Consider the following 57,671-nt stretch of genomic DNA (forward strand, 5'->3'; position numbering starts at 1 on the left):
TAACAGAATATCTAATGGAATATGGTAAAACATATATATTTGAAATGTGTTTTGGTACAAGTACAGATACTCTTGATTTATCTGGTAATGTCACAGGTTTTTCTGAGAAAACATACGATAAAGAAAAATTAAAACAAATTTTAGATGATTTAAATGGTAAAACCATTGAACAAGTACCTCCGATGTATTCCGCGGTTAAAGTAAATGGAAAAAAACTTTATGAATACGCAAGAGAAAACAAAGAAATTAAGAGGAAATCCAGAAAAATTACAATTTATAATATTGAACCATTACATCTTCTAGAAAATTCATGTATAATCAAAGTTAGATGTTCTAAGGGAACGTATATTAGAGTTTTGATTGAAGATATTGCCAAAAAATTAGATAGATTAGCATACATGAAATCACTTATCAGAGTAAATTCTGGAGGTTTCGACATAAAAGATTCAGTAAAAATAGAGTCGCTTAGAAAATGTAACATTGAAGATGTATCATTTTCAGTCTACGAAAGTTTGACAGAAATGAAATCTATCGAACTTGATGATAATTTATATAAAAAAATTACCAATGGTGTTAGAGTGAACATCAACCACGAAAACATTGATAATGTCAAAGTAGTTTGTAAGAATAAATTTATTGGAATCGGCAGTATTGAAGATAATATTTTAAAAATGAATAAGGTATTTGATATATGCAAATAATTGATTTAGACAAAGATAACGTAAAAATTAATATTGATGCTATCACTTTAGGAAATTTTGACGGATTACATTTAGCACATCAAAAACTTATAAATAAATGTGTTAGCTTAGGTAAATCAGGGGTTATTATATTCAAGTCACATACTTCAGAAATTTTAGAAGATGATAAGTTTAAAAACATATTAACAACGGATGATAAAATAAATATATTAAAAAGAATGAATGTAGATTACTGCTTAATCAAGTCATTTGATAAAGCTTTTTTATCCCTTAAGCCTGAAGAGTTTTTAGATTATGTAAAAGAACATACTAATTTCAAAAATTTAGTTGTGGGCAAAGATTTCAAATTCGGAATTAATGCATCTGGTAATGTATCTACTTTAGAAGATTTTCAAAAAGTTTTTAATTATAAGCTCTACACTATAGATGACCAATTTATTAAAAGTGTACCTATTAGATCGACAACAATTCGTAAATTTTTAATGAGTGGAGACGTTGAGAATGCTAATTCAATGCTCTACAGACCATTTAGTATTATGGGAATTGTCGTCGATGGTAAACATAGAGGAAGAAATTTAGGTTATCCTACTGCCAATTTGGAATGCAAAGAATATATTATACCAGCAGAAGGAGTTTATTATACTAATGTTATTTATGATAACAAAATATACAAAGGCATAACTTCTGTAGGAGAAAATCTTACCTACGATGAGCATGATGTTAAAATTGAAACTCATATTTTAGACTTTAAAGGTGATTTGTATGGAAAAATTTTGACATTAGTATTCATAAAAAAAATAAGAGATAATGTAAAATTTAATTCTGAGATTGAACTTATCAATAAATTAAAAAGCGATTATAATTTTGCAAAAAACCAAGATTTAGATTTACAATTAGAAGATTATATGATAATATAAATAAGTACTACTGTTACATTGATATTCGAAACCTCAACGATATCGCTGTAATGGTGAATATTAAATTTATGGAGGAAATTATGTACAACAAAGAAATCAAAGAAGAAATAATCAAAGAATACCAAACAAAAGAAGGAGACACTGGTTCTCCAGAAGTTCAAGTAGCTTTATTGACTTACAGAATAAACTACTTAACTGAACATTTAAAGTCTCATAAGAATGATCACCATTCAAGAAGAGGTCTTTTCAAAATGATCGGTAAAAGAAGAAATCTTCTTAACTATCTTAGCAATAAAGACATTGAAAGATACCGTGATTTAATTAAAAGATTAAACATTAGAAGATAATTGAAAGAGCGGGTTTTTCCGCTCTTTTTATTTATAAGGAGAATATATGATAAAAAAATATGAATATGATTTATGCGGTAAAAAAATAGAAGTTACAATTGGTAAAGTTGCTGAACAAGCTAATGGAGCATGTTTAATTCAATCTGGAGAAACTGTACTTCTAGTTACTGCTGTAGGATCAAAAGAGCCACGTGAGGGAGTTGATTTCTTCCCATTAACATGCGATTTTGAAGAAAAACTTTATTCTGTAGGAAAAATTCCAGGAGGATTTATAAAGCGTGAAGGTAGACCTAGTGAAAAAGCTACATTAACTGCTAGATTAATCGATAGACCTTTAAGACCATTATTCCCTGAAGGATATCATAATGATGTACAAGTTATAGCTACTGCGCTTTCTGTGGATCAAGATAATACTCCCGATATTTTAGCTATGATAGGATCATCTATTGCATTGAGCATTTCAGATATTCCTTTCTTAGGACCTACTGGTTCTGTAGCTGTAGGAATGATTGATGGTGAATTTATTATAAATCCTACGCAAGAACAAAGAGATAAGTCTGATCTTGAATTAACTGTCGCTGGTACTAAAGATGCTATTATGATGGTTGAAGCTGGATGCAATAATATTACTGAACAACAAGTTTTAAAAGCTATACTTAGAGCACATGAAGAAATCAAAAAAATATGTGAATTTATTGAATCAATTCAAAAAGAATGTGGTAAGCCAAAACAAGAATTCGTTCAACCAGAAAAAAATGTAGAGTTAGATGAAGAAGTTAAATCATTCTGCATTGAAGATTTGAAGAAAATTACAGTTAATGAAGATAAATTAGATAGAGAAGATCACATTAATACTCTTAAAAAAGATGTAGTGGATCATTTTGTTGAAAAATATGATGAAAGTATAGCTTCAAAAGTTTCTACTATATACGATGATTTAGAAAAATCAGAAGTAAGACGCTTAATTTTAGAAGATCATATCAGACCTGATAATAGAAAACTTGATCAAATTAGAGAAATAACTTGTGATGTTGATATATTGCCAAGACCACATGGTTCAGGTCTGTTTAAAAGAGGTCAAACTCAAGTTTTATCTGTTACAACATTAGGAACTCCATCTGATGCACAAGTACTAGATGGACTAATTGAACAAGAAGATAAAAGATATATGCATCAATACAACTTCCCACCTTACTCTGTTGGAGATGCAAGACCTTTAAGAAGTCCAGGTAGACGTGAAATTGGTCACGGCGCTTTAGCTGAAAGAGCTTTATTACCTGTAATTCCATCAGAAGAAGAATTCCCATACACAATAAGAGTAGTATCTGAAGTATTAAGTTCAAACGGTTCTAGTTCTCAAGCATCTGTATGCGGTTCAACTCTTAGTTTACTAGATGCAGGTGTTCCAATAAAAGAGCCTGTTGCAGGTATTGCCATGGGATTGATTAAGGAAGATGATAATGTTGTAATTCTTTCCGATATTCAAGGTTTGGAAGATCACTTAGGAGATATGGATTTTAAAGTTGCAGGTACAAAAGATGGTATAACTGCATTGCAAATGGATATTAAAATTACTGGAATTTCTGAAGAAATATTAACTGAAGCTCTAGAAAGAGCTAGAGTTGGTAGACTTCATATATTATCGTTAATGAACGAATGTATAAGTGAACCAAATAAAGAAATTTCAAAGTATGCTCCTAGAATTATGGTAATTAATATTGCACCTGAAAAAGTAAGAGAAGTTATTGGACCAGGTGGAAAAGTCATAAACAAAATTATTGATGAAACTGGCGTTAAAATAGATACTGAAGATGATGGTAAAATTACAGTAGCTGGTGAAAACACTGAAAGTGCACAAAGAGCTATAGATATGATTAAAGAAATAGTTAGAGAACCAGAAATCGGTGAAAAATATTTAGGAAAGGTTACTAAGATTATGAATTTTGGTGCTTTTGTTGAAATATTACCTGGAAAAGAAGGTCTTCTTCACATTTCTAATATAGCTCATGAAAGAACTAATAAAGTTGAAGATGTTTTAAAAGAAAACGATGAAATTATGGTAAAACTTATGGATATAGATGATCAAGGTAAGATGACATTATCCAGAAAAGCTCTTTTACCAAAACCAGAAAGAAAAGAAAAAAAGAATTTTGATAAAAAATCTGAAGATCAAAATACAGAAGATAAATAATTAATAGTTGAGTAATTTTATTACTCAACTATATTTTTGAAAGGGGACATTATGAAAGTTAAAATAATTAATAAATCTAATAACCCTCTACCAAAATATTCAACAATTGGGTCTAGTGGTATGGATTTGAGAGCTTATACTGAAAATGATATAACTTTAAAACCACTTGAAAGAACTCTTGTACCTACTGGAATATATATTGCAATTCCAGAAGGTTATGAGGTTCAAATCAGACCAAGAAGTGGTTTGAGTATTAAACATGGAATAACTCTGATAAATTGTGTTGGTACTATAGACAGTGATTACAGAGGAGAATTAAAAATTCCTGTAGTCAATTTGTCGAATGAGGAATATACAATTTCATCTGGAGATAGAATTTGTCAAATGATACTTCAAAAATACGAAAATATTCAATTTGACGAAGTTGAAGTATTAGATGCTACAGATAGAAATGATGGCGGATTTGGCCATACAGGCTACTAATTATGGCTAGAAATACTAAATCACGAAACAAAACTCAATCAAAATCTAATAGAAAAAAAAATGCTAACTCTTCGACAAAATTAATAATTATATTAGTGTTAATTATTTCACTTATTTTTATGGCTAGTAGTAGAGTTGGTGTTTTGGGAATTATTGTAAAAAATATATACTTTAATACTTTTGGCATCTTTTCATACGTTTTTATATCATTAGGTATACTGTATACAATATCGACGATATCTGATATAAACCATGGAAATAAACTAAGAAAAATTACTTATATATTGGCTGTTTCTTCAATATTCGTAATGAGTTTAATTAATATATCAAACTATCCAAATCTTAATATTAATCAAAGGATTGATTTGAATTTAAATTTAGCAAATGACTACAGTGGTATTGGAGTAATTGGAGCTATTATAGCATCAATATTAAACATTGCTATAGGCTACATAGGTTTATATGTTGCACTCGTTTTTTGTTCTTTGTTTTTTATATCTGCAATAATTAATTTAACTTTAAAAGAGTTATTTCAAGAAATTTTTACTTTTGTTAAAAAGACATTAATAGATATAAAAACAAAAAATAAAAAGAACAAAAAAAATAAAAGTATCGAAAAATCACACGAGATTAAGCAAAATAAACCTATAAAAGAAAGAATTTCTAAAAATCCTATTAAAGAAAAGTCTGATTTAAATAAATCTACAGAATATGAACCTCCAAAACCAAAACTCAACGATTATAAATCGAATGAAAAAGAATCTGGAGAACAGCTTTCTGTTATAGATTTTGGTGAATTTTCTGGACAAAGTAATTATACTTTTCCACTATTAGAACTTTTGAAAAATGCTGAATATGCGGAAGATAATGATGATTCTGTTTTACAGAAAGCAAAAATGATTGAAGAAACTTTAAAAAACTTTTCAATAGATGCGACTGTTGTTCAAATCGATAGAGGTCCTACGGTTACTTGCTATGAATTAGAGCCTAAGGCAGGTGTGAAAGTCTCAAGAATAGTGAATCTAGCAGATGACCTATCACTTTCTTTAGCTACAAGTGGAATTAGAATACAAGCTCCAATTCCCGGTAAATCTGTAGTGGGAATTGAAGTAGAAAATGACGTTAAAAATTCTGTAATGTTAAAAGAGATTTTAATGTCTGATAATTTTGTAAAAGAAAAATCATTGATGCCAATAGCTTTAGGAAAAGATATTTCTGGGAAATGTATTGTAACTTCTGTTGATAAGATGCCACACCTACTTATAGCAGGAGCTACTGGTAGTGGTAAATCTGTTTGCATCAATACCATAATAATGAGTATTTTGTATAAGTCAAATCCAAATGATGTAAAACTTATATTGATTGATCCAAAAGTTGTCGAATTGAGTATATACAATAATATTCCACATCTTGCTATACCGGTTGTTACAGATCCAAAAAAGGCAAGTGCTGCTTTGAACTGGGCTGTAAGGGAAATGGAAAGAAGATACCAAATATTTTCAGAAAATCACGTTCGAGATATCAAAGCTTATAATAAGAAAAATAAAAATGATGAACTTGAAAAACTACCATATATTGTTATTATTATAGATGAGTTAAGTGATTTGATGATGGTCTCAGCAAATGATGTTGAAGACGCTATTTGCAGACTAGCTCAAATGGCAAGAGCGTGTGGTATCCATCTAATTATTGCAACTCAAAGACCAACAGTGGATGTAATTACTGGTACAATAAAAGCAAATGTACCGTCTAGAATTTCTTTTGCTGTTAGTAGCCAAATCGATTCTAGGACTATTTTAGATCAATCTGGTGCAGAAAAGCTTATAGGAAGAGGCGATATGTTATTTTTCCCATCATCAATGGCAAAACCTAGTAGGGTTCAAGGAGCTTTTATTTCTGATGAAGAAGTCGATAATGTAGTTAAATTTTTAATAAATAAAAATGAAACTAATTATAAGGAAGAAATCATAGAAGACATAGATAAATCAGAGAGTATTGATCTTGAAGATGACGATACAGATATTCTATTTACAGATGCTGTAGAAATTATTTTGAATGAAGATTCTGCATCAATTTCTCTATTGCAAAGAAAATTAAAAATAGGATATGCTAGAGCGGGAAGAATTATAGATCAAATGGAAGAAAAAGGTATTGTTGGTCCTAGTGAGGGAAGCAAACCTAGAAAAATTTTAATACCTAAAGATTATTTAGAAAGACGTGATTGATATGAATATTGCAAATAAGTTTACAACATTAAGAGTTATTTTAATACCATTTTTTGTGGCATCATTACTAGTATTCAAAACAGACAATTATATACCTGCGTTAATATTTATAATCTCTGCAATAACAGATTTTATTGATGGTCAACTCGCTAGAAGGAAAAATTTAGTTACTACATTTGGAAAGTTTATGGATCCATTAGCAGACAAAATGTTGAGTTGCAGTGCATTAATTGTCCTAGTACAACTAGGAAAAGTTCCTGCATGGAGCGTGGTTATAGTTGTATTAAGAGAACTTACTATTAGCGGTTTCAGAATATTAGCTGCATCTAATGGAGTTACATTAGCAGCAAGTTATTGGGGAAAATCAAAAACTATGACACAATTTGTCGCTATTGTTTTAATTTTGATTAATACTGGGGATAAATTAGGGTTTGCTTTAGATATGTACCTATATTATATATCGATTGTATTAACTGTAATCAGCTTATGTGATTATATTTTTAAGAATGTTAATGTATTAGATTTAAAAAATATATAATTATTTTTTGGTTTGTGGTATAATAAACACAAGAACTTATGTTCTGTTTAAATTTTAGGAGGTAGTCATGGATTTTTCTAATGGATCTGAAAAAGATCAAGCTTTAAGAGAAGCTTTTGCAAGCATTGAAAAACAATTTGGAAAAGGCTCTATAATGAAACTTGGAGATCATGTTCAAAAAGATATCGAAGCTATTCCTACTGGAGCTATAAATTTGGATGTTGCTTTAGGAATAGGTGGCTTACCAAGAGGTAGAGTTATTGAAATTTATGGACCTGAATCTTCTGGTAAAACAACTTTGGCACTCCATGTAGTTGCTGAAGCACAAAAGATGGGTGGTACTGCAGCTTTTATCGATGCTGAACACGCATTAGACGCAATTTATGCTAAAAACTTAGGTGTAGATACAGACAATCTTATCATTTCACAACCAGATACAGGTGAACAAGCTTTAGGAATATGTGATTCTCTTGTAAGAAGTTCTGCTGTAGATATTATTATCATTGACTCTGTTGCAGCACTAGTTCCAAGAGCTGAAATAGAAGGAAATATGGGAGACAGCCATGTTGGTCTACAAGCAAGACTAATGTCTCAAGCTTTACGTAAATTAACAGGTGTTATTTCCAAGAGCAATTGTACAGTTATTTTCATTAACCAACTTAGAGAAAAAGTTGGAATAATGTTTGGTAATCCAGAAGTTACAACGGGTGGTAGAGCTTTAAAATTCTATTCTTCAGTTAGAATTGAAATTAGAAGAGGAGAAGCTATTAGAAAAGGTGACGATATTGTTGGAAATCGTACTAAAGTTAAAATCGTCAAAAACAAAGTAGCACCTCCATTTAAACAAGTAGAATTCGACATTATGTACGGAGAAGGTATTTCTAAAATAGGTACAATATTAGACTTAGCCACTGACTGCAAAGTTGTAAAAAAAGCAGGTGCTTGGTACAGTTATGAAGATGAAAAATTAGGACAAGGTCGAGAAAACTCTAAAGTATTTTTAGAAGAAAATCCAAAAATACTAGAAGAAATTATCGATAAAACTTATGAATTTTATGGATTAAGATCAAAAGAGGATTCAGAGGCTATCAAAACAGAAAATAACGATGATATAAAAGACGAATCGAATAACGAAATAAGTGAGGATGAATTAGACTAGGGCAAGTATTACTTGCCCACTATTTCTATTATGAAGATATTATTTTTTACAGATACACATATAAAATCTAGAAATCCTAGATCTAGAATTGACGATTACGAAGATTCTATTTATAAAAAAATTGAAGAAATAAGAGAAATATCAATAAATGAAAATGTTGACATGATACTTCACGGTGGAGATTTGTTTGATAAAGCAGATGTTGGAATAAAAACAGCATCTAAATTTGGTAAATTATTTCAAACTTTTCCGAAGAAAATTCATATAATAAGTGGGAATCATGATATATATGGTTATAATCCAAACTCTATAGATAGAGCTATGATGGGACTATACAATTCATTAGATGTATTAGAACTAGTTGAAGAAGATAATCCTATTATCATAGAAAGGGATGGTTTGAGGGTTCAAATATCTGGCCAACCATATACTCATGATATTGATTCATCTGATAAATCCCATTATTATCCGAAAAGATTGGATAATATAGACTATCATATACTAATGATACACAGTTTTTTATTGTATAAGAAATTTATTGAACAAATTGAGTATACTTTAATCGATCAAATTATGGATACTGATTGTGATATTGTGTTAAGTGGACACTATCATACTGGATTTAAGACTGTAAAGGTCAATGAAAAGTATTTCGCAAATCCAGGAAGTATCGCTAGAATGACTAATACTGAATCAGAAAGAAAAAGAAGACCTAAGGTCTTGATAATCGAACTTACAAAAGATGATATCAAAATTGAAGAAATTTTTCTAAAAAGTGCTAAAAATAGCAGTGAAATTTTTTCTAATGATAAATTAAATCCGTATTCTATTAAAAACAAAAGCCTACTGGATATAAAAGAAAGACTTTCAAAGTTATCAAGCAATCCGATTATAGACATCAATAACAACTTAAAATCCATAGGAAGAGAAATGAAAATAGATGAAGAAATTATTGATGAAGCCATAAGGAGAATAGAATAATGTATATTACCGATATATATTTAACTAATTTTCAGTCATACGAACAAGGTCATTTTGAGCTTTCAGAAAAAGTAAACTTAATTACAGGTGCTTCTGATAGTGGAAAAACTGCCTTAATTAGAGCTCTATCATGGGTCTTATTCAATGATTACACAACTGATTTATTAATCAGAAATGGATACAATAATGTTGAAGTCAAAATTGTATTTAACAATGGTAATTTTATTTTAAGAGGTAGAAAAGGTAATACTAATTATTACTACATTAAAAATAATCCTGATAATGAAGAGATAAAGAAATATGAAAATTTCGGTAGAGAAATACCATCAGAAATTCAAGATGATTTTCTTTTTAAAAAAGTTAATCTCTTGAACGAGAAATACAATATTTTAATCGCTTCACAATTAGAAAATTCATTTTTGCTGTCAGAAACAGATTCTACAAAAGCAAATGCTATCGGGAAACTAGTAAATATTGATATACTAGACAATGCATCCAGAAATGTCTCAAGAGAAATAAAAAGCACAAAAGGAGAATTAAATTTTAAAAAAAGTTTTATCAACGAAAAAGAAGAATCTCTAAATAAATATGATTATTTAAATGAAGAAAAAATAAAAATTGACAACCTAAAAGTTTTATACAATAATTTAGCCAAAAATTCTGAAAAATTAAATATATTGAAAACATTATCCATTAAACTTTCTGAATTAAATGTCAGGATTAAAAATGGTTATAAATACTTAGATAACTACAAAGGACTAGATATTTGTTCAGAAACTTTGCAGAATACAGAAGATAATATGTCTTCCTTTACAAAACTTAATCAACTATATGAGTATTCTCAGGAAATAATAAAAGGTATCGAATCTAGTAATGTAAAATTGAATAATTTAAGATATACGGATTTGATATCAGAAATTATTGATAACATCGATAAAAATCTTACTTTATTGAAGTTTTTGAAACCATTATATGATAGATTAACTTACGTAAAAAGTAGTTATACCAACTATAAAACTATATTAGAGAAATTTAAACAAGTGCCTAAATCCTATAATATCTTATTAAATACTCAAAATGATATCCAAATTTTAAATCAGTTATCTAATTTAAATGAAAATTACTATAGAATTAACCAATCAATAAGCAATAATAGTCAGGTATTAACAAGTATTAATACATCTAAAGTATCTGATTTAATAAATAGAATTGATAAATACAAAGAAAAATATATACAACTATATAAACTTAACATTTCATATCTAAAAATTAATAAAATCATTTTAGACCAATATGATAAATTAGATAAATTGAATTCTATCAATAATTTACAAATTATATTATTAAATATTAACAAAGCTTTCGAATTGTTAACCAAACTAAAAATAATAAAAAACACCTTAGATGAAAAACAAGAGATTTATCAACAGAATACTAAAGTATTAGCTGAATGTAATTTTTTAATAGATGACTTGATAAATAAATACAAAGAAAATCTTTACAAAGAAAAAATATGTCCATTTTGTCTAAGTGAAATAGATGAAGATCATGTTACTCAAATAGTAAAGGAGTTAAGAAAATAATGAATACTAATGAACGTTTTAACAACATAAAAGAAAGACTTGATAAAGCTAAAGAAGAAAAAAATAGAGCCGAAATTGCATTAGAGACTTTAGAGAAGCAAAAAGAAGATATACTTAATCAGTTGAAAGAATTAAATATAGATCCTGAAAATTTGGAATCAGAAATTACTAAACTTCAAAATCAAATCGAACAAGATTTACAAAAAGCTGAGGAGCTTCTTCCTGATGCAAAAAATTGATTTAACTCAAATTCAATCCAAAATCACTTCTATGGAAATTAAGTATCAAAGTGAATTAGCGGTAAAAAAATCAATAGAAGAAGAAATATTAGCTACAAAAAAAAGCATTGATGCCCTTGAAAAGCAAATAGAAAAACTTGAGATCATCAAAATGCTCTATGACAAGACTTCAGAATATTCAAGAGAACAAGCCAAAATTCAAATAGAAAACCTTGTAAGTAGATGTTTAAGTTATATCTTTGAAAAAGAAATGAATTTTAAAATCGAAATAAAAATCAAAAACAACAATCCTTCTGCCAAGTTTTTTATAGAAGAAAGCTTAGATATTGATGGTGAGATTAAAACTTTTACCTACGATATTGTCGATGCTAGAGGTGGTGGAGTAGTAGATATAGTTTCTTTGGCACTAAGAATTTCTTTTATCATGCTATATGAAAATAATCTTGCCAATATTATTGTACTTGATGAACCTTGTAAGCATGTTAGTGAAGACTATATACACAATGTAGCAAATTTTATCAATGAAATTAGTGAAGAATACAATAAACAAATTATAATGATTTCCCATAACGCTCACTTATCAGCTATTGGAGATATTAACTATAGAATTACAAATAGAAATAATACATCTGAAATAGATGTTATATAATTTTCTATTATATATCTAAATATTGACAATCAACGGTATTTGTACTACACTAAAAGAGTAAATTTATCCAAAAGATTTATTAAATGAATATTGAAAATTGAATAAAGGGGGTGTATTTATGAGCACCGCGACATCTTTAATAATTGCTATAATTGCTGCAATTTTAGGTATTGTAATAGGTTTCTTTTTGAGAAAAAGCATGGCCGAGAAAAAAATCAGAAGTGCTGAAGATTATGCTGTTAAAATAATTGAAGATGCAAACAAAGATGCTGAAGCTAAGAAAAAAGAACTATTAGTAGAAGCAAAAGATGAAATCTTTAAGATGAAAAGTGATTTAGATCGTGAAAACAAATCTCGATTGAAAGAAATCAGTCGTCAAGAAGATAGACTTAATTCTAAAGAAGAAAATTTAGAACGAAAAAATGCATCATTAGAGAAGAAACATAAAAAGCTAGATACAGAATTAAAGAAAGCTGACGATATGCAACAAAAAATTCAATCCATAATAGATGAAAAGGAATTAGAATTGGAAAAAGTTGCAGGATTAACAAGCGATGAAGCCAAGGACATTGTTCTTGATAGAGTTAAATCTGAAACAATACGTGAGCAAGCTGCTATTATTAAAGAAATCGAATCCAAAACTAAGGAAGAATCTGAAAAATTTGCAAGAGAAATCATTAGTACATCAATTCAAAGATATGCTGCAGATCAAGTAGCGGAATCTACTGTGTCTGTTGTTAATTTACCTAATGATGATATGAAAGGTAGAATCATTGGTCGTGAAGGTAGAAACATAAGAGCATTTGAAACTTTAACAGGTGTAGATTTAATAATTGATGATACTCCAGAAGCTGTTGTATTATCAGCTTTTGATCCTGTAAGACGTGAAATTGCAAGAATCGCTTTGGAAAAACTTATAGTTGATGGAAGAATTCATCCTACTAGAATTGAAGAAATGGTTGAAAAAGCCAAGAAAGAAGTAGATAATACTATAAGAGAAAAAGGCGAAGAAGCTTGTGATGAAACTAATGTACATGGTTTACATCCAGAATTGATTAAAATTCTAGGTAAACTACATTACAGAACAAGTTATGGACAAAATGTTCTTAAACATTCTATTGAGGTATCTAATATCGCTGGAATGCTTGCAAGTGAACTAGGAGTAAACGTGAAATTAGCTAAAAGAGGTGGATTACTTCACGATTTAGGAAAAGCAATTGACCACGAAATCGAAGGACCACACGTTGAACTAGGCGTTAACGCTGCCAAAAGATTCAAAGAACCAAAAGATGTTATCAATTGTATTGAGGCTCATCATGGCGATGTTGAACCAACATGTATTGAATCTATATTAGTTCAATCTGCTGATGCAATATCAGCAGCAAGACCTGGAGCTAGACGTGAATCTATGGAAAACTATATCCAAAGATTAGAAAATCTAGAACAAATAGCTAATTCATTTGATGGTATTGAAAGTTCTTATGCTATACAAGCTGGTAGAGAAATCAGAATTATGGTTAAACCAGAAGTTATTGATGAAAGCGCTATGGTTATATTAGCAAAAGATGTAGCTCATAAAATTGAAAGTGAATTAGAATATCCTGGACAAATTAAAGTAAATGTCATAAGAGAAAATAGGGTATCTGATTACGCAAAATAAGAATTAACTTAGAAGGTCAACAAATGTTGACCTTCTTCTAATATGAAAAACTTTAAAAGGATTTAAAAATGATTGATATGCACGTACATTCTACAGAAAGTGATGGAAGATTAAGTATTGAAGAAATTCAAAAAACTGCAAATAAAAATCATATAGATGAAATTGCAATTACTGATCATGATATTTTAATGTCTGCTGATCCAGAACTTTGTAATACTAACATCATTAAAGCTGTAGAATTTGGTATAACTTACAAAAACAAAGAAGTACATATTCTTGGATACTATGTAGATAGTTCCAATGAAAACTTACGAAAAATTTCTGAATTAGCTATAAATGATAGAGCCAATAGAATTGATATTTTTGAGAAAAATTTTGCTAAATTTGGAATCAAAATTGACAAAGAAAAAGTCCTAAATTATAGTAAGGATAAAGTTTTTTCTAGAAGTAATTTAGCTCAATATTTAGTAGATATTAATATATGCAAAAATAAAAACGAAGCGTTTAACGAATATTTATCTCCAAAAGGTAAATGTTATGTCGCAAAAAGCTTCACATCACTACAAAACATTATTGATTCTATAAAATCAGCTAATGGAGTATGTGTTTTAGCACATCCTATAACATTGAATGATGATAATATTGTAGATGAAATAATAGAAATGGGTATTGATGGAATTGAAGTAATTAATTCAAAACATTCATTTACTGATATCAAAAAATATTTAAATATAGCGATAAAAAACAAACTAATATATACAGCAGGAAGCGACTGTCATGGAAAGCAGTTTGATGGTAACTATTTAATGGGAAATTTTGCATTAAATTATACAACACTTAAATCTATAAAAAAACTACACGAATTAAGGAGCAATTATGTTATCAAATAAAATTAACAGTATAAATCCATCTTTAACACTTGAGTTGAGTGCTAAAATTAATAAATTAAAAAAAGAAGGAATAAAAGTCTATAACTTTACAGTTGGAGAACCAGACTTCAAGACTCCAAGATATATAATTGATAAAACTTTAGAGTACTTGGATAACGGAATTGTTAGATATACTGATACTAGCGGAATACCTGATTTACGAGAAGAAATAAGTTTAAAACTTAACAAATGTAATCATATAAAATGCGATAAAGATTCTATAGTTGTATCCACTGGTGCTAAACAAGCAATAGTTAATAGCTTATTTGCATTAACAAATCCTAATGATGAAGTTCTTATACCATCTCCATATTGGTTAAGTTATCCTGAAATGTGTAAATTAACAGATTGTAAGCCTGTCATTTTACCATATAATGAAAACTTCAAAGTCGATGTCGATATATTAAACCAATATAAAAACTCAAACACTAAGTGTCTTATATTAAATAATCCTTCTAATCCTACAGGAGTTATTTATTCAAAAGAAGAATTACTTAGTATTGGTAACTGGGCAGTCGAAAATAATATTTATATTATATCTGATGAAATTTACGAAAGATTATCATATGATAAAGAATTTATAAGTATAGGCTCATTATCTGATGAAATTAATGAGATAACAATAACAATTAATGGTTTTTCAAAGGCTTATGCAATGACTGGATTTAGGTTGGGTTATTCTTGTAGCTCTAAGGAGGTCTCTAAGCTCATAAAAAGACTTCAAGGACATATTACATCCAATGCTAATACATTGAGCCAAATAGCCGGTTTAACAGCGTTAAAAGACGAATCTGATGAAGTAGAACAAATGATTGGTGAATTTAAGTCCAGAAGAGACTATATAGTATCCAAACTAGATGAATTTGACATAGAATATATTTATCCAGCAGGAGCATTCTATATATTCATTAAAATAGATCAATTTTATAATAGTACAATTAATAATTCTTTAGAATTATGTAATGAATTGCTTTCCAAATATAACGTTGCATTCGTACCAGGTATTGTTTTTGGAGACGACAAATATATTAGAATGAGCTATGCAACAAGTATTGAAGACATTAAACAAGGATTAGAAAACTTAAAAAATTTTATAGTAGATCAAAAAATATAGCAAATTTTAATTGCTATATTTTTTGACAATAGAGGAGGTTTTTGATAAAATTACAATGTCACAAAATAATAATTTTGTGACATTGTATATGAAAAATTTGGAGGTACTATGAACTATGAATAGCTATCCTATGATACTTATGGACTTTTTAGACTACTTAGAAACTATTAAAGGACGTTCGTCAAATACAGTTAAAGAATATGCTTACGATATCAATTTAATGATTAAATACATTATAGCACGTAAGCAAAATATAAAATTAAAATCGTTTGATGATATTGTTCAGATTGATTCTTCTGATGTAGATTTGAATTTTTTCAAAAATATTGATGTTATTGATCTGCATTCTTTTATGGGATTTTTAGATCATAATAGATCCAATGGTTCGTCTACACGCAGTCGTAAAACTTCTAGTATTAGAACGTTTTATAAGTATCTTATCAATATTAGAAAACTTGATATAATAAACCCTGCAGAACTCTTAGATTCGCCAAAAAAAAATATAAGACAACCAGTATATCTTACTCTAGATGAATCACTAAGTTTACTTAAAGTTATACTACGTGAAAAAGATGAAGAAATAAAAGCTCGTGATTACTGTATTACAGTATTATTTTTAAACTGTGGCATGAGACTATCAGAGCTTAGTAGCATAAACATCGATCATATAAAAACAAATACATTGAGAGTTATCGGTAAAGGAAACAAAGAAAGAACTGTTTATCTAAATGCTATGTGTTTAGATGCTTTAGATAATTATCTTAAAATAAGACCAGAAATCGATAATGACGCACTATTTATCAGCAAAAAAAGAAATCGAATGAGCAATCGTGCAATACAGTACAGAATAGAACATTATTTAAAAGTTGGTGGATTTGACACTAGTATATACAGTGTTCATAAATTACGCCACACAGCAGCTACTTTAATGTATCAATATGGTGATGTCGATATAAAAGTATTACAAGAGATTTTAGGACATGAATCAGTATCAACAACACAAATTTACACACATGTAGATAATAATAGTTTAAGAAATGCAGTAAATAAGAACCCTCTTAATAGCTTGGACAACGATTTAAAAAATAATAAGTAAGAAAAACAAAAAGATCAAGACATGCGCTTGATCTTCATTACTGTTATTAGATAGTATTAGGAGTATAACAGTATCTTATTTATTTATTAAAGGTATGTTCAAATGTTCGCCTACTTTAATTGAGCTACCCTCTATAAATCTATTGTATTGTTTTATTATAGATATAAATTGTCTTGTACTCATATTATCTGGTTTGAATTTTGTAGAAATTTTCCATAATGAATCTGATGGTTCTACGATATAATACTCAGTGTTATATTCTTGATTCTGATAATTACCATAACTAAGATTAGACGTTAATACTAAAATCATAAAGCATAATGCTACAAAACAAATTGATATAAATCTAAAAAATTTGAACTTATTTGTAATTTTATATTTTTTCATATTTCCTCCCGTTCAGAAACTATTTTCTGTACATATGTTCTATGTTTTTATTCTACAACATATGTTCTTATATGTCAACAAAAGTTTTTATGTTCTATTAAAAAAGGAAACAAATGTTTCATTTCTTGAAGAAATATGATATAATCAAGAAAAGAATAGAAAAGGAGTATATTAATGTACGATGATTTAACCTCTAAGCAAATAGAAATATTAAAATTTATAAAAAGATATATAGATTACAAAGGATATCCCCCTGCTATTCGCGAAATTGGTGATAGTTTGAATATCAATTCTACATCAACTGTTCATAATAATATTTTGAAATTAGAAATGAAGGGTTATTTAAGAAGAGATCCTTTAAAAAATAGAGCTTTAGAAATTATAGATAGTGTTTATGAAGAACAAGAAAATGAAATAAAAAAAGAGACTATAGATGTTCCTATTGTTGGAAAAGTTCAAGCTGGAATGCCAATTTTGGCCATAGAAAATGTCGAAGATACATTTCCTCTTCCTATTGAATATACATCACAAGGTGTAGTATTTATTTTGAAAGTCCAAGGAGAATCTATGATTGAAGATGGAATATTAAACGGTGATAAGATAATTGTAAGAAAACAAAATACTGCAAATAATGGAGATATTGTCGTTGCATTAATGGATGAATCAGCAACTGTTAAAAGGTTTTACAGACATTCAGACCATATTGAACTAAGACCTTCTAATTCAACTATGTATCCTATTATTGTAAAAGATGTAGAAATTCTAGGAAAAGTTATTGGCCTATACAGAAATATTTATTAAATAATACCAAGAAAGCCTTCTTATTTTGCAATAGGAAGGCTTTTATTAATTTAGATTAGATTTTTATTTTTTAAATTCTTAACAACTTTCATACAAGCAAGTAATGCTTGATTATAACTCAGTGATCCTTGAAAATAAGCTACATATGGCTCTCTTAATGGACCGTCAGCTGAAATCTCTATACTAGAACCATCAATAAAGCTTCCAGATGCCATTATAACTTTATCATCATATCCTGGCATATCCCAAGGATAAGGAACTACGTGTGAATCTACAACAGATGATTCTTGAATAGATCTACAAAATTCAACAACTCTTTCTTCATTTTTTAAAATAATCGCACAAATTATATCACTTCTTTTATCTTCCACATCAGGTATTGTTTTAAATCCCAATTTTTTAAATACATGAGAAAATAATAATGCTGATTTCATAGCTTCTATTGTAATCTTGGGAGCCATAAATAACCCTTGCAGTGTGTTTCTAGTAGTGCCAAAAGTTATTCCTACTTCCTTCCCTATTCCTGGTGCTGTTAATGTATTCGCTACCCTATCGATGATGGATTTTTTACCAGCAATATATCCACCAGAAAGCGCTATTCCACCACCTGGATTTTTTATCAAAGATCCAGCAATAACATCACATCCAACCTCAATAGGTTCTTTGTATTCAGTGAACTCTCCGTAACAGTTGTCAACCATGATGATAATTTCAGGAAACTTATCTTTGATAAATTTAGCTGCTTTTTCAATTTGTTCAATATTTATAGCATTTCTCAAGCTATATCCTGTTGACCTTTGAATAGCAATCATTTTTACTGAAGAGTCTATTTTAGATTCTACAGATTCTAAATCTATATTATTATCGACCAAATCAACATAGTCAAAGTCAATACCATACTCTTTTAAATTACATGGTGAATTACCTTCAATGCCTATCACTTCTTGTAATGTATCGTAAGGCAAACCCGTAATATATAATAACTTATCTCCAGGTAATAATACGCCCTTCATCAATAAGCTTAAAGCGTGGGTTCCAGAAGCAATTGAAGGTCTAACAAGACAGTCTTCTGCCTTAAAAATATCCCTAAAAATCGCTTCACATTTATCTCTTCCAACGTCTCCATATCCGTATCCAGTTGTTGATGCAAAATCTGTAGCTTGTAACTTATTATCTTGGAAAGCTTTCAAAACCTTAAGTTGATTAACAAACTCCAAATTCTCCAATTCTTTAAATTTATCTGATAGTTGATTATTACTTTTTATTACTGTATCGTAGCTATAATTATCTACATCATACCATTCTTTTATTTTATCTTTTATCATATAACCATTCTTTCACATTTTCCAAACAAATTTGTTCAATATCTTCAAATTTTTTAAAATCTTTCAAATTCATCCAATGAATTCTTTCATCTTGTCTGAACCAAGTTAATTGTCTCTTGGCATATTTTCTGCTATTTTTTTTCATTAAACTAACCATATCTTTAAAAGAGATCTCATTATTCAAATACATAAAAGCTTCTCTGTAACCTATAGCTTGTATTGATTGGGAATTTTCATCTGTCATTTCATAAATGTACTTACATTCGGCCATAAAGCCTTCATCGATCATCTCATCCACTCTTTGATTAATCCTTTCATAAAGGATATGTCTGTCATCATTTAACCCAATTATATAAAAATCATAATCATCATTATAGTGATCAAATTTATCGTTTATTTCACTAAACTTATGTCCAGTAAGCTTATACACTTCAATTGCTCTAATAACACGTCTCACATTATTCATATGAATTTTACTTGCCGACTCAGGGTCTATATCTTCTAAGATTTCGTGAAGTTTTTGATTACCTTGTGATTCTGCAATATTTTCCAATTCATATCTTAATTTTTCATCAGACTTAACAGTGTTAAACTCTAATTTATGTGTTATAGAATTGATATATAATCCTGTTCCTCCAACAATAATTGGAATTTTGTTTTTAGCTGAAATGTCTTCAATTTTTTCTATGCAAAGACTTTGAAATTCCTCTACATTAAAATTCTCATCTGGTTTAACTATATCTATCAAATGATGTTTTATTTCTTTCTGATATTTTGGTTCGACTTTTGCAGTACCAATATCCATATACTTATAGATTTGCATAGAATCTGCAGAAATAATCTGACTGTTTAATCTTTTTGCTAAAAAAATACTTAACCTAGTCTTCCCTACTCCAGTAGGTCCGACGATTACAATACATTTTTTTTTCATTTTATCCTCATAAACATTTTTTCTAAATCTTTTTCATTCATTTCAATAAAAGTTGGCCTTCCATGAGGACAAGTTAATGGATATTCACATTTAAATAAATCTTCTAAAAGTTTAATTATTTCAAAGTTACTTAATGTATCGCCTGATTTTACGCTCATTTTACAAGATCTCTTTATTACTTTAGACTCTATTACATCAAAAGGATCATTTGAATTCTTAGCAATAGTATCCAAAATATCAGTAAATAAAAACTCAGCATTTGAATTTCCAAATAAATAAGGAACAGCACGAATAACAACGGAATCATCTGAAAAAACATCACTTTCATACCCCAATTCTTCAAATATATTCTTGTTATTTGCATATATTTCCATTAATTCATCAGTTAAAGATATATTAATTGGAAAAGCTAAATTTTGAGATACTACTTCTTTATCTTGCATTTGTTTTGTTAATTTTTCATAATTAATTCTCTCATGACATGCGTGTTGGTCAAATAAATATATTTTACTGTCAAACTCATCCTTAGCTAAAATATACGTTTTAAACAAAACTGTTAATATATCAAATTTTTCATATTTTTTTAAAGAAGATTCGACTTTAATTTGTTCACTATCGTTATTAAATAAATTATTTTGATTTACTATCTTGTTACCATCAAAAAATTCTTCGGTAGTTTTTGGATTTCTTATAATATCTTCTGGCTCATCTTTATATTTTATATTTCTCAAATTACTTAATTTTGAATTATCATTGAAAAGATTATAAGAATAAGTAGGTTCTGACACCTTATCGTTCTTATAGTTTGTTGTGCTAAAATCAGATTCAAAATAATTTTTTCTTAAATCTTTGTACTTGTCATCATCAGGAATTGACTGGCTAATATTTGCAATTCGTGAATTATTTTCTAATAAAAATCTAACTTTTTTATTAAGTTCTTCCAATATTTCATCTAAAATAGAAATTTTAACTTTTTGTTTATTTGGATGAACATTAACATCTACAAGCTTTGGATTTATTTCAAAAAACAACCAAAATAATGGAAATCTTCCATTAGGTATTACAGATTTATAATTAGATTCTACGGTATTTCTTATGTCTTCAGATTTAACAAATCTTCCATTTAGAAATATATATTGCATTTGTCGATTAGCTCTATACAAATTATTATTTGAAATATAGCCATGGATTTTGTAATCTCGTGAATTTATATCTATATCAATTAAATTATTTGACATCGAAGTTCCAAATAAGTTAATAATATTCTCCCTAATTGAAGAAATCTTTTTAGTCTCAAACAGAGTTTTGTTATCCTTAATGTATTTAATTGAAACATCTGTGTTGCAAATAGCAAATTTGTACATTGTAGTTGTTATGAGATTTGCTTCTGTCTGGTCTGACTTCATAAATTTTTTTCTTACAGGTACATTGTAAAATAAATCCTTGATTATTATCTTAGTTCCTACATTCATTGCAACATCAGATTCACTAATAACCTTTGAATTTCTAAACTCAACTTTCTTCCCTATTTTTTCTGATTTTGTTCTCGTACTGACAGAAAGTTTACTCACAGCAAGAATACTAGCTAACGCTTCTCCTCTAAAACCTAATGTCCTTATATCATACAAATCATCAAATTTTTCAAGCTTACTAGTTGAATGTCTTTTAAACGCTAATTCTATTTCATTTTTTTCAATTCCAGAACCATTATCGCTAACAGATATAAAATCTTTCCCACCATTTTTAATTTCTACAACAATAGTATCACTTCCAGCATCTATAGAGTTTTCAACTAACTCTTTTATAACTGAAACAGGTCTTTCAATAACTTCACCTGCTGCGATTTTTTGAATTGTATCTTCTGACAATAACTTAATCATCTTTATCACCTAATTTCGAAGCCCTTATAACAAGCTCATTCAACAGTTGTAGGGACTGAAGAGGAGTAATCTCATTTATATTAATATTTTTAATTTCATCCTTGAAATTTTCCAATTCATTAATATTTTTTTCATCGTCATCATCGTTATTAACTGTAAAATCTGCAATTGGTAAATCAATTTTAGTATCTTCCTTGTCAATTTCTTTTAAAATTGATTTTGCACGTTTTATAAGAGTCTTTGGCATTCCAGCTAACTCAGCTACTTCAATACCATAGCTTTTATCAGTCGAACCTCTAGTAATTTTTCTTAAAAATATAATAGAGTCATTAGTTTCTTTTATATCGACTTTCATATTAATGAGATTATCCAACTTTTTTTCTAATTCTGTAAGTTCATGATAATGAGTTGCAAACAAAGTTTTTGCTTTTATATTCTTTGAAATATATTCAACGATAGCCCACGCAAGACTTAGTCCATCAAATGTCGATGTACCTCGACCTATTTCATCTAGAACTAACAAACTATTTGAAGTAGCATACTTGATAATATTGCTCATTTCTTTCATTTCTACCATGAAAGTAGATTCACCTTTAAATAAATTATCACTTGATCCAATTCTTGTGAAAATCTTGTCCACAATCGAAATATTTGCCTTGGTAGCAGGTACGAATGAACCTATTTGATTCAATATACAAATCAAGGCAACTTGTCTTAGGTACGTAGATTTACCACTCATATTAGGGCCAGTAATTAACTGTATATCATTTTTCCCAGATCCTATTAGAATATCATTAGTTATGAACTCAGATTGGCCCACACTCAACTCCACTATAGGATGTCTGGATTCTAATACATCAATTAATCCATAAGTATTGATATCAGGCTTAATATAATTATTCAAGTAAGCACATTTAGCAAGTGAATTTGATACATCAATGATTGCAATCAAATCAGCTGATTTTTTTATTCTAGATAAATTTTTTAGAATTATTTTTCTAATGTCCTCAAATATTTTATACTCAAGTTCAAAAATCTCATCCTCAGAATCTAATATTTTTGATTCTATATCTTCTAATTGTTTAGTCTTAAATCTTGATGAATTAGTTAATGTTTGTCTTTTTTCATAATCATCTCCAACTTTATTTAAGTTAGATTTGGTTACATCTATGAAGTAACCAAGTTTTTTATTAAATACAATTTTTAAGTTTTTAATTCCTAATCTATCTTTTTCAGACATTTCGTATTCTACTAATTCATTTTTCCCATTCACTCTGTTATATCTCAACTGATCCAACTCAGTAGAAAAATTAGATTTTATTAAGTTTCCTTCTGTCAAAGTTATTGGAGGATCATCAACTATTGATTTATCAATCAAATCGTATATGTCACGTAAATCATCTAATTTTTCTCCTAATAATTGCATGTTTTTCTTATTGCAATTTAAAAGATTTTTTAAATAAGGAATCTTTTCAATTGAAACCTTTAGAGCAATTAAATCCTTGGCATTGGCACTTTTATATGATAATTTAGCTATCAGCCTATCCAAATCGTATATACCATCAAGACAATCTTCTAAATTAACTAATAACTCATAATCTTCAAAAATTTCTTCAACCCTACTTTGTCTAGTTAGAATTTCTTCTTTATCCATCAATGGTCTTTCTAGATAGCTATGCAATAGTCTAGATCCCATAGAAGTTTTTGTATGATTCAATACTCCGAACAAACTACCATTTTTAGAATTTGTATATAAGTTTTTTTGAATTTCTAGATTAATAACGCTATTAGAATCAATCTCCATAAACTCATTAATATAATATTTACTAGAGCTATTGATATGAACTAAATCCTCTTGATATCTGAATACATATTTTAATAAATTCGCAACACAAATATTAGTTGTTTCACTGTTGCTATTATCGTATTTTATCTTGCTATTAATGAAATCTAAAGCATTAGTGCTATTATTAACAGTTGTTAATACAATAGAAAACTTAGTTGCTATTGTTTCTAATGATTTAACAGAAAACTCATGATCATTAAATATTATTTCTTTTGGAGTAATTTTTGAAATCTCATTTTCGATTATTTTATAAATATCATCAGATGTAGTATTAGTATATGAAACATCACCTGTTGAGATGTCTATATACGAAATAGCTACTTCATTTGATTTTTTTGAAATACTCATCAAATAATTAAAATTTCCAGTATCAGAATTTTCATTTTCTATAACTGTGGCAGGGGTATAGATTTTAATAATTCCTCTTTTCACTAAACCTTTAACCAATTTGGGATCTTCAAGTTGTTCACATATAGCAACCTTATATCCTTTTGATACCAATTTATTTATATATACATCACTCACATGGTAAGGAATACCACACATTGGACATTTTTGGTTTTCTCCACAGTCTCTTTGTGTCAAAACAATTTCAAGTTCTTTGGAAGCTAGTAATGCATCTTCAAAGAACATTTCGTAGAAATCTCCTAATCTAAAAAATAATATACAATCTTTGTTCTGTTCTTTTATTTCTTTGTATTGTTTAATCATAGGAGTATAACCCATATTAATCCACCATTTCCCCTGTTAATGCAAAAGAATTAAAATCTACAATTTTTGTATTTACTAATTTCCCTATATAAGATTTATCACATTTAACATTTACTAATTTAAATGTCCTAGTTCTTCCTGTCATTACTTCAGGATTATTCTTACTTTCCCCTTCAATTAATACTTCTTGTATAGTACCAAGGTATGATTTGTTCTTTTCGTAAAAAATAGGATAAGCAACATCCAAAAGTCTTTCTAATCTATCTTGCTTTACATCTTCATCAACTTGATCTTCGAATAAATCAGCTTTTGTTCCTGGTCTTCTGTTGTATTTAAATGTAAAAGCTTGTTCGTATCCAACTTTTCTAACCACATCTAAAGTGTCTTGAAAATCCTCTTCTGTTTCTCCTGGAAAGCCTACTATAATATCAGTTGAAAAAGTAATTCCTTTTACGCTTTTCTTTAATTTTTCTACCTTCTCTAAGTAAGATTCCTTAGTATATCTCCTATGCATTCTTTCTAAAACCGAATTTGACCCAGCTTGAAAAGGTAGATGAATGTTTTCGCAAACTTTATCTAATTTACCCATAGCATCGATTAGTTCATCGGAAATATCTTTAGGATGACTTGTCAAAAATCTTAATCTTTCAAGTCCTTCAACGTCATTAACCTTAGTTAATAATTCCGTAAACGTAACTGGTTTTTCAAGAGTTTTTCCGTAAGAATTTACATTTTGCCCTAGTAAAGTTATATCTTTATAGCCTTGATCTACCATTCTTTTCACTTCAGATAAAATACTTTCAACAGATCTACTTTGTTCTCTTCCCCTTGCATAAGGAACTATACAATAAGTGCAAAAATTATTGCATCCTGTCATTATATTTACATATCCAACATATTCATTGTCCCTTTTGATAGCAATATCTTCGTCAATATCATCTTTTCTTTCAATATCTACAACTAATTTTCCGCTGCTTAGGTGTCTGTCTATAAGATATGGTAATGAATTTATGTTATTTACACCAAATACTATATCAACTTGAGGATATTTTTCTCTAATTATATCTCTTGCTGGGCCAGTTTGCATCATACATCCACAAACTGCAATAAGCATATCTGGATTTTCTCTTTTTAAGTTTTTCAATGCTCCAAGTTGACCGTATACTTTCATTTCTGCATTTTCTCTTACTAAACAAGTATTAAAAATAATAAAGTCTGCATCTAATTTTTCATCAGATTGTTCAAATCCCATGTTTTGTAGTAATGTTTTGATTTTTTCGGAATCATGTTCGTTCATTTGACAACCATGAGTAATTATCGAATAAGTCGGAGCATGTCCGTGTCTATTTATAAATAAATTAACATAAGAATTTGAAGCTAATTTATTATTGTTTTCTTCCATTTAAATCTCCTTTATAAAATATAAGCCATCGATATTCGATAGCTTATAAATAATTTTTATATTTTAATTAATGTAATTGTTATATTATCATCGGATTTATTAATTACATTTTCTGATAATGTATTGCATTTTTCTTTTACGGTTAAGTTTGATTTCAAAATATATTCAATACTACTATTATCAATGAATTTGTAAAAACCATCGGTAGCCATGAGTATCTGATCATCAGAGTTTAATTCCTTAATTATATAATCAGGTTTATCCATACTCAAAAAGCCAAGTCCTCTTGTTATAGCATTTTTAAGATTTTCATTATTTTTTACAACATGGTCTTTTGATATTTGATAAAAACCATATTCATTTTGCAAATAAGCTCTGCTATCTCCAACATTGAATAAATACATTGTATTTTCTTTAATAATAGTAGCTAAGAATGTTGTTCCTATATTATTTAGGCAATTATTCGATTTTGAGAAATCCAAAATTTTATAACCTGCATGATGAATTGATCCATAAATTAGATCTTTCATGGTAAGTTTTTCATCGTAATGATTTTTAAAACAGATCAAAAACTCTTCAACAGCAATTTCAGAAGCTTTTTCCCCGTATTTGCATCCTCCCATACCATCTGCTATTAAAAAAATTTGGGAATCTTTGAAAGTTTCATTTTTATAGTAGTCTTCATTTTTTTCTCTGATATCACCCTTATATGAAATCGAAAAATACTCCATATTATTCCCCACTGTTATTATCGTTTTTTCTAGTATTTTCATTATCAAATTCTTGATTATTATTTGAATTAGAATGATTATTATTTATACTAGAGTTATCAGTTTCATCTTCATTAGGTCTTTCATTTTCTTCAGGTGGAGTGTATTCATCTTCAATAGTTTCTGTTTTTCTTATTTTACCAGAACTTACAGTTATAGTTATGAAATCTCCATTTTGAATTTTTCTTCCAGCATCAATACTTTGGGCAATTACTACACCTTCATCATATACTGAGCTTTTTTTGTATCTAACTTTCTTAACATTTACACCTAGATTAGATAGCTCTTTTTTAGCTTTTTTCAAATTTAAACCAATTAAGTTAATCATTGTGTCTTCTTTTTCTAATCCAAGTTCTACCTTAATTTTTTTCTTAAATAAAAGCTTATCGCCAACTTTTGGACTCTGACCAATAACTACATATTTATTAAAATCTGACTTATCCACGCTAACTGATTTGTCCACAACTAATTCAATGTCATTCGCTGTAGCTTGATCAACAGCAAGTCTTAGGTTTTTCCCAACATAGTCAGGTGCTTTTGGCCTCAAATTATAGTAAAAAATTATTGCTGCAGCAGCAAAAAAAGCTAATAATACAGATGTAAAATACACTAAAAAAGATTTAAGGTAATTATGAGATTTCTTTTTGTTCTTAATTTCTTCTTCAAATAAATTTTCATCTATTTTATAGGACATATTTTTCTCATGCTCATTTTTTAAATCTAATTTAATTGTATTATCTATAGAGTCATTATTTGAACCTGTCATTTTATAATTATTAATTTCATTTAAATCTTTCATAATACCTTGTGTATCATCATATGAGTTATTTCTTAAATTTTGATAAAAACTATTAAAAATACTATTTTCAATATCTATATTATAATTTTCTAAAATTTCTAATAATAGGTTAATATTATGATTTAGCTGAGCTTCACTATTACCAAAGTTTTCACCATCAAAGTTTTTGAAAATATCAATCTTAAGATTATTATTTTCATCTACTAACATATTATAAATTCGTAAATTTCCAAAAAATATTCCATTATTTTCAGAATAAATTAATGAAAGTAAAATTTTTCTCAAAATATCTAATAAAAAAGATTCTGAAACATCCTTTCTTTTGAACAAATTATCCAATGATATTCCGTCAAAAAACTCATAAGTTAAAAAACACTTATCATCCGAACTAATCATTAAATCATACATTTCCAGAATATTAGGATGATGTAAGTTTGATAAAGATTTTAAATTATTTGCTAATGAATCAAAATATTTTTTGTCGTTATACTCCTTGAAACTAAGGTATCTATTTAATTTTTTATCATAAGCTTTAAATGTCGTAGAAAATTTGTCTTCATTTATTTTTCTTTGAATTTCGTATCTACTATTTTCCACATTTACCTCCAGTATTCTCTTAATATTTTATCATAATTCAATAGCTAAAACAAAAAAGCTCTCAAAAAATGAGAACTTAAATTTTACTGTTATTTATCAATATATGAAATTATTTCATTAGAAGTTTCGTCAATTGTTTTATCTGTAACATTAATTATTTTACAGCCTATCTTGTTCATAATTTCTTTTGCATAATCAAGCTCTTTTTCTATCCTTGAATCATCTGAGTAGCATAGCTGCAAACCAATTTTAGCCATTCGATTTTCCCTGATATTATTAAGTTTATCAGAATCAATAATCAAGCCAATAATTTTTTTCTTATCAACTTTGAATAATTCAGATGGGACCTCTACTTCTGGTAAAATTGGAATATTACATACTTTATAATTTTTGAATGCTAAATTTAAACTCAATGGCGTTTTTGAAGTTCTTGAAACTCCTATTAATATAATATCAGCTTTTAAAATACCAAACTTATCCTTACAATCATCGTATTTTACTGCAAATTCTAAAGCTTCCATCTTTTCAAGATATTCTTTGTCAACTTTTCTATTTAATCCAATATCGAATTTAGGTTGTTGCTTAAAAAACTTACTTGAAACTAAGATAGGATATGATAGAACATCTACTAAATAAATCGATTCATTCATTTCTGTTTTCTCAATCAAATAATTCAGCAAATCACGATCTACGATTGTTGAAAATATTAGGATTTCTTCATTAATTTCGTTTAATATTTCATCAATCTGTTCTCTTCTAATAATTTTTGAGAATTTTTTTACTCTAACATTTTTAATATCAAAATGAACTTTAACAGCATCCAAAACTTGATTCGCTGTTTCACCCGTGGAATCAGAAATAACTACCATGGTTTTATTCATAACATTCTCCTTAATTTATTTTCTTAAATACACCTTTGAAAATTAATTTATAGTAAGGTAAGTCTTCATCAGAACAGTTTGCTAATTTTTCTAATAAATTGCACAAATTATTGTTATCTAATTCCATCGGAGTATACTTGCACTCACTAGAGTTTATCTCCAACATCTTTAGAATTTGAATCATTAACTTGCCATTGTTTTTTGTGTTTATGTCATGAAGATTAGTCAATAAACGATTTAACTTAAAAATATTTAAATTGTTATAATTTATCACATCAACTTCATCAAAATCATACCCTAATTTTATACACTCATCTCTGTAAACATCAAGAATAATTTCTTTTATACTTTTTTCAAAATACTCATAATCTACTATTCCCTTGTCTTGGAGAAATACATATAAGATTTTAGTAATAAAATCACTTAAATTAAAATCTAATTCTGATCTAAGTATTATTGAAATCACAGATGTTATAGTTTTTCTTAACTTATAATTATATTTAAAATTATCATCACTACTAGATATTATGTAAGACATAACATATTCCATTTTATCAGAAATTGCAACAATTCTAGCAGCAGTTGAATTTGGAATGTTTTCAGATAAAAATCTCGGTTTAATGTGTTCATATACTCCGTCATAAACAATTGTATCTTCGCCATCAGACTTAGCATATAGTTTTCCAATTAAGCCGTGTAAATAAGGACATTTTTGTACAATTTCAGTTGCTTTATCCGCTTTACATAGAAATGCTATTCTTTTGACAGAATCAATAGTTTCGTTACTAACTGTTAGCATTTTACATAATTCAACTGATATCTTTATTAGTCTTTGAGTTTTGTCATAAAAGTTACCATAATTATTGATATAATTGACTGTTTTCAAATCCTCAACAAAGTCTTCAAGTTTTCTATCTGATTTTTGGTTTATCAAATTATTTATTTCTTCTAATTTGTCATTAATTTCTTTAATCAAAATATGAGAATCTTCAGAACTCTTGTTTTTAGCGTAAACAAAAAAGTTTGAACTATTACCGTTATCAAATTCCATTGGTAATACCGTAAAATTCTCCATCAAAACTGTATAAAGTATTGATTTATCGATACACAAATATTTTTCGTCAAATGATCCTTCAACGCTTACAGGATAATCAAATTTATTTGCGTATTCGTTGAGTATGCTTTTGTTATTAATAATTGAACAACCATTTGCTCTAGCAAGTTTATTAGCGCTTTTTTCAAATGATTGTAATCTTTCTTCTTTTTTTAATATTATTTGATTTTTTCGTAACTCTGAAGAAAAATTGTTAAAAGTAGAAGAATTAACTAAGTTGTCATCTTTATCTTCTTTTAAGCCTTTGAATTCTATTGTTTTATTTTCTTTTTCATTAAAAATTTTAATGTACAAGATAGACTCTCTAAATGATAAACTTTCAGAATCATATTTGTATTTGAAATTTATCGAATCAATAGCTTTATTTATTACATTTTCGTAATTTTCTAGTGTATATCCTGGATTTTCTATATTAGTAATGTAAATAAAAAAATGATCTTTTATTGTATCCAAATCTATATTTGAATATACTAATTGCAGTTTTTTTAATTCTTTTCTTATTTTTTCGTCAAGTGATCTATTTATAAATCCTATAAAATTCTCGGGAATATTATTAGTCACTATATCTATTAATAAGTTATACATTATTTCTCCTTATAAATATTCAAGGTAGCCTAATGACCCCAAATATTCAATTCCAAAATTGTTCATCGTGTATTTTAACAAAATTTTTAAAATTTCGTTTTCATTTATAGATTCATACTTTTTATTAACTATGTCATCATACCTATTTTTCATTAAGTATATCATATATTTTGCGTGTAAATTATCTATTTGGTAGTATTCTCCGTCAGAATCTACAAATCCACCATCTAAATAAAACCTGTTGTGACTATTTTGATAAAACATACTAGGTTGATATCCAAGATATGATACAAGTTTCAAGATAAACGCATTTATTAAAGCATATTGATTTTCAGAATATTTGGATAAGAATATTACTGTTTTCAATATCAAAGCGTATACTTTTTCATTGCAAACTTCATTGTAAAAAATTGACTTTATTAAATCAACTATAACCAAACTAAATAATTCTGATTTATAGTTTGTTCTTATATTAAAATTAGAGTTAATTAAATCATAATCCACTAAATAATAGAATTGATTTCCTTTTTTTAAGGTAAAATCATTCACTGACAGAACATTAAATTCTATAATTGATTTCATGGAATTAATATTATTGATGAAAATTCCAATAATACCTTCTTCTTTACTGAAAACATTCAAAATTATAGAATTTTCTCCATAAATTATATGCTCCAACACAATAGCCTGTGTCTTGATGTAATCTTGTTCCATTAGTTGTAACCCAAATACCTTAATCTAGAATCTTTATTTCTCCATTCTTCATCTATTTTAACCCATAGTTTCAAATTTACTTTAGAGCCTAATAATTGTTCAATATCAATTCTGGCATCAGTTCCAATTTTTTTAATCATTGATCCTTTTTTCCCAATTACCATGCCTTTATGACTTTTTTTCTCAACAATAATTGTAGCATCTATATCAATTAGATTCTTATCTTGTCTTTCTTTGAATTTTTCAATAGTTATAGCTATTCCATGTGGTAATTCATCAGATAAATTTATTAGTGCTTTTTCCCTAATTAGTTCTTGTACAATTTGTCTAATAGGTTGATCTGTTACGCTATCTTTGTCATAATACATTGGCCCTTCAGGCAAATTATTTTTTAAAGAAGTTAAATAACCTTCTACATTATCCCCGTTTAATGCACTTATTGGAATTATTTCTTCAAATATTCCAACTTTACTGTACATTTCTACTATTTCATTGACATTATCGCTAGATATTTTATCTGTTTTATTGATTAGTAGAATGATTTTTGTATTAACTAATTTTAATTTTTTAATAATTTCAGAGTCTAGCTTTCCTATTTCTTCAGTAGTATCTACGATATATGTTATAACATCAACTTCGTTCAAAGTTGACATCGATACTTTAAGCATATAATCTCCAAGTTTATTTTTTGGTGTTTGTATCCCTGGAGTATCTAAAAATATTGCTTGCATATTTTCGTCAGTATATATCAATTGTATTTTATTTCTAGTAGTTTGAGGTTTGTCAGAAATAATCGTTAGTTTTTCTCCTAAAATTCTATTCAAAAGAGTTGATTTCCCCACATTACTTCTACCTATAACTGAAACAAATCCAGATTTAAACATTTACATCATCTCCACTAAAACCATGAGGTAATAAATCTTCAATATTATAAATTTTATACTCATTTTCATTTTTAGCTATTATTATTTTTGTAGCTTCATTAGAAAATTCTTTAATCACTTGTCTGCAAACCCCACAAGGATAAGTGAAATCAGAATCTCCAATTATTAAAATAGTATCTATTAACTTACATCCTTCAGATACCATTTTTGAAATTGCAGTTCTTTCTGCACAAATTGTTGGGCTAAATGAAGCATTTTCAATATTACAACCTCCATAATAGTTCCCTTCTATATCTTTGACACAACATCCTACGTTGTAATTAGAATATGGCGTGTATGCGTTTTGTTTATATTGCAAAGCAATTTTATACATTTTATTAATTTCCATAATACTCCTAAATAATTACTTTAAATAATAATATTGCCACTAATGTCCCAATAATTCCACCAACTATAACTTGACTTAGTGTATGGATTTTTCCTTCTACTCTACTTTCTGCAACCAAAAAAGCTATAAAATATGATAGTATTGTCACTAATGTATTATTTGCTAAAAGGGCAATGATTGTAGCACTGCAAAAAGAAACAGATGCATGACCACTTACGCTTCCACCTTGCAAATATGTCCATTTATTTTGATATATAAAACTTTTTAGAACTAAAGTTATAACAACTACCAAAATCAAAGCTATAAATGTCAAATGCGTTGGTGAATTTTGTAATTTGATAACTGCTGTATGACTAAGAGGAACAATTCTATCATAAAACATAAAATAACCTACAAAAATAGAATTAAAAGCAGCTAGTAATACCGCTCCTGCTCCAACATCTTTTGCTATTTTGGCTTTCTCGTCGTATTTGTCATAAATCAAATCAACAATCGTTTCAATGGCTGTGTTAATCATTTCTGCCATTAATATGAATGTTATAGTTATGCACAAACAAGCCATTTCTACCCTTGATAAGTCAAACATTAATGATGCAATCATAACCAGAACAGTCATCAAGATATCAGTTCTAAAATTTCTTTCATTTTTCAAACAATGAATAATTCCATCCATTGCATATTGAAAACTGGTAATAAAAGATGTGTTTTTAGAAATATTTTTATCTTTTGACTTACTATTTAAATTCTTCATCTTTATAGATACCTATTTCTTTCAAGGCTGATTTTTCTTTATTTCTCATAATAATTTTGTCACTTTCATCAATATGATCATAACCCAACAAATGAAACATAGAATGAACAACCAAGTACACAATTTCTCTTTTGATAGAATGATTGTATTCTTTTGCTTGTTCCACAGCTCTTTTGCAGCATATAATAATATCACCCAAAAGATTTGTTTGAATTTGAAAATCATCTTCCAAAGGAAAGCTTAATACATCAGTTACACTATCTTTATTTCGATAATCTCTATTAAGTTCTTTAATTTCTTCTTCACTAACAAATGACAAAGATATCTCATAATTATCATCATTTAATTCTTGAATCAAACATATTTTTATTGAACTTTCAATATCTGATGTTAATTCATCATCAATTTGAAAATCATCTTGTCTATTACTTATCTGTATTATCATAATTTGACCTATTGTTATCTAATTTTTCATAAGCTCCAATAATTTTTTGTACAAGTGGATGTCTTACAACATCTGTTTTTTCAAACTCTAAAAAGCTTATTCCTTCTATGTCTCTAAGAATATTAGTCGCAACTAATAACCCTGATTTTTTACCTCTTGGTAAGTCAACTTGTGTAATATCTCCCGTTACTATAGCTTTTGAACCATATCCTATTCTAGTTAAAAACATCTTCATTTGTTCATTGGTAGTATTTTGTGCTTCGTCTAATATAATGTATGCATTATCTAAAGTTCTACCTCTCATATATGCCAATGGTGCTACTTCTATCAATCCTCTATCTTTAAACTTTTCAAAATTTTCATAACCTAATATATCAAACATAGCATCATATATAGGTCTTAGATAAGGATCAATTTTTTCTTGAAGATCTCCTGGCAAAAATCCTAAACTTTCTCCAGCTTCTACAGCTGGTCTAGTTAAAATTATCCTATCTACTTCGTTATTTCTAAATGCATTTATTGCCATAGCCATTGCCAAGTAAGTTTTTCCTGTACCTGCAGGTCCTATTCCAAAAACAATATCATTTTTATTAATCATTTCAACATAGTTTCTTTGATTTACAGTTTTTGGCTTTAAAGGTTTACCTTTTGAATTGTAGCAAATTACATAGTCCTTAATTTTTGAAATATTTTCTTGTTTTATTTTTTCTAAGTTAGAAAGCAAATAGTCCAAATCTTGATCTGTTATTTCGTTCCCCGATAACGTATGTGTATTTATTGATTCTAAAAGATTACTTGCACTTTCAATATTCAAATCAGAACCACTAATTAGAATACCTTCTTCAGAAATCTTTAATATAACATCACAAGCTTCTTCAATTTTTTTTGCATTTTTTTCTAATTGACCAAAAATAAAAGTTATTAATTTTTCATTATTAGTTTTGTATATTAAATGTTTATCCATAATCACTCCATTTATCTAATTATAACATATCACTAAAAATCAAATAAACTTATTTGGTTTTCATTTTGTAAACCATCTAAAACGCCGTGGTTTTCTAGTATTTCTAAAGCTGTTTTATTAACTTTCGTTCTCATAGTAAAATCTTGTTTTGAAATAAAATCACCTTTTTGTATTTCTTCAAAAATAGCAAGAGAGTTTGCGTCGCTAATCCCTTCTAGTGCATTAAAAGGAGGCTGAATGAATCCTTTTTCTAATACTTTGAACCTAGCCTTGTCAGATTTATGCAAGTCAACTCTTGATTGTTTTATTCCCCTGCAATACATTTCTTCTGCTACTTCTAATACAGAGTATTTGTTACTATCCTTAGCTGTCATCTTAGAATTTGATTCTTTGTATTTATCCTTCAAAGATTGCATTTCTTCTCTAATTGCACTTAATCCTCTTACAATAACATCACCTGGATAATCTTGTAATTTTATTGTAAAAAATGTCGAATAAAAAGCTTCTGGATAGTGTACTTTAAAATAAGCAATTCGATAACTCATCATAACATAAGCTACAGCATGGGCTTTCGGGAAAAGATATTCAATAGTTTTACAAGATTCAATGTACCAATCTGGCACACCGTTTTCAGTCATATAATTTAGAGTATCTTCATCAAGAAGTCTATTTTTTCTTACTGTTTCCATTATTTTAAATGATCTTTTCTTTTCAAGGCCTTTATTTATTAGATAAATCATAATATCATCTCTTGTACAAATAGTATCTTTCAATTCGACAACACCATCTCTTATTAGATCTTGTGCATTATTTAACCATACATTTGTTCCATGAGACAATCCAGAAATTCTAACTAACTCTGAAAAAGTTTTTGGAGTTGTATCTCTCAACATTCCTCTTACAAAGTTTGTACCAAATTCAGGTATTCCTAATGTTCCAATATCCAGTCCATCAATTAATTCTTCAAAGTGTAAAGCATCTATTGAAGAAAAAATACTCATTGTCTCTTTATCATCCATAGGAATAGTTAATGGATCCACTCCTGTCATATCCGACAACATTTTTATAATAGTTGGAACGTCGTGTCCAAGCAAGTCAAGCTTTAAAATTCTACCACTTATAGACTTATAATTGAAGTGAGTAGTGATTATATCACTGTTAACATCATCCGCAGGATGTTGAACTGGACAAAAATCTTCAATATCTTTATCTCTTGGAACTATCATTACTCCACCTGGATGTTGCCCCGAAGTTCTTTTAACTCCCAAGATTCCTCTTTGTAAATATTTTATCTCTGAATTATTAACATATACGTTTTTATCTTCAAAATATTTTTTTATATACCCATAAGCTGTTTTGTCGGAAATTGTACCAATAGTTCCAGCTCTGAACACCTTACCTTCCCCAAACAATTCTTCAGTATATTTGTGAACAGTCGGTTGATATTCCCCAGCAAAGTTCAAATCAATATCTGGCTCTTTATCGCCATCAAATCCTAAGAAAACTTCAAATGGTATATTATGACCTTCTTTTTTTAATGGTTGTCCACATACTGGACAAATTTTATCTTCAAGATCCACTCCTGAACCTATATTTTCATCATGTATAAACTCAGAATGTTTGCAGTTCTCACAAATATAATGCGGAATTAAAGGATTAACTTCTGTTATGTCAGCCATTGTCGCAACAAAGCTAGATCCTACAGATCCTCTGGAACCTACTAGATATCCATCTTCATTACTTTTCTTTACCAATTTTTGAGCGATAATATATAATACAGCATAACCATTTGAAATTATAGATGATAATTCACGTTCTAATCTACTTTCAACAATTTCTGGTAAATCATCTCCATATATACTTCTAGCTTTTTTATACGTCATTTCTCTTAATTCTGTATCAGATCCCTCAATAACTGGTGGAAAAGTTCCATCTGGTATTGGCTTTATATCATCTAGCATTTCTGAAATTTTTATGGTATTATCTATTACTATTTCTTCAGCCATATCTTTTTCTAAAAAACTAAATTCATTCATCATTTCATCAGTTGTTCTGAAAAACAACGTAGGGAATTTTTCGCCATAAATTTTTCTAGGTTGACCTTCTAATATTATATTTCTAAAAATATAGTCTTTTTTTTCGAAGTATTTTGCATAAGAATCAGCCACAAGAGGTTTATTGTGCTTTTTTGATAAATCATATAGTTTTCTAGTTAATTCTTCACAACTCTTTAAGTTAAAGCTCATCCTTTTTGACTTTACTCCATCATAATAAAGTGGTGGTTGAACCTCCAAAAAATCATACCTTGAAATAATCTCATCTAATTTTTCATCTGATTCAAATCCAAGTATTGCTTTTATTAATTCCCCATCTTCGTTTCCAGATCCAATTACAAGACCTTCTCTTCTTTTATTCAATTCAGATTTTGGTATTCCGCCTTCTCTGTAAAAATACTTTAAATTAGAAGCAGTAACAAGCTTATATAAGTTTTTCAATCCAATTAAGTTTTGAGCGTATATTGTCGCAGTGTGAGATTCTCTTTTAGAAATACTCCAATCAGAATCCATTTTATTTATATTTATATCAAATTTAACCCCTCTTTTTTCAAGATCCTTAACCATACAAATGAACACTTCTCCCGTTGCCCTTGCATCATCACAAGCTCTGTGATGGTTGAATAAATTAACGTTGTATTTTTTTGTCAGAGTATCAAGTTTATGATTTTTGAGATGAGGTTCCAATGCCCTTGCAAACGCTAGTGTGTCAATATATGTTCTTACAGGATTTATTCCCAAATCAAGACAATTTTTCTTGATAAATCCCATATCGAAATCTGCATTATGTGCTATTAAAGTGCTATCTCCGACAAATTTCAAAAACTCAGGTAATACTTCGTCTATTTTAGGCATATCTTTTACCATTTCATTTGTTATAGACGTTAATTCTGTTATTTTTTCTGGTATTGGAATTTCTGGGTTGATTAATTGATTGAATTCATCTACAATTTGATTGCCAACAATCTTTACAGCACCAATTTCCGTGATTTTTTCTGTTGCATTTGATAATCCAGTAGTTTCAATATCAAAAACTACAAATTCTTGCAAATTCATAGAATTATAAGGATTTGTTATTATTCTGAAATCATCTTCTATTATTTTTGCTTCCATACCAAAGAGTGATTTTAGTCCATTTTTGCTACAAGCATCATACAATTGTGGATAACCTTGAACTACAGATTTATCTGTTAAACCTAGCGCTGTATGTCCCCATTTTTTTATAGTTTTACAGCATTCATCCAAGTCAATAAATCCATCTAGTTGGCTCATTTGAGAATACATGTGTAATTCTACACGTTTTTTCTCATATTCATCTTTTCTAGATTCTGGTTTCTCAATTTCTTGCATTTGTTTTATTGAGAAAGACTTTCCAGAAGTAAATCTATCAAATTCCAACCTTCCTGTTAATAAAAGGTAAACTCCAGATTTCAATTTATCACCAAATGCTTCAAATTCTTTTTTCTTCAAAAATTTCTTTGCGAAAACAGCTCCACTTTCATCCCTTAGATCCAAAGAAATAATAAAACTTTCTCCATCTTTTATGCTTCTGACATCTACATCAATAATTTCAGCTCTGATACAAGTATCGTCTTCATTTTCTATGATTTCTTTGATTTTTATTGGAGACTTGGTTATATCTTTACCACATTTTATTCCCGTTTTTTTAACTTCTTCTTTGTCTTGCTTTGGAGTATCTTTTATTGATTCTGCTATTTTTTTTCGAATTGAATTATCATACTCAATAAGATTTTGTCTATAATCATCATTATCCTTTAACTCAACAATTTCAGATTTGACAGAATAACTTAAATTATATGTCTTATTTATTAATTTTGTTAACTCATTATCCTTTTGATCTGATATAAACTTATCCCTTATTTGCTCAAAATTAAAAATAAGTGAAATTTCTGATTCGTCTATGTTTGAACTTTCAAAATCAATACAAGAAGAATATTCACAAAAATCATTTGATTTTAAAATTTTAATCAAATCATCTTTTGAAAAATTGATTTTTGAATCTTCATACTCTGTAAAATCAATATTAATTTTTGCTATAAAATACAATAAGTCTTTCTGTATAAATTCTGCCAAGTTGTCCTTAATCTCATCTTTTTGGACATTTATCAAACAATCTAACTCATCATTGTCTTTATTGTAGGTTAATTTATCAATATAAATTGGGTATTTTGAATCATATTTTAGGCCTATTTTCTTTAATACATCGTTGAGTAATAAATGCATTTATAACCTCTCTATCTCTTCAATTAATACATCTAATAATTCTTCTTCCTTAACTTTTCGTACAATTTCCCCTTTTTTAAATATTAAGCCTACTCCATTTCCTCCTGCTATACCAATATCAGCTTCTTTTGCTTCTCCTGGTCCATTTACAACGCAACCCATAATAGCAACTTTAATGTGTTTATCCATTTTATCCAATTTCTTTTCAGCTTCATTCACTAGACTTATCAAATCAATCTTGGTTCTAGCACATGTTGGACATGAAATTATTTCAATTCCTTCATTCAGTAAACCCAAACTCATTAAAATTTGTCTTCCTACAATGATTTCTTCTTTAGGATCACCAGTTAAAGAAACTCTGATAGTATCTCCAATTCCTTTTGACAAAATACTTCCTATTCCTACACTGGATTTGATAATTCCTTTATTAGAGGGACCTGCTTCTGTTATACCAACATGTAGAGGATAATTACATAACTCTGACATTTTTTCATAAGCTTTTATTGACATATTAACATTAGAAGATTTTAATGATAATTTGATATCGTCAAATCCCATATCTTCTATCATTCTTATTTGATCAAGGCAGCTATAGCATATTGAATCCACATTTACTCCATGATATTTGTCAATGAATTTTTGATTGACAGATCCACTGTTTACCCCAATTCGCATGGAAATCTTATGATATTTGCAACAATCTACGATTTCTTTGACTCTATCTATTCCACCAATATTCCCAGGATTAATTCTAATACAATCGCACCCGTTTTCAATCGCAGCTATTGCTAATTTGTGATGAAATTGAATATCAGCAACGAATGGTATATTCGTCATGCTTTTTATAATTGGTATCGCCTTCGCATCTTCTAAATCATTAATTGCACTTCTGGAAATATCACATCCTACAGATTCAAATTCTTTAATTTGTTTTACAGTACTTTCTATATCTTTTGTATCTGTATTAGTCATGGATTGAACTGTAACTCTTGCTCCATTTCCAACAGCAACATTTCCTACATAAATTCTTTTTGTATCTTCTCTTTTCATTACTTCACCTTTCAAATTTAAAAAGGCCCATACAGGCCTAATCAAAACATTTAAAATAATTTAATAACATCTTTAATTGTAACTACGGCGATTAATGCTAAAAGCAAAATTAATCCTACCATGTGTATATAGCCTTCTTTTTCTTGAGATATTTTTTTGCCAAATATCATCTCAATTAGTATGAATATCGCTCTTCCTCCATCTAAAGCTGGAATAGGCAATAAATTAAATACACCTAAATTAATGTTAATATATGCCAATAAGAAAATTAAATTAGCAACACCTGTCTTTGCAGCATTACCAATCTCTTTTACCACACCAACAGGTCCACTAACTCCTCCTAAACCTAATTGACCAGTTATAAGCATCCCTAGGAATTTATATAACATGCCTGTCAAATTAAGAAAAGTTATGACGCCTTTTTTAAAGCCTTTTATTAAGCTAAAATTTTTAATATCATATTCTTCTTGAAAGTTTACTCCAATTTTTCTAACATTATTTTCCAATCTTGGAGTGACTTTTATGTTCTTTGATTGAGAATCTCTTATTACTCCAATATCCAAATCACCTTGAGATTCTTTGATATTTTTTAATAATTCCTCTCCATCATTTATATTTTTCCCATTTATAGATACAATTTTATCTCCTGTTTGTATACCTGAAGAATATGCTGGTGAATCTTCTAGCACACCAGATACTTCTGTACTAACTCTACTTACAGACATTAATAAAATTAACAATATAAAAGCTAATAAAAAATTCATAATAGCACCAGCTAGAATTACTTTGAGTCTTACAAGCGGAGATTGATTATTCAAAGAATTCGGGCTGTCGTTTTCTTCGTCTTCCCCTTCTAGCTGACAATAACCTCCCACAGGTATCACTCTCAAAGAATAAAGAGTTCCATTTGATTCTCTTTGGAAAAGTTTTGGTCCCATACCTATTGAAAATTCCAAAACAGATACTCCATTCCTTTTCGCTACGATAAAATGTCCAAATTCATGTATTAAAATTACAAGTAAAAATATTATTATTGATGAAATTATTGTAATCACATTTCCTCCTTATTAAAGCCCTAAACAATATAATATTAAAAGATAAGGCAAAACAAAAATAAAACTATCAAATCTATCCATTACTCCACCATGTCCAATAAAAATATTACCAAAATCCTTCACATTGGCTTTTCTTTTAATTTTAGAAGCGCTTATATCCCCAATTTGAGATATAATCGAACCGAATAAAGCTATGATAACTATCTTAACAACATTTAAATTACCGTAAAATATAGAAAAAATAGCTCCAATTATCATGCTTCCTATAATTCCACCAATAGCTCCTTCAATAGTTTTTTTAGGACTAATCTTAGTCAATTTGTGTTTTCCGAATAACATTCCTGTACAATATGCTGCTGTGTCTGTCCCCCATGAACATATATAGATAAGCCAAATAAATTCAGTTCCAGAAATAAAATATATTAACGAAAAAGTAATCGTAATATATATGTGTAAGAAATAGTTATTTAATACTTCTTTGATAGGTTTGTCAAAAATGGTATATAAAGTCAATTCTATCAAACTAAAACTACACAATAAAGCAATTGCAAATAATTCTTTTTTAAGATAAATACTTAAATTAAAACTAACATTAAACAATATATTAATAATCAAATTATTAATGTTAATGATATTCGAATAATCCTTGTTAATTACATTTTCTAGTTCGTAAATTGCAACAGTGCTTAGGAATAAATTCATTATTAAAAGATAAATTCCACCTTTAGAAACGCAAAAAATAGATAACAATAAAATTATTATTCCTGTTAATGTCCTTTTTAAAAATTTCATTTCAATCCACCAAATCTTCTATTTCTATTTTGATACCAATAAATTGCATCTATAAGTGATTCTAATTTGAAATCAGGCCAATATATATCCGAAAAATAAAGTTCTGCATAAGACATTTGATAAAGCAAGAAATTGCTTAGCCTTTTTTCTCCTCCTGGTCTAATCAGTAAATCAACGTCTGGTTGATTTCTCGTGTATAAAAGTTTTGAGAACTCGTCATCAGTCAGTATTCCTCCATCTACTATCGCAGTATTCACAGCTCTTAATATCTCTTGTCTTGAACCATAATTAATAGCTATATTTAGAATAAGTTTATCATTATCTTTTGTTGAATCCAATGCGTATTCAATCTTTTGAATTACTTTTTCGGGCAATACACTAATGTCTCCCAAAATATTAATCTTGACTCCTTGAGTTACTAGTTTATTTAATTGGTCATCTATATATTTTATGAGTATTTGCATCAAAAAATCTATTTCTTTTTGAGGTCTTTTCCAATTTTCTGTCGAAAAAGCATACAAGGATAAATATTTTATTCCAATATTTAAAGAGTTTTCAACAACATCAACAACTCTTTTCATCCCTTCATTATGTCCAAATACTCTGGGTTTATTTCTTTTTGTAGCCCATCTTCCATTTCCATCCATTATTATGGCAATATGTTTAGGCAGTCTATCTTGATCTAAATTTGATAAATCCATTTTCAATTCCTTTTAGTTTATTCTTAATTATTGTATCATATTTTGATTTTTTCTTACACAAAAAATAAGCCTTTATATTTGAATATCTCATGAAGAAATCTTCAAATTAGGCTTATTTTTATAATATATTATTTGCTTTTAATTTCTCTTGAACCAGGTTTTACCAATTCTATTCCTTTTTTACATAAAGGACATTCTTCCGGTTTGAAAATTTCAATATCAATTTTTGTTGCACTGTACAAAGGTAAATCAATATCCAGATTTACACTTCTATCTACTAAGCAACAAATTCCTACTACTTCTGCACCCAATTCTTCCAAAACTTTTTTAGTCTCATATGAAGATTTAGCAGTGGTTACAACATCTTCTGAAATAATAACTTTCTCGCCTTTTTTTACTTCAAAACCTCTTCTAAGACACATTTCACCATCTTTTCTTTCAGTAAATATAGCTGGTTTATGTAGTTGTCTTCCTAGTTCATAAGCTACTATTATTCCTCCCATTGCAGGTCCAACAACAGTATCAAATTCAACATCTTTAAGCTTTTCAGCAATAACTTTTATTACTTCTTCAGCTTTGTCTGGATATTGTAATAACTTTGCACATTGACAATACTTATCACTGTGATTTCCAGATGACAATAAGAAATGACCTTCTAACAATGCATTACTTTCTTTTAATAATTCAACAACTCTATCCATCTTTTTCCCCCTAAATAATATTCCTTATTTCGTCTATTGATTTAAAATTATTTTGTTTTAAATATTTTCCCATACCATTTGCTATTTCAACCATAACATTTGGATTAACAAAATTTGCCGTACCAACTTGAACCAACTGACAACCTACCATAATAAATTCTAATGCGTCTTTGTAATTCTGAATTCCACCCATACCACAAACAGGAATTTTAACATTTTTGCACACATCTCTACACATTCTTAAAGCTATCGGTTTTATACAAGGTCCTGAAAGACCAGCAGTTATATTGTCAAATACTGGTTTTCTCTTATTAATATCTATCGCTAACGCATTAAAAGTATTAACAAGACTAATCGCATCTGCTCCTGAATCTTCACACGTTTTAGCCATTTCAACTATATCATTAGCGTTTGGAGATAATTTTACCATTAAAATTTTATCGGTATGCTTTCTTACTTCCGATACAACTTTTTCTGCTATATCGCATTTTATTCCAAAAGCCATTCCCCCCTCTTTAACGTTGGGGCATGAAATATTTAACTCAATTATTTTTATGTCAGTGCTTGATATAAGTTCAACTGCTTCAATATAACTTTTTATATCGGAACCACCAATATTTGCAATAGTAACAGTATCCAAAGATAACATATAGTCCAGATCCCTATTAATGAACTCTTGAACAGATGGATTTTGTAACCCTATACTATTCATAATTCCAGAAGGTGTTTCATATATTCTCAAACCAGTATTTCCATTTTTAGGTTGAATAGTTAATCCTTTTGTAGAAATACCTCCTAACTTATTTAGATCTGTAAAATTTTCATATTCCCTTCCAAATCCAAAGGTGCCAGAAGCTCCGATAACAGGATTTTTGAATTCTACGCCGCAAAAATTTGTTTTAAGCATCAAATATCACCTCATTTTTTTCAAAAATAGGACCATCTTTGCAAACTCTTTTAAGTCCATTAGTTGTATGAACAGTACATCCTAAACACGCTCCTATTCCACAGGCCATGTGAGCTTCTAGTGAATAAAATTCTGTCGCATCCAGGTTTCTTTTCTTTAAGGAATTCATCATTGGATTTGGACCACAAGCATAAATATAGTCATAATCGTCTTTTACGTATTCCGTTATATATCCTTTAAATCCAATTGATCCATCTTCGGTAGAAATGATTGTTTTGTTTTTGTTTAAAATCTCATCTTCCATATATGTTGTGTTTCTGTATCCAACATACAAATCCACGTTTTTTAATTTTCTGGACAAATATTTCATTGGAGCAATCCCAATACCACCAGCAACTATAGCACATTTAGCTTCTGGATGTAATTCGAATCCGTTTCCTAAAGGCCCAAGAATTTTTATACTTTCTCCCACTCTCATCGACGAGATTATAGATGTTCCTTTGCCTACGACAGCATATAAAAATGTTATACTTTCCTCATCTAAATCACAAATACTTAGAGGCCTAGGAAGAAGTGGTGATTCATCCCAAGCTCTCAACATATAAAATTGTCCAGGATCACCTTGGAATTTTCCTTTTAAAACCAATTTAAAAATTCCATCACTAATTTCTTCATTAAGTATTATTTCAGAATCGATATATTTATTCACCGTAAATATCCTTTCTCATATCTTCTACAGCTTTTCTAGCATATTTACCGATATTTTCTTCTCCATCATCAAAATTTCTGTAATTTAATATTATGCCTCTTGATGAATTCACAATTCCTTTTTTAAAATTATCAAGGTAAACTCTGATATCTTCAGGTTTAGCTCCTTGTGCACCGTAACCTGGAATTAAAAACATTATATTTGGATATCTCTCTCTGATCTTGTTTGCATTTTCACTTTGAGTTCCACCTACTACAAATCCTAAAGAACTTAAAGTGCATTCTCCGAGATAATCCTTTGCGATGTTATTCAAATTATCACCTATTTCGTAATATAGTGGTTGACCTTTATAATCCTTATATTGGATATCTTTTGAACCTGGATTTGATGTTCTCATTAATACAAATATTCCTTTTTCTTCGGATTCAAGGTAAGGTAAGTAATGTTCTAAAGTATCATATCCCATAAATGGATTTACGGTTATAAAGTCAGCTTCAAAATCACCTTCAAAATGTGCTTTTGCATATTCTTTTGCTGTATTTGCGATGTCTCCTCTTTTTACATCGGCAATTGATATTAAATTATTATCTTTAAGATATTTGAGAGTGTTTTTGTAAGCTATTAATCCTTCTATACCATGTGCTTCGTAGTATGCAATTTGCACCTTAAAACATGCTACTAAATCTTTTGTATTATCTATGATTTCCTTATTAAAATCAAATAAATATTCGCTAACTTTCTTTCCTTTTTTCATATTTTCTGGTACATAATTTGTACTAGTATCTAGTCCTACACATACTATAGATCTTTCGTTTATTCTTTCAGAAAGCTTATCTATTATCATTTTTAGCCCCTTTCTCAAATTTAACTTTTCCATTTACGATTGTCATTTCAATACTACCCCTGAACTTTTCGCCAATAAACGGAGAATTATTTGATTTTGAATTAAATTTTTCTACTTTGATTTCTTTATCAATATCAATTATAACTAAATCAGCATCGTATGTTGGATTTATAACACCTTTGTTTTCTCCTAATATCTTAGCTGGATTGTAACTCATTAATTCAGATATTTTGTTTAATGATATATCATTTTCTTCATGCAACACTTTATATGCAATATTAAAGGCTGTCTCTAATCCAATCATTCCACATGCACCTTTATCTTTATCATCTTTAGTATGAGGTGCATGATCTGTTGCAATAGCATCTACTGTATTATTTTTTATCATTTTTATTATGCAATCTATATCGTTTTGAGTTCTTATTGAAGGATTTACTCTAAAATCACTATCTTTCATATATATGTGATGAGGAGTAACTTCGCAAGTAATTGGTGCGTTTTTTTCTTTGTAGAATTTTATCGCTTCCAATGAGTCGATAGTGCTAACGTGACAAAAATGAACTCTACATCCTGTTTTTAAGCTTAAGTAACAATCTCTAATTGTTTCTAAATCCTCTGCGTACCTTGTAGAAATCTTTGTTAGATTATGGTCTTCTGCATGTACCATAATACCCTTATCTATTTTTTCTATTTCTGTAAAGATATTAAAAGCTAGTAAAGAATCTGTTATACCTTTCCCGTCTTCACTAAAGAATTTGATATTATTATCTGCTTTTTCAAAATTAATCATTTCTATAGATTTTAAATCTTTTGTTGTGGCCATACATTGATATATATTTATTAGATCAATTTCTTTTGATTTGTCTATAATTTGATTGTAGATTTCATTATTATCCACAACTGGTTTAGTGTTTCCCATCAAATTACAACTTGTGTAGCCTCCAGCAAGAGCTGAAAGGCTACCAGTATATAAATCCTCTTTATTTTCTTGACCGGGATATCTGAAATGAGTGTGCAAATCTATGAATCCTGGCATTACAATTTTATTGTTTATATCAATGATTTCATCACATTTTTCTAATATTTCTCCTATTGCTTTTATTTTACCATTTTTTATTAAAATATCAGCAAATATATCTTTATCTCTATCTATGATATGACAATTTTTAAGCAGCAGTTTCATTATTCCTCCACGTTATATAAATGATCACAATAATCACATTTATAAGTTCTAGTATCCTTATCAACTAAACTAAATTTTTGTACAATACTTCGTTCAGACTGAGTAATACATCTAGGATTTTTGCATTTAATAAAGCCTTCGAAATGTTCTGGCAAATTCAAACTAATTTTTTCTTTTATTTTTTCATTTTCAATTATATTAACGGTCATATTATCATCGAATACTCCAAGTATATCAAAATCTATATCAATAACATTTTCGATTTTAATCATATCTTTTCTTCCCAATTTACCTGATTGTGCATTCATAATCAATGCAACTGTATAGTCAGCCTTGTCTAACTTTAAAAGTTGGAATATTTTATAACCCATTCCACATTTAATATGATCGATTACAATACCTTTTTCAATACTATTAATGTTTAACATTATCTCACCCCTAATAATTTCAATATTAACGCCATTCTAACAATTACACCGTATCTAACTTGCTTAAAATAAACTGCTCTTGGATCGCTATCAACTTCTGTAGCTATTTCATTTACTCTTGGCAATGGATGAAGTACAGCTAAATCATCTGAAGCTAATTTCATCTTATCATTATCTAATATATACGAATCTTTCAATCTAACATAATCTGCTTCATTGAAGAATCTTTCACGTTGGACTCTAGTCATGTATAAAATATCAAGTTCACCAATTACATCTTCCATTTTTTCAACTTCTTTAAATTCTATATTTTTTGATTTTAAAAATATCTTAATATAATCAGGTACTTGAAGTTCTTCTGGAGATATTAAGACGAATTTGTTGTTTTCATATCTTGACATTGCTTTTATCAAAGAATGTACTGTTCTACCAAATTTTAAATCCCCACACAATCCTATTGTCATGTTGTTTAATCTTTTTTTAGTCATCCAAATTGTCAACAAGTCTGTCAAGGTTTGAGTTGGGTGTTGATGACCCCCATCACCTGCATTTATCAATGGAACTTCTGCATAAGAACTAGCTAAAACCGCTGAACCTTCTTTAGGGTTTCTCATTGCAATTATATCTGTATAATTCGATACTGTTCTTATTGTATCAGCTAAAGATTCACCTTTTGATGTTGATGAGCTTGCACTTTCTGAAAAACCGATGCAATCTCCACCTAATCTATGTATCGCTGATTCAAAACTTAATCTTGTTCTTGTTGAAGGCTCAAAAAAAAGAGTCCCTAAGATTTTTCCATTACACAAATTAGAAAAATCAGAAGGACTCTTTATAATTTCTTCTGCTAAATTTAATATTTCATTTATCTCTTCTACATTAAAATCATCTGCGTTAATTAAATTTCTATTTTTTAACATAACTATCTCCTTTGATTTATTTTCATTATAATAACATCAAAAAAGATATCTGTCAATAGTTTTTTTAATTAAGAATTGTAAAATTTACATCTGTCGTTCAATATACATTCTTCACATTTTGGATTTCTAGCCTTACATAAATTTCTTCCGTGCCAAATAAATAAGTGATGACTTTTTGACCATCTATCTTTTGGTATTACTTTCATCAAAGCTATCTCAGTACTTAATACATCTTTTTCATTTACAATTCCAATTCTGTTAGTTACTCTAAAAACATGAGTATCCACAGCTATAGCTGGTGTACCAAATGCATTGCTCACAACTACATTTGCAGTTTTTCTTCCAACTCCTGGTAATTTCATTAATTCCTCTATAGTATCAGGAACTTTTGAATCATAATCATGATATAAAACATTACATGTATTAATAATATTTTTTGATTTTGTTTTGTACAATCCACAACTTTTGATGTATTTTGTTAATCCATCTACACCTAAGCCTAATATAGCTTTAGGGGTATTGTGTTCTTTAAATAAAACAGCTGTAACTTTATTAACTCTAACATCTGTACATTGTGCCGATAAGATAGTGGCAATTAATAATTCGAATGGAGTAGTAAAATCCAAACCAGCTTTTGCATTAGGATATAAGCTATCTAAATCATCCAAAATTTTATTAATTTTCTCGTAACTCATAAAACTTTCTCCTTATTTTTTCAATTTCAATTTTATATCCATCTAAGTTGTTAGGCGTTTCCAGTATTATTGGTCTGCCTTCTAACCTTTCATTAAAGATTACATTAAAAAGGTCTGATTCTCCAATCAATCCCTTACCAAACTTTTCATGTCTATCTTTATTTGCTCCAAATGGCATCATAGAATCATTGCAATGAATTACTTTTATTTTCTCAATACCAATTAACTTGTCAAATTCATCAAGATAATCATCAAAATTAACCAGTTTAATTCCTGAGCTAAACAAATGACAAGTATCGATACAAACATACAATGGAATACTAGCATTACTAATAATATAAGCAATTTGATTTAAATCAAATCCAACTTCACTACCTTTTCCGCTCATAGTTTCAATACATATCTTCTGACCATTTGAAACATCTATTTGATTCAAGCCTTCTACAATTAAATCAAGTCCTTTCTCAATGCCTTGATTTTTATGACTTCCTGGATGAAGAACGTATTTATCAATTTTCAGATTTTGAATTTTTTTCATATCTTCATTAATAAGCTGAATTGCCAATTCTCTTAAATCTTCTCTATCACTACATAAATTCATGGTATATGCTCCATGACATACTATTTCGTTTATATCATGAGTATCTCTAAGCTTCAAAAATTTTTCTATTTCTCTATCAGGAATTAATCTAGACTTAGATCCTCTTGGATTTCGTGGAAAGAATTGAAAAGTGTCAGCATTTATTTCTAAGCATTGTTCTATAGTTTTGTGAAGTCCTTTTGATGTAGATAAATGACATCCTATTCTGTTCATAAAACCTCCTAATCACCTCTAAATCATTATTATATCACACCTTAATATTTTAATATGTTATAATACTAGTTGAGGAAGTGAGACATGTTTAATATTAGCAAAAAAAATATATCAAAAATAGATAAAACTCTAATTATAAGCGTTTTAATACTTGTTATTTACGGTCTTGTAGTATTATATAGTGCTGGATCAAGTCTTTCAAACCATTATTTCAGAAAACAATTAATAGCTACAATTATAGGAATAATTGTTGTTTTTTTTATAATTTCACTAGACAACCACATAATAAAAAAACTTAACATTCCAATGTACATAATTTGCAATGTTTTACTGGTTCTAGTTTTATTTTTTGGTGTTGGTGATGAATGGGGTGCAAGAAGTTGGTTTAAGTTTGGACCAATTAATTTTCAACCTTCTGAAATAATGAAGATAGTTCTTATTATTTCGCTAGCAAATATTATAGAATCTAACAAGAACAGCCTTAATAATCCTAAAATTTTAATAAAAATACTAATTTTTGCCTTCATTCCTGTCGCTCTAATTTTAAAACAACCAGACGCAGGAACAGCTATGGTGTATACATTCATAATAATAGTAATGTTGTTTACAGCTGGAATTGATTGGAAATATTTAATAGGAGCAACTATTTTAGGTATAATCAGTTTACCTTTTCTATACTTGAGGCTTGATCAATTTCAAAGAGATAGAATATTAAATTTTGTTCATCCTGAAAGAGATTTATCGAATACTGGATGGCAAGCTCTCCAAGGTAAAATAGCAATAGGATCAGGAAAATTAACTGGTGAAGGTTTCTTAAACGGAGTTCAAAGTCAATATAATTTTATTCCTGAAAAACAAACAGATTTTATTTTTGCAGTATTAGTTGAAGAATTTGGATTTATAGGTGGATTTATATTGATTTTATTATATGCCCTTATGCTTTATAGATGTGTGGTTATTGCTCAAAACTCAGATAATTTATACTCAAAATTATTGACTATTGGATTTGCAGCAATGTTTTTATTCCACATATTCGAAAATATTGGAATGACTATTGGGGTAATGCCAATAACTGGTATCCCTTTACCATTTTTTAGTTATGGTGGAACATTTCAAATTATCAACTTAATTTCAATTGGATTGATAATATCTTCATCAATTCAAAAAGACCCATTGAACTTTATTTAGGAGGAAATATGAATAAAATAGAAAGTTTTAAAATTAATCACTTAAAATTATTACCAGGAATTTATGTATCAAGAAAAGATTACTTAAATAATGAAGTATTAACTACTTTTGATTTAAGAATAACTGCGCCTAACAGAGAACCTGTTATGAACACAGCAGAAGTTCACGCAATAGAACATTTAGCCGCTACATTTTTAAGAAATAAACTTGAAAATGAAGTTATTTATTTTGGTCCTATGGGTTGTAGAACAGGATTTTATCTAATCTTGGTCGGAGATAAAAAATCTGAAGATATCGTAGATTTAGTTAAAGAACTCTTTGAATTCATATCTAATTACGAAGGCGATATACCTGGTCAATCAGCAAAGGACTGTGGCAACTATTCAGATATGAATTTAAATATGGCAAAATTCTATTCTGATAAGTACTTGAAGGTTTTAAATTCTATTAAAACAGAAAATTTAATCTACCCAGAATAGAAAAAACACAATTTAGTTATACTAAATTGTGTTTTTATTTTTTTAATCTTTATCTAAATATGTTGTTTGTAGTTCTGTTAGCTTCTTTTCATTCATTTTTTCAATATAGTGTTTTCTACATAATGGCATATATGCCTCACTAGCACCCAACTGTATTCTGTTTTTATCGTCTGATATACGATAACTTACCCATGCATCATTTCCACACACAGCACACACAGCGTGGTGTTTTTCGACGTAATCACATATAGGCAATAATTCCTTAACAAGTTGAAATGGCTTGGCTTTATAGTCCATGTCAAGTCCAGCAGCAATAATTGTGAATCCTTTTTCCAAAAGATAGTTAATTTGTTTTACAAAATGATCTGCTTTTGAATTAATAAATTGTACTTCATCTATAGCAATGACATTTACATCATGAGTTTTTGTATATTCAACTATATCGTCAATATTATCGACATTTATTGCTTCAATTTCGTTTTTATCATGTGTTACTACTTTTTCCTTAGAATATCTAGAATCCATCTTCGGCTTAAACACAACTACATTATATTTAGCTATTTTAAACCTATTCACTTCTTTCCATAAACTAGATGTTTTTCCAGAAAACATAGATCCAGTATGCACTATTAATTTGCCTCTATATTGATGCATATTAATTCCTTGAAATCTCTATTGATTGAATAATAATATCATCCAACGGTTTATCTGAAAAGTCAGTATTTGCGTTAGCAATTTTGTCTACAATATCCATTCCACTATAAACTTGACCAAATACAGAATGTTTTCCATCTAACCAAAAACATCCCCCATTATTTTTATAGTATTCTTTTTGTTCTTCATCCAAATCACATTCGTCAAGATATTTAATATAATCTTTTCTAATTGAAGTATTTTGAACTATAAAAAATTGAGATCCATTAGTGTTCGGTCCAGAATTAGCCATTGATAAAGCTCCTCTTATATTTTTCAAATTATCAGAAAATTCATCTTCAAAAGGCTTTTCCCAAATACTTTCACCACCATAGCCTGTGCCTTGTGGATCTCCTCCTTGAATCATAAAATCTTTAATAACTCTATGAAAAATAGTTCCATCATAATATCCTTCTTTTGCATGAGTTACAAAATTTTCTACACAATTTGGAGCATCATTTTCAAACAAACAAATTTTTATTTCTCCCATGTTTGTAATTATATTTGCAATTAATTGATCTTTTTTAGGTATATCAGTTTGATACATATTCCCTCCATAAATAATTAAACTGCTTTTTAAAAAGCAGTTTAAACTTTTGTATTTGATGAGAAGTAATATCCTTCTCCCCATTTTGTTCTAATTATTAATGATTCGTTATCTTTGATTTTTTCTCTCAATCTTTTAATGTGAACATCAACAGTCCTGATATGAGACTGTGCATCTTCCCATAATTTCGCAGCCAATTCCTTCCTTGAAAGAACCTTATCTTTATTAGAAACAAGTGCATATAGCAATTCAAATTCTCTTCCTGTTAATTCTATATATTGACCATATCTTTTTACAGTTCTTGATATTAAATTAAATTCAAATTCACCGATTTGTATTATGCTTGTTTTATTATTGTCATTTACTAAATCTGATTTCGTTCTTCTAAGAACTGCTCTAATTCTTGCTTTTAACTCAAGCATATTAAATGGATAAACTACATAATCATCTGCGCCATATTCTAACGCTAGGATTTTTTTCATATCATCTGATTCGTCACTAACAAAAATTGTCGGAATGGAATATAATTTGCTAATTTCTTTTTTGAAGTCTAAGCCTGTACCATCCGAAAAATTCATATCACTAAGCAAAAAATCATAGTAACCTTTTTTTAGTTTTTCAAGTGCATCTTCAATTGTAGAACATTCTGAAACTTCATAATTTTCATCATTAGAGAAATTCAAAATGATCTCATCTTTATACACATTAGATGGAAAAACTAACAGAATTCTAAGTTTCATAAGTTTAATTAGATTACTTCAATAAAGTGATCTGTTTTTTCCTTTACTCTTCCTATTATACTTCCAACTTGGCCTGATTCATGTAATTTTTCTACAAGTTTATCAGCATCTTCCTTAGATAATGCAATTAATAATCCGCCTGATGTTTGGGGATCAAAGACCAAATCATCTACAAAGCTACTAACATTTTTGCTGATTTTTACATCATTTCTGATAAAGTTTCTGTTGTCATAAGCTCCTTTTGGAACTAATCCTAAGTTAACAAACTCTTCTACTCCTTCAAAAATAGGTAAGTTTTGTGAGTCAATTTCTATTGTTAAATCAGATCCCTTAGCCATTTCAAGTGCATGGCCGCACAAACCAAATCCTGTTACATCAGTAGCAGCATGAACTTCTAGTCCATCGCAGGCTTCCTTAGCGTATTTATTCAAAGTAGACATAGATTTGATAACTTCATCAAATAATTTTTGATTATCCATTCCACCTTTTATAGCAGTATTTACAATTCCTACACCTAATTTTTTAGTTAATACAACCACGTCTCCAACTTTAGCTGTAGAGTTGGCCCAAACTTTATCAGGATGGTTTATCCCTGTCACAGACAATCCATATTTAGGTTCATCATCTTGAATTGTGTGACCACCAACTAACAGACATCCCGCTTCTTTAGCCTTATCAGCACCGCCTTTTAAGATTTCAACCAAAATATCTTGATTCATGCAATCTGAAAAACAAACAATATTTAAAGCTAACAATGGATCTGAACCCATAGCATATAAATCACTTAAAGAGTTTGCCGCAGCTACTTGACCAAATGTATATGGGTCATTAACAACCGGCGTAAAGAAGTCTAGAGATTGAATTAAACATAAATCATCTCTTACTTTGTATACAGCACAATCATCGCTTGTATCTAATCCTACTACTAAATTATCGTCATTTACTTTTTCAAGATGACTTAATACCTCAGCTAATTTACCAGGTCCTATCTTTGCTGCACATCCAGCTGTTTGAGTAAACTCAGTTAATTTGACATCTTCTGGTTTAATTGTTTTGTACTTTTTGTCTAACATTTTTATCTCCTTTAATCTATAGTTATTAAACTTTTCAATGATTCAAAAGTTTTATCGCCTATTCCATCTACATTTTTTATTTCTTCAATTTTTTTAAATTGATTTTTCTCTCTAAATTCTATTATTTTTTTAGCTTTGGAAGGTCCAATACCTGGTAATGTTTGCAATTTATTACTATCAGCGGTGTTAATATTTACAAGATTACTTGAGTTATTATCTCTTATTGTAACTAAATCAGAGCTTTGTGTATCATTGTTTTGTTCTTTTGAAGTTTCTGATTTAGAAGGAATATAGATCTTCATTTCATCTTTTAGCTTCATCGCCAAATTTACACTTTTCGTATCAGCATCTTGTTTAAATCCACCTGCTAGTTCAACGATATCTTTAATTCTATCATCTTTTTTAAAATGATAGACACCAGGTTTGTTTACACAACCATCTATTTGACACATCTTAGTAGAATTATCTTCGCTGTTATGTGCACTATTTTCAGACTGCTTATTTACACTTTCTGTTGATTTTGTATCAACTAAAGCTTGAATTTGATTGTGATTCAAATTATCTGAATTAGATTTATAGTAACCAAAACCAGCTAAAACAATTATTGCTATACCAATTAAAATTTTATCTTTAGAAAAATTGAAATTCATAGTGCGCCTCTTATATCTATATACTCTATAATATCATATGCTCAAGCAATTCGTCCAATAAAAAAAGCTACTAGCATTAAATGCCAATAGCTTATGATTTTAGTTTAAGATTCTTCTTGCTGTTACAAATGTATTTGAGTAATAGTTTGAGTCAATGTCTGAAATAATTACACCAGTTGAAGGTGTTGATGCATGAATCATTTTTCCATTACCAACATAAATCCCTACGTGAGAAATACTACCTGATCCATTTGTACTAAAGAATAACAAATCTCCTTGTTTTAAATTGCTTTTACTTACAGGATATCCATTATTTGATTGTGCAGCTGAATTTCTATAAAGAGAAATACCGCAAACTTTATTATATAAATAACTAGTTAATCCAGAGCAATCAAATCCTACTCCTGGTTGTGCAGAACCCCAAACATATCTTTCTCCCAAATAATTATAAGCTGCTTGAGCTACAGCACTGCCAGAACCACCTTCATTAGATCTTACAATCTTAGAATTAGAATCTTTTTTGTAAGAATCTTTAACTTCTGTGTTTTTTGTTTGGTTTGATTCAACTTTATTGTCTTGAATATAATTTACAGAAATATATTTTCCTTCAGAAAGTTTTAACCAATATTTTCCTTTGATACCACTAACTTTAGTACCTTTTTCTAATACAGAAACTACGTTAGAATCCATGCTGTCTTTATCTCTAACATTTACAGCTTCCTTTACATATCCAGTATAGTTAGCTCCTTCAAATTTTGTAGAATTTGATTTCTTTACTTGTTCTTTGTTTTTAACTTCTGAAACTTGAAGTTCATCATTTTTCTTTTCTTCAATTTTAGTGTTTTGCAAGTATTTTATACTAATAAAACCATTATTTCCATTTACAGAAGTTTTGAACCATCCATCTTCAACTACACCTTGTACTTTAGTGTTTTTCTCTAATACACCTAGTTTATTAGAGCTGATTGATTTTTCACTTCTTAGATAAACTGGAGATTTTACCCACATATCTACTGACTTTTCAGTAGATTTAGATTTTACTTCAGATTTTACTTTCTTAACTTCAGGATTATTTTTTGAAACTTGTTTTTTAGCTTCAGAAACTACTTTTTTATTTGATTTTTCATTGGTCAAGAAGTCTTTACTTACGTATGCTTCTTTGTTTTTATAGCTTATTTTTGCCCATGATTTATTGCCATCATCTTTAACAACAACTTTTGTATCTTTTGGTAAAACACCTATTGCTTCAGATTCTTTATCCGCCTTTTCTCTTACAAATAAATCACCTGTCGTAGATTTTGTTATATTTGAATAAATCTTTTCTTCTTCATTTTCAGAATTTCTTGAAAGAGTTAATGAAGCAACTTCAGATTTTTCTTTCTTTAGGCTTGATTTTGAATTCTCATTACCTTCTGAAATTTTCCCAACATTTGCAGTAGATAATTTCACTTTTTTAGATTCATCTTTTTTTGTATCTACTTTTTCACTATTTTTTTTGTATGTAGAAACGTTATTGTCGGCAGAAGTCTTTAATTCTTGTTTATTATTTCTAACTTGTTTTACATCCGAATTAATTTCTTCTTTAACTTTCTCAGCTTGTTTATTAGATATAGTTTTTGTGGAATCATTTAATACGTTTCTTACTTGTGAATTTCTTATTTCTTTAAGAGCTTTCTCTTTTTCTTCTTTTTCAGCATTTGGAGTCAATACATCATTGCTTTTTATTGCAACTGAATATTTAGAATCATTTAATTTATTAGATTCAACATTATTGTCTCCTATTAAAGTTGTGGAACTTAAATAAGGCGATACAAAAGTTCCTACAGCTATGACTGAAGCTAATCCGATAGATAAGCCAAGTCCTTTTTTGTTCATATTAACTTCCTCCTAATACATCCTAAGATAATATTAAAAGAATTAAAAAAATATGTCAAGTAAATTCAACAAAAAAGTTACAAATAAGTTTCAAAAAAGTAATAATTGTAACATTTTTGTCATAATTACTGATTTCTCCACTTTTATATAAGTTAATTCAGGATAAAGATTTAATTAAATAAAAAATCTATTCATAACATGATGAATAGATTTTTTATTTAATATTAACTTTTTAGATTTCCATTAGTTCAGTTTCTTTATCAGAAACAATATTGTCAATTTCTTTTGTTAACTTATCTGTTAATGATTGAATATCATCTAATAATACGTGTAATTCATCTT

56 protein-coding genes (2 of these 56 running past the window's edge) are annotated in these 57,671 nt (G+C 28.6%); 19 read left to right on the forward strand and 37 right to left on the reverse strand.

The window, feature by feature from the left end; genetic code table 11:
• From truB to GKF99_RS02940, 16 genes are all read left to right on the forward strand, one after another.
• On the forward strand, window positions 1–701 hold the 3' portion of the coding sequence (truB, locus tag GKF99_RS02865; protein ID WP_154272625.1) for a tRNA pseudouridine(55) synthase TruB. Its footprint begins 163 nt before the window's first position; only the last 701 of its 864 coding nucleotides appear in the window; the start codon falls outside the window, past its left edge; the stop codon is at window positions 699–701.
• Window positions 692–1,618 (forward strand): bifunctional riboflavin kinase/FAD synthetase, encoded by a 927-nt coding sequence (locus tag GKF99_RS02870; RefSeq protein WP_154272626.1) that lies wholly within the window; start codon window positions 692–694, stop codon window positions 1,616–1,618. The genes truB and GKF99_RS02870 overlap by 10 nt, the downstream gene beginning before the upstream one ends.
• A gap of 80 nt (window positions 1,619–1,698) precedes the next feature.
• Window positions 1,699–1,965 carry a 30S ribosomal protein S15 gene (rpsO, locus tag GKF99_RS02875; protein WP_002838220.1) on the forward strand — a complete coding sequence of 89 codons (267 nt, stop codon included), beginning with the start codon at window positions 1,699–1,701 and terminating at the stop codon, window positions 1,963–1,965.
• Between the two features lie 46 nt (window positions 1,966–2,011).
• Complete coding sequence (locus GKF99_RS02880; RefSeq protein WP_154272627.1) at window positions 2,012–4,156, forward strand: polyribonucleotide nucleotidyltransferase; 2,145 nt, start codon at window positions 2,012–2,014, stop codon at window positions 4,154–4,156.
• 51 nt (window positions 4,157–4,207) lie between these two features.
• Window positions 4,208–4,639, forward strand: coding sequence for a dUTP diphosphatase (dut, locus tag GKF99_RS02885; RefSeq protein WP_094205675.1), 432 nt, complete (start codon window positions 4,208–4,210; stop codon window positions 4,637–4,639).
• A 2-nt stretch (window positions 4,640–4,641) separates the two neighbouring features.
• Entirely contained in the window at window positions 4,642–6,864 is a 2,223-nt protein-coding gene (locus GKF99_RS02890; protein WP_154272628.1) for a DNA translocase FtsK, read from the forward strand.
• A gap of 1 nt (window position 6,865) precedes the next feature.
• Window positions 6,866–7,402: a CDP-diacylglycerol--glycerol-3-phosphate 3-phosphatidyltransferase gene (gene pgsA / locus GKF99_RS02895; protein WP_154271119.1), complete on the forward strand. Its 537-nt coding sequence runs from the start codon at window positions 6,866–6,868 to the stop codon at window positions 7,400–7,402.
• Window positions 7,403–7,469: 67 nt separating this feature from the next.
• Window positions 7,470–8,561, forward strand: a complete 1,092-nt coding sequence (recA, locus tag GKF99_RS02900) for a recombinase RecA (protein WP_154254210.1) — start codon at window positions 7,470–7,472, stop codon at window positions 8,559–8,561.
• Between the two features lie 30 nt (window positions 8,562–8,591).
• A complete protein-coding gene (locus GKF99_RS02905; protein ID WP_094207184.1) occupies window positions 8,592–9,542 on the forward strand; it encodes a metallophosphoesterase in 951 nt (316 codons plus the stop codon).
• A complete protein-coding gene (locus tag GKF99_RS02910; protein ID WP_154272629.1) occupies window positions 9,542–11,125 on the forward strand; it encodes an AAA family ATPase in 1,584 nt (527 codons plus the stop codon). Before GKF99_RS02905 ends, GKF99_RS02910 begins: the two co-directional genes overlap by 1 nt.
• Window positions 11,125–11,364 (forward strand): hypothetical protein, encoded by a 240-nt coding sequence (locus GKF99_RS02915; RefSeq protein ID WP_094205671.1) that lies wholly within the window; start codon window positions 11,125–11,127, stop codon window positions 11,362–11,364. The genes GKF99_RS02910 and GKF99_RS02915 overlap by 1 nt, the downstream gene beginning before the upstream one ends.
• On the forward strand, window positions 11,351–12,013 hold the full coding sequence (locus tag GKF99_RS02920) for a chromosome partitioning protein ParA (protein WP_094203642.1): 663 nt from the start codon (window positions 11,351–11,353) through the stop codon (window positions 12,011–12,013). The genes GKF99_RS02915 and GKF99_RS02920 overlap by 14 nt, the downstream gene beginning before the upstream one ends.
• A 118-nt stretch (window positions 12,014–12,131) precedes the next feature.
• Window positions 12,132–13,673 (forward strand): ribonuclease Y, encoded by a 1,542-nt coding sequence (gene rny, locus GKF99_RS02925; protein ID WP_094205670.1) that lies wholly within the window; start codon window positions 12,132–12,134, stop codon window positions 13,671–13,673.
• 68 nt (window positions 13,674–13,741) lie between these two features.
• Window positions 13,742–14,563 carry a PHP domain-containing protein gene (locus GKF99_RS02930; protein WP_094205669.1) on the forward strand — a complete coding sequence of 274 codons (822 nt, stop codon included), beginning with the start codon at window positions 13,742–13,744 and terminating at the stop codon, window positions 14,561–14,563.
• The gene (locus tag GKF99_RS02935; protein WP_148131170.1) at window positions 14,550–15,716 is read left to right on the forward strand and encodes a pyridoxal phosphate-dependent aminotransferase; all 1,167 of its coding nucleotides are present in this window, start codon (window positions 14,550–14,552) and stop codon (window positions 15,714–15,716) included. The genes GKF99_RS02930 and GKF99_RS02935 overlap by 14 nt, the downstream gene beginning before the upstream one ends.
• Before the next feature lie 115 nt (window positions 15,717–15,831).
• Entirely contained in the window at window positions 15,832–16,812 is a 981-nt protein-coding gene (locus tag GKF99_RS02940) for a tyrosine recombinase XerC (protein WP_094205668.1), read from the forward strand.
• 75 nt (window positions 16,813–16,887) lie between these two features.
• Here the strand turns inward: GKF99_RS02940 and GKF99_RS02945 are convergent, their stop codons facing one another.
• On the reverse strand, window positions 16,888–17,199 hold the full coding sequence (locus GKF99_RS02945; protein ID WP_094205667.1) for a LysM domain-containing protein: 312 nt from the start codon (window positions 17,197–17,199) through the stop codon (window positions 16,888–16,890).
• Window positions 17,200–17,373: 174 nt separating this feature from the next.
• Between GKF99_RS02945 and lexA the strand changes: the two genes are divergently transcribed.
• The gene (gene lexA, locus GKF99_RS02950; protein WP_094205666.1) at window positions 17,374–18,000 is read left to right on the forward strand and encodes a transcriptional repressor LexA; all 627 of its coding nucleotides are present in this window, start codon (window positions 17,374–17,376) and stop codon (window positions 17,998–18,000) included.
• Window positions 18,001–18,050: 50 nt separating this feature from the next.
• Here the strand turns inward: lexA and GKF99_RS02955 are convergent, their stop codons facing one another.
• The 29 genes from GKF99_RS02955 to GKF99_RS03095 all read right to left on the reverse strand — a co-directional run bounded on the left by GKF99_RS02955 (window position 18,051) and on the right by GKF99_RS03095 (window position 50,084).
• Window positions 18,051–19,325, reverse strand: a complete 1,275-nt coding sequence (locus GKF99_RS02955) for a methionine gamma-lyase family protein (protein WP_154254200.1) — start codon at window positions 19,323–19,325, stop codon at window positions 18,051–18,053.
• On the reverse strand, window positions 19,312–20,256 hold the full coding sequence (miaA, locus tag GKF99_RS02960; RefSeq protein ID WP_154254199.1) for a tRNA (adenosine(37)-N6)-dimethylallyltransferase MiaA: 945 nt from the start codon (window positions 20,254–20,256) through the stop codon (window positions 19,312–19,314). The genes GKF99_RS02955 and miaA overlap by 14 nt, the downstream gene beginning before the upstream one ends.
• On the reverse strand, window positions 20,253–22,136 hold the full coding sequence (mutL, locus tag GKF99_RS02965) for a DNA mismatch repair endonuclease MutL (protein ID WP_154271121.1): 1,884 nt from the start codon (window positions 22,134–22,136) through the stop codon (window positions 20,253–20,255). The genes miaA and mutL overlap by 4 nt, the downstream gene beginning before the upstream one ends.
• The gene (gene mutS, locus GKF99_RS02970) at window positions 22,129–24,708 is read right to left on the reverse strand and encodes a DNA mismatch repair protein MutS (RefSeq protein WP_154272630.1); all 2,580 of its coding nucleotides are present in this window, start codon (window positions 24,706–24,708) and stop codon (window positions 22,129–22,131) included. The genes mutL and mutS overlap by 8 nt, the downstream gene beginning before the upstream one ends.
• A gap of 1 nt (window position 24,709) precedes the next feature.
• Complete coding sequence (miaB, locus tag GKF99_RS02975; RefSeq protein WP_154271123.1) at window positions 24,710–26,095, reverse strand: tRNA (N6-isopentenyl adenosine(37)-C2)-methylthiotransferase MiaB; 1,386 nt, start codon at window positions 26,093–26,095, stop codon at window positions 24,710–24,712.
• Between the two features lie 56 nt (window positions 26,096–26,151).
• Window positions 26,152–26,826, reverse strand: a complete 675-nt coding sequence (locus tag GKF99_RS02980; protein ID WP_154271124.1) for a protein phosphatase 2C domain-containing protein — start codon at window positions 26,824–26,826, stop codon at window positions 26,152–26,154.
• Between the two features lies 1 nt (window position 26,827).
• On the reverse strand, window positions 26,828–28,261 hold the full coding sequence (locus tag GKF99_RS02985; RefSeq protein WP_156849956.1) for a PASTA domain-containing protein: 1,434 nt from the start codon (window positions 28,259–28,261) through the stop codon (window positions 26,828–26,830).
• Between the two features lie 89 nt (window positions 28,262–28,350).
• Window positions 28,351–29,142 (reverse strand): pyruvate, water dikinase regulatory protein, encoded by a 792-nt coding sequence (locus GKF99_RS02990; protein ID WP_154271126.1) that lies wholly within the window; start codon window positions 29,140–29,142, stop codon window positions 28,351–28,353.
• 10 nt (window positions 29,143–29,152) lie between these two features.
• Window positions 29,153–30,841 (reverse strand): glycine--tRNA ligase subunit beta, encoded by a 1,689-nt coding sequence (locus GKF99_RS02995; RefSeq protein WP_154271127.1) that lies wholly within the window; start codon window positions 30,839–30,841, stop codon window positions 29,153–29,155.
• Between the two features lie 9 nt (window positions 30,842–30,850).
• On the reverse strand, window positions 30,851–31,555 hold the full coding sequence (gene recO, locus GKF99_RS03000; protein WP_094207115.1) for a DNA repair protein RecO: 705 nt from the start codon (window positions 31,553–31,555) through the stop codon (window positions 30,851–30,853).
• Entirely contained in the window at window positions 31,555–32,439 is an 885-nt protein-coding gene (gene era, locus GKF99_RS03005) for a GTPase Era (protein ID WP_154272632.1), read from the reverse strand. Before era ends, recO begins: the two co-directional genes overlap by 1 nt.
• Window positions 32,432–32,827 carry a cytidine deaminase gene (gene cdd, locus GKF99_RS03010; RefSeq protein ID WP_154272633.1) on the reverse strand — a complete coding sequence of 132 codons (396 nt, stop codon included), beginning with the start codon at window positions 32,825–32,827 and terminating at the stop codon, window positions 32,432–32,434. Before cdd ends, era begins: the two co-directional genes overlap by 8 nt.
• Before the next feature lie 7 nt (window positions 32,828–32,834).
• Window positions 32,835–33,578, reverse strand: coding sequence for a diacylglycerol kinase (locus tag GKF99_RS03015; RefSeq protein WP_154272634.1), 744 nt, complete (start codon window positions 33,576–33,578; stop codon window positions 32,835–32,837).
• Window positions 33,562–34,023, reverse strand: coding sequence for an rRNA maturation RNase YbeY (ybeY, locus tag GKF99_RS03020; protein WP_154272635.1), 462 nt, complete (start codon window positions 34,021–34,023; stop codon window positions 33,562–33,564). Before ybeY ends, GKF99_RS03015 begins: the two co-directional genes overlap by 17 nt.
• Window positions 34,004–34,987, reverse strand: coding sequence for a PhoH family protein (locus GKF99_RS03025; protein ID WP_154272636.1), 984 nt, complete (start codon window positions 34,985–34,987; stop codon window positions 34,004–34,006). Before GKF99_RS03025 ends, ybeY begins: the two co-directional genes overlap by 20 nt.
• Window positions 34,988–35,019: 32 nt before the next feature.
• Window positions 35,020–39,285 (reverse strand): PolC-type DNA polymerase III, encoded by a 4,266-nt coding sequence (locus GKF99_RS03030; protein ID WP_154272637.1) that lies wholly within the window; start codon window positions 39,283–39,285, stop codon window positions 35,020–35,022.
• Complete coding sequence (gene ispG, locus GKF99_RS03035) at window positions 39,286–40,335, reverse strand: flavodoxin-dependent (E)-4-hydroxy-3-methylbut-2-enyl-diphosphate synthase (RefSeq protein WP_154272638.1); 1,050 nt, start codon at window positions 40,333–40,335, stop codon at window positions 39,286–39,288.
• A 50-nt stretch (window positions 40,336–40,385) separates the two neighbouring features.
• Entirely contained in the window at window positions 40,386–41,390 is a 1,005-nt protein-coding gene (gene rseP, locus GKF99_RS03040) for an RIP metalloprotease RseP (RefSeq protein WP_156849950.1), read from the reverse strand.
• Window positions 41,391–41,402: 12 nt separating this feature from the next.
• Window positions 41,403–42,182, reverse strand: coding sequence for a phosphatidate cytidylyltransferase (locus GKF99_RS03045; protein ID WP_154272639.1), 780 nt, complete (start codon window positions 42,180–42,182; stop codon window positions 41,403–41,405).
• Entirely contained in the window at window positions 42,179–42,883 is a 705-nt protein-coding gene (locus GKF99_RS03050) for an isoprenyl transferase (protein WP_094207108.1), read from the reverse strand. The genes GKF99_RS03045 and GKF99_RS03050 overlap by 4 nt, the downstream gene beginning before the upstream one ends.
• A 128-nt stretch (window positions 42,884–43,011) precedes the next feature.
• Window positions 43,012–43,584 carry an orotate phosphoribosyltransferase gene (gene pyrE / locus GKF99_RS03055; protein ID WP_094207107.1) on the reverse strand — a complete coding sequence of 191 codons (573 nt, stop codon included), beginning with the start codon at window positions 43,582–43,584 and terminating at the stop codon, window positions 43,012–43,014.
• Between the two features lie 10 nt (window positions 43,585–43,594).
• Entirely contained in the window at window positions 43,595–44,491 is an 897-nt protein-coding gene (locus tag GKF99_RS03060) for a dihydroorotate dehydrogenase (RefSeq protein ID WP_094207106.1), read from the reverse strand.
• Window positions 44,484–45,200, reverse strand: coding sequence for a dihydroorotate dehydrogenase electron transfer subunit (locus tag GKF99_RS03065; protein WP_094207105.1), 717 nt, complete (start codon window positions 45,198–45,200; stop codon window positions 44,484–44,486). Before GKF99_RS03065 ends, GKF99_RS03060 begins: the two co-directional genes overlap by 8 nt.
• Window positions 45,193–46,044: an orotidine-5'-phosphate decarboxylase gene (gene pyrF, locus GKF99_RS03070; RefSeq protein WP_094207104.1), complete on the reverse strand. Its 852-nt coding sequence runs from the start codon at window positions 46,042–46,044 to the stop codon at window positions 45,193–45,195. The genes GKF99_RS03065 and pyrF overlap by 8 nt, the downstream gene beginning before the upstream one ends.
• On the reverse strand, window positions 46,031–47,227 hold the full coding sequence (locus GKF99_RS03075; protein ID WP_094207103.1) for a dihydroorotase: 1,197 nt from the start codon (window positions 47,225–47,227) through the stop codon (window positions 46,031–46,033). Before GKF99_RS03075 ends, pyrF begins: the two co-directional genes overlap by 14 nt.
• Window positions 47,227–47,655: an aspartate carbamoyltransferase regulatory subunit gene (locus tag GKF99_RS03080; protein ID WP_002836363.1), complete on the reverse strand. Its 429-nt coding sequence runs from the start codon at window positions 47,653–47,655 to the stop codon at window positions 47,227–47,229. The genes GKF99_RS03075 and GKF99_RS03080 overlap by 1 nt, the downstream gene beginning before the upstream one ends.
• Window positions 47,655–48,575, reverse strand: coding sequence for an aspartate carbamoyltransferase (pyrB, locus tag GKF99_RS03085; protein ID WP_094205640.1), 921 nt, complete (start codon window positions 48,573–48,575; stop codon window positions 47,655–47,657). The genes GKF99_RS03080 and pyrB overlap by 1 nt, the downstream gene beginning before the upstream one ends.
• 68 nt (window positions 48,576–48,643) lie before the next feature.
• Complete coding sequence (nth, locus tag GKF99_RS03090) at window positions 48,644–49,270, reverse strand: endonuclease III (protein WP_094205639.1); 627 nt, start codon at window positions 49,268–49,270, stop codon at window positions 48,644–48,646.
• A complete protein-coding gene (locus GKF99_RS03095; RefSeq protein WP_094207102.1) occupies window positions 49,251–50,084 on the reverse strand; it encodes a deoxyribonuclease IV in 834 nt (277 codons plus the stop codon). The genes nth and GKF99_RS03095 overlap by 20 nt, the downstream gene beginning before the upstream one ends.
• Before the next feature lie 84 nt (window positions 50,085–50,168).
• On the opposite strand from GKF99_RS03095, the gene rodA reads away from it, so the two are divergent.
• Window positions 50,169–51,272, forward strand: coding sequence for a rod shape-determining protein RodA (gene rodA / locus GKF99_RS03100; RefSeq protein ID WP_094207101.1), 1,104 nt, complete (start codon window positions 50,169–50,171; stop codon window positions 51,270–51,272).
• Between the two features lie 8 nt (window positions 51,273–51,280).
• Entirely contained in the window at window positions 51,281–51,751 is a 471-nt protein-coding gene (locus GKF99_RS03105; protein ID WP_094207100.1) for an S-ribosylhomocysteine lyase, read from the forward strand.
• Between the two features lie 42 nt (window positions 51,752–51,793).
• Here GKF99_RS03105 and GKF99_RS03110 read toward each other — a convergent pair whose 3' ends face one another.
• From GKF99_RS03110 to frr, 7 genes are all read right to left on the reverse strand, one after another.
• Window positions 51,794–52,405 (reverse strand): thymidine kinase, encoded by a 612-nt coding sequence (locus GKF99_RS03110; RefSeq protein ID WP_094207099.1) that lies wholly within the window; start codon window positions 52,403–52,405, stop codon window positions 51,794–51,796.
• Between the two features lies 1 nt (window position 52,406).
• A complete protein-coding gene (locus tag GKF99_RS03115; RefSeq protein WP_094207098.1) occupies window positions 52,407–52,991 on the reverse strand; it encodes a peptidylprolyl isomerase in 585 nt (194 codons plus the stop codon).
• Between the two features lie 41 nt (window positions 52,992–53,032).
• Entirely contained in the window at window positions 53,033–53,731 is a 699-nt protein-coding gene (locus GKF99_RS03120) for a response regulator transcription factor (protein ID WP_094205633.1), read from the reverse strand.
• A gap of 8 nt (window positions 53,732–53,739) precedes the next feature.
• Window positions 53,740–54,804 (reverse strand): selenide, water dikinase SelD, encoded by a 1,065-nt coding sequence (selD, locus tag GKF99_RS03125; RefSeq protein ID WP_094207097.1) that lies wholly within the window; start codon window positions 54,802–54,804, stop codon window positions 53,740–53,742.
• 11 nt (window positions 54,805–54,815) lie between these two features.
• Window positions 54,816–55,454 (reverse strand): helix-hairpin-helix domain-containing protein, encoded by a 639-nt coding sequence (locus tag GKF99_RS03130; RefSeq protein WP_154254160.1) that lies wholly within the window; start codon window positions 55,452–55,454, stop codon window positions 54,816–54,818.
• A 99-nt stretch (window positions 55,455–55,553) separates the two neighbouring features.
• Window positions 55,554–57,329: a C40 family peptidase gene (locus GKF99_RS03135; protein ID WP_154271133.1), complete on the reverse strand. Its 1,776-nt coding sequence runs from the start codon at window positions 57,327–57,329 to the stop codon at window positions 55,554–55,556.
• 232 nt (window positions 57,330–57,561) lie between these two features.
• On the reverse strand, window positions 57,562–57,671 hold the 3' end of the coding sequence (frr, locus tag GKF99_RS03140) for a ribosome recycling factor (RefSeq protein WP_094207095.1). The gene runs 448 nt beyond the window's last position; only the last 110 of its 558 coding nucleotides appear in the window; the start codon falls outside the window, past its right edge — the gene reads right to left on this strand; it ends in the stop codon at window positions 57,562–57,564.

Origin of the sequence: Finegoldia sp. BIOML-A2, assembly GCF_009678315.1 — a bacterium.
Classification (GTDB): domain Bacteria; phylum Bacillota; class Clostridia; order Tissierellales; family Peptoniphilaceae; genus Finegoldia; species Finegoldia magna.

Excerpts from the sequence above, each read along its gene's own strand:
- recA (WP_154254210.1), top strand. The coding sequence starts at position 7,470 with ATGGATTTTTCTAATGGATCTGAAAAAGATCAAGCTTTAAGAGAAGCT.
- GKF99_RS03095 (WP_094207102.1), bottom strand. The coding sequence starts at position 50,084 with ATGAACAGAATAGGATGTCATTTATCTACATCAAAAGGACTTCACAAA.
- GKF99_RS02990 (WP_154271126.1), bottom strand. The coding sequence starts at position 29,142 with ATGAATAAAACCATGGTAGTTATTTCTGATTCCACGGGTGAAACAGCG.
- GKF99_RS03080 (WP_002836363.1), bottom strand. The coding sequence starts at position 47,655 with ATGTTAAACATTAATAGTATTGAAAAAGGTATTGTAATCGATCATATT.
- mutS (WP_154272630.1), bottom strand. The coding sequence starts at position 24,708 with ATGGGTTATACTCCTATGATTAAACAATACAAAGAAATAAAAGAACAG.
- GKF99_RS03135 (WP_154271133.1), bottom strand. The coding sequence starts at position 57,329 with ATGAACAAAAAAGGACTTGGCTTATCTATCGGATTAGCTTCAGTCATA.
- GKF99_RS03025 (WP_154272636.1), bottom strand. The coding sequence starts at position 34,987 with ATGGATAAACATTTAATATACAAAACTAATAATGAAAAATTAATAACT.
- miaA (WP_154254199.1), bottom strand. The coding sequence starts at position 20,256 with ATGAAAAAAAAATGTATTGTAATCGTCGGACCTACTGGAGTAGGGAAG.
- nth (WP_094205639.1), bottom strand. The coding sequence starts at position 49,270 with ATGAGTTACGAGAAAATTAATAAAATTTTGGATGATTTAGATAGCTTA.
- GKF99_RS02890 (WP_154272628.1), top strand. The coding sequence starts at position 4,642 with ATGGCTAGAAATACTAAATCACGAAACAAAACTCAATCAAAATCTAAT.
- GKF99_RS03115 (WP_094207098.1), bottom strand. The coding sequence starts at position 52,991 with ATGTATCAAACTGATATACCTAAAAAAGATCAATTAATTGCAAATATA.
- GKF99_RS03110 (WP_094207099.1), bottom strand. The coding sequence starts at position 52,405 with ATGCATCAATATAGAGGCAAATTAATAGTGCATACTGGATCTATGTTT.
- GKF99_RS03120 (WP_094205633.1), bottom strand. The coding sequence starts at position 53,731 with ATGAAACTTAGAATTCTGTTAGTTTTTCCATCTAATGTGTATAAAGAT.
- GKF99_RS03030 (WP_154272637.1), bottom strand. The coding sequence starts at position 39,285 with ATGCATTTATTACTCAACGATGTATTAAAGAAAATAGGCCTAAAATAT.
- GKF99_RS02910 (WP_154272629.1), top strand. The coding sequence starts at position 9,542 with ATGTATATTACCGATATATATTTAACTAATTTTCAGTCATACGAACAA.
- GKF99_RS02980 (WP_154271124.1), bottom strand. The coding sequence starts at position 26,826 with ATGGAGTATTTTTCGATTTCATATAAGGGTGATATCAGAGAAAAAAAT.
- rpsO (WP_002838220.1), top strand. The coding sequence starts at position 1,699 with ATGTACAACAAAGAAATCAAAGAAGAAATAATCAAAGAATACCAAACA.
- GKF99_RS03050 (WP_094207108.1), bottom strand. The coding sequence starts at position 42,883 with ATGGATTTATCAAATTTAGATCAAGATAGACTGCCTAAACATATTGCC.
- pyrE (WP_094207107.1), bottom strand. The coding sequence starts at position 43,584 with ATGGATAGAGTTGTTGAATTATTAAAAGAAAGTAATGCATTGTTAGAA.
- era (WP_154272632.1), bottom strand. The coding sequence starts at position 32,439 with ATGTTTAAATCTGGATTTGTTTCAGTTATAGGTAGAAGTAATGTGGGG.
- selD (WP_094207097.1), bottom strand. The coding sequence starts at position 54,804 with ATGTTAGACAAAAAGTACAAAACAATTAAACCAGAAGATGTCAAATTA.
- rodA (WP_094207101.1), top strand. The coding sequence starts at position 50,169 with ATGTTTAATATTAGCAAAAAAAATATATCAAAAATAGATAAAACTCTA.
- dut (WP_094205675.1), top strand. The coding sequence starts at position 4,208 with ATGAAAGTTAAAATAATTAATAAATCTAATAACCCTCTACCAAAATAT.
- GKF99_RS03060 (WP_094207106.1), bottom strand. The coding sequence starts at position 44,491 with ATGCTTAAAACAAATTTTTGCGGCGTAGAATTCAAAAATCCTGTTATC.
- GKF99_RS02870 (WP_154272626.1), top strand. The coding sequence starts at position 692 with ATGCAAATAATTGATTTAGACAAAGATAACGTAAAAATTAATATTGAT.
- GKF99_RS02915 (WP_094205671.1), top strand. The coding sequence starts at position 11,125 with ATGAATACTAATGAACGTTTTAACAACATAAAAGAAAGACTTGATAAA.
- mutL (WP_154271121.1), bottom strand. The coding sequence starts at position 22,136 with ATGATTAAGTTATTGTCAGAAGATACAATTCAAAAAATCGCAGCAGGT.
- cdd (WP_154272633.1), bottom strand. The coding sequence starts at position 32,827 with ATGGAAATTAATAAAATGTATAAAATTGCTTTGCAATATAAACAAAAC.
- GKF99_RS02880 (WP_154272627.1), top strand. The coding sequence starts at position 2,012 with ATGATAAAAAAATATGAATATGATTTATGCGGTAAAAAAATAGAAGTT.
- pgsA (WP_154271119.1), top strand. The coding sequence starts at position 6,866 with ATGAATATTGCAAATAAGTTTACAACATTAAGAGTTATTTTAATACCA.
- GKF99_RS03045 (WP_154272639.1), bottom strand. The coding sequence starts at position 42,182 with ATGAAATTTTTAAAAAGGACATTAACAGGAATAATAATTTTATTGTTA.
- GKF99_RS02955 (WP_154254200.1), bottom strand. The coding sequence starts at position 19,325 with ATGATAAAAGATAAAATAAAAGAATGGTATGATGTAGATAATTATAGC.
- GKF99_RS02995 (WP_154271127.1), bottom strand. The coding sequence starts at position 30,841 with ATGTATAACTTATTAATAGATATAGTGACTAATAATATTCCCGAGAAT.
- recO (WP_094207115.1), bottom strand. The coding sequence starts at position 31,555 with ATGGAACAAGATTACATCAAGACACAGGCTATTGTGTTGGAGCATATA.
- rny (WP_094205670.1), top strand. The coding sequence starts at position 12,132 with ATGAGCACCGCGACATCTTTAATAATTGCTATAATTGCTGCAATTTTA.
- GKF99_RS03015 (WP_154272634.1), bottom strand. The coding sequence starts at position 33,578 with ATGAAGAATTTAAATAGTAAGTCAAAAGATAAAAATATTTCTAAAAAC.
- ybeY (WP_154272635.1), bottom strand. The coding sequence starts at position 34,023 with ATGATAATACAGATAAGTAATAGACAAGATGATTTTCAAATTGATGAT.
- GKF99_RS02940 (WP_094205668.1), top strand. The coding sequence starts at position 15,832 with ATGAATAGCTATCCTATGATACTTATGGACTTTTTAGACTACTTAGAA.
- pyrB (WP_094205640.1), bottom strand. The coding sequence starts at position 48,575 with ATGTTAAAAAATAGAAATTTAATTAACGCAGATGATTTTAATGTAGAA.
- GKF99_RS02935 (WP_148131170.1), top strand. The coding sequence starts at position 14,550 with ATGTTATCAAATAAAATTAACAGTATAAATCCATCTTTAACACTTGAG.
- GKF99_RS03075 (WP_094207103.1), bottom strand. The coding sequence starts at position 47,227 with ATGAAACTGCTGCTTAAAAATTGTCATATCATAGATAGAGATAAAGAT.
- pyrF (WP_094207104.1), bottom strand. The coding sequence starts at position 46,044 with ATGATAATAGATAAGCTTTCTGAAAGAATAAACGAAAGATCTATAGTA.
- lexA (WP_094205666.1), top strand. The coding sequence starts at position 17,374 with ATGTACGATGATTTAACCTCTAAGCAAATAGAAATATTAAAATTTATA.
- GKF99_RS03130 (WP_154254160.1), bottom strand. The coding sequence starts at position 55,454 with ATGAATTTCAATTTTTCTAAAGATAAAATTTTAATTGGTATAGCAATA.
- GKF99_RS02945 (WP_094205667.1), bottom strand. The coding sequence starts at position 17,199 with ATGAAAAAATATAAAATTACAAATAAGTTCAAATTTTTTAGATTTATA.
- GKF99_RS02930 (WP_094205669.1), top strand. The coding sequence starts at position 13,742 with ATGATTGATATGCACGTACATTCTACAGAAAGTGATGGAAGATTAAGT.
- GKF99_RS02905 (WP_094207184.1), top strand. The coding sequence starts at position 8,592 with ATGAAGATATTATTTTTTACAGATACACATATAAAATCTAGAAATCCT.
- miaB (WP_154271123.1), bottom strand. The coding sequence starts at position 26,095 with ATGGAAGAAAACAATAATAAATTAGCTTCAAATTCTTATGTTAATTTA.
- GKF99_RS03105 (WP_094207100.1), top strand. The coding sequence starts at position 51,281 with ATGAATAAAATAGAAAGTTTTAAAATTAATCACTTAAAATTATTACCA.
- ispG (WP_154272638.1), bottom strand. The coding sequence starts at position 40,335 with ATGAAAAGAGAAGATACAAAAAGAATTTATGTAGGAAATGTTGCTGTT.
- GKF99_RS02920 (WP_094203642.1), top strand. The coding sequence starts at position 11,351 with ATGCAAAAAATTGATTTAACTCAAATTCAATCCAAAATCACTTCTATG.